Source organism: Helicobacter sp. 13S00401-1 (genome assembly GCF_002272925.1).
In the GTDB taxonomy this organism is placed as follows: Bacteria; Campylobacterota; Campylobacteria; order Campylobacterales; family Helicobacteraceae; genus Helicobacter_I.
This window is the reverse complement of sequence record NZ_MLAR01000012.1, coordinates 1-47,337: the sequence shown is the minus strand read 5'-3', so window position 1 is coordinate 47,337 and position 47,337 is coordinate 1. Positions and strand designations below refer to the sequence as shown.

General features: G+C 34.3%; 42 protein-coding genes. 24 read left to right on the top strand and 18 right to left on the bottom strand.

Features of this window, described 5'->3' with window-relative positions; translation table 11 throughout:
* Nucleotides 1–129 precede the first annotated feature (129 nt).
* Nucleotides 130–1,434, top strand: a complete 1,305-nt coding sequence (locus BKH43_RS06695) for a hypothetical protein (protein ID WP_095229890.1) — start codon at nt 130–132, stop codon at nt 1,432–1,434.
* Between the two features lie 1,205 nt (nt 1,435–2,639).
* On the opposite strand, the gene dnaK is transcribed toward BKH43_RS06695, so the two are convergent.
* Genes dnaK through BKH43_RS06680 form a run of 3 tightly spaced genes read right to left on the bottom strand, consistent with a single transcriptional unit; the run spans nt 2,640 to nt 5,956 of the window.
* Nucleotides 2,640–4,523: a molecular chaperone DnaK gene (dnaK, locus tag BKH43_RS06690; RefSeq protein ID WP_095229887.1), complete on the bottom strand. Its 1,884-nt coding sequence runs from the start codon at nt 4,521–4,523 to the stop codon at nt 2,640–2,642.
* Between the two features lie 20 nt (nt 4,524–4,543).
* Nucleotides 4,544–5,080: a nucleotide exchange factor GrpE gene (grpE, locus tag BKH43_RS06685; RefSeq protein WP_095229885.1), complete on the bottom strand. Its 537-nt coding sequence runs from the start codon at nt 5,078–5,080 to the stop codon at nt 4,544–4,546.
* Nucleotides 5,081–5,095: 15 nt separating this feature from the next.
* Nucleotides 5,096–5,956: a hypothetical protein gene (locus BKH43_RS06680; RefSeq protein ID WP_095229884.1), complete on the bottom strand. Its 861-nt coding sequence runs from the start codon at nt 5,954–5,956 to the stop codon at nt 5,096–5,098.
* Nucleotides 5,957–6,240: 284 nt separating this feature from the next.
* On the opposite strand from BKH43_RS06680, the gene xseA reads away from it, so the two are divergent.
* Genes xseA through BKH43_RS08495 form a run of 6 tightly spaced genes read left to right on the top strand, consistent with a single transcriptional unit; the run spans nt 6,241 to nt 13,800 of the window.
* Nucleotides 6,241–7,404 carry an exodeoxyribonuclease VII large subunit gene (gene xseA, locus BKH43_RS06675; protein WP_172402340.1) on the top strand — a complete coding sequence of 388 codons (1,164 nt, stop codon included), beginning with the start codon at nt 6,241–6,243 and terminating at the stop codon, nt 7,402–7,404.
* A gap of 52 nt (nt 7,405–7,456) precedes the next feature.
* Nucleotides 7,457–10,336 carry a hypothetical protein gene (locus tag BKH43_RS06670; protein WP_095229880.1) on the top strand — a complete coding sequence of 960 codons (2,880 nt, stop codon included), beginning with the start codon at nt 7,457–7,459 and terminating at the stop codon, nt 10,334–10,336.
* A 9-nt stretch (nt 10,337–10,345) separates the two neighbouring features.
* On the top strand, nt 10,346–12,022 hold the full coding sequence (locus BKH43_RS06665; protein WP_095229878.1) for an AAA family ATPase: 1,677 nt from the start codon (nt 10,346–10,348) through the stop codon (nt 12,020–12,022).
* Nucleotides 12,019–12,618, top strand: a complete 600-nt coding sequence (locus BKH43_RS06660; RefSeq protein WP_095229876.1) for a hypothetical protein — start codon at nt 12,019–12,021, stop codon at nt 12,616–12,618. Before BKH43_RS06665 ends, BKH43_RS06660 begins: the two co-directional genes overlap by 4 nt.
* The gene (gene trpS / locus BKH43_RS06655) at nt 12,619–13,611 is read left to right on the top strand and encodes a tryptophan--tRNA ligase (protein WP_095229874.1); all 993 of its coding nucleotides are present in this window, start codon (nt 12,619–12,621) and stop codon (nt 13,609–13,611) included.
* A 12-nt stretch (nt 13,612–13,623) separates the two neighbouring features.
* Nucleotides 13,624–13,800, top strand: coding sequence for a hypothetical protein (locus BKH43_RS08495; RefSeq protein WP_172402339.1), 177 nt, complete (start codon nt 13,624–13,626; stop codon nt 13,798–13,800).
* Nucleotides 13,801–13,824: 24 nt separating this feature from the next.
* Here the strand turns inward: BKH43_RS08495 and waaA are convergent, their stop codons facing one another.
* The 10 genes from waaA to rplI all read right to left on the bottom strand — a co-directional run bounded on the left by waaA (nt 13,825) and on the right by rplI (nt 22,123).
* Nucleotides 13,825–15,000, bottom strand: coding sequence for a lipid IV(A) 3-deoxy-D-manno-octulosonic acid transferase (gene waaA / locus BKH43_RS06650; RefSeq protein ID WP_095229872.1), 1,176 nt, complete (start codon nt 14,998–15,000; stop codon nt 13,825–13,827).
* Nucleotides 15,001–15,048: 48 nt separating this feature from the next.
* The gene (locus BKH43_RS06645; protein ID WP_095229869.1) at nt 15,049–15,777 is read right to left on the bottom strand and encodes a C4-type zinc ribbon domain-containing protein; all 729 of its coding nucleotides are present in this window, start codon (nt 15,775–15,777) and stop codon (nt 15,049–15,051) included.
* 20 nt (nt 15,778–15,797) lie between these two features.
* Nucleotides 15,798–16,520, bottom strand: a complete 723-nt coding sequence (locus tag BKH43_RS06640; RefSeq protein WP_095229868.1) for a Nif3-like dinuclear metal center hexameric protein — start codon at nt 16,518–16,520, stop codon at nt 15,798–15,800.
* Nucleotides 16,521–16,532: 12 nt separating this feature from the next.
* Nucleotides 16,533–17,276: a carboxy-S-adenosyl-L-methionine synthase CmoA gene (gene cmoA / locus BKH43_RS06635; protein WP_095229866.1), complete on the bottom strand. Its 744-nt coding sequence runs from the start codon at nt 17,274–17,276 to the stop codon at nt 16,533–16,535.
* A gap of 23 nt (nt 17,277–17,299) precedes the next feature.
* Nucleotides 17,300–18,472, bottom strand: a complete 1,173-nt coding sequence (locus BKH43_RS06630) for a 3',5'-cyclic-nucleotide phosphodiesterase (RefSeq protein WP_095229865.1) — start codon at nt 18,470–18,472, stop codon at nt 17,300–17,302.
* Nucleotides 18,473–18,569: 97 nt separating this feature from the next.
* Entirely contained in the window at nt 18,570–19,220 is a 651-nt protein-coding gene (locus BKH43_RS06625) for an amino acid ABC transporter permease (RefSeq protein WP_095229863.1), read from the bottom strand.
* A 15-nt stretch (nt 19,221–19,235) separates the two neighbouring features.
* On the bottom strand, nt 19,236–19,922 hold the full coding sequence (locus tag BKH43_RS06620; protein ID WP_095229861.1) for an amino acid ABC transporter permease: 687 nt from the start codon (nt 19,920–19,922) through the stop codon (nt 19,236–19,238).
* Nucleotides 19,922–20,725, bottom strand: a complete 804-nt coding sequence (locus BKH43_RS06615; protein WP_095229859.1) for a transporter substrate-binding domain-containing protein — start codon at nt 20,723–20,725, stop codon at nt 19,922–19,924. The genes BKH43_RS06620 and BKH43_RS06615 overlap by 1 nt, the downstream gene beginning before the upstream one ends.
* Nucleotides 20,726–20,752: 27 nt before the next feature.
* Nucleotides 20,753–21,481, bottom strand: a complete 729-nt coding sequence (locus tag BKH43_RS06610; RefSeq protein WP_095229895.1) for an amino acid ABC transporter ATP-binding protein — start codon at nt 21,479–21,481, stop codon at nt 20,753–20,755.
* Nucleotides 21,482–21,679: 198 nt separating this feature from the next.
* Entirely contained in the window at nt 21,680–22,123 is a 444-nt protein-coding gene (gene rplI, locus BKH43_RS06605; protein ID WP_095229857.1) for a 50S ribosomal protein L9, read from the bottom strand.
* 112 nt (nt 22,124–22,235) lie between these two features.
* On the opposite strand from rplI, the gene hypB reads away from it, so the two are divergent.
* From hypB to lptB, 8 genes are all read left to right on the top strand, one after another.
* Nucleotides 22,236–22,916, top strand: a complete 681-nt coding sequence (gene hypB, locus BKH43_RS06600) for a hydrogenase nickel incorporation protein HypB (RefSeq protein WP_095229855.1) — start codon at nt 22,236–22,238, stop codon at nt 22,914–22,916.
* A 26-nt stretch (nt 22,917–22,942) separates the two neighbouring features.
* Nucleotides 22,943–23,185 (top strand): HypC/HybG/HupF family hydrogenase formation chaperone, encoded by a 243-nt coding sequence (locus tag BKH43_RS06595; RefSeq protein ID WP_095229853.1) that lies wholly within the window; start codon nt 22,943–22,945, stop codon nt 23,183–23,185.
* 42 nt (nt 23,186–23,227) lie between these two features.
* Nucleotides 23,228–24,460, top strand: coding sequence for a hypothetical protein (locus tag BKH43_RS06590; RefSeq protein WP_095229851.1), 1,233 nt, complete (start codon nt 23,228–23,230; stop codon nt 24,458–24,460).
* Between the two features lie 31 nt (nt 24,461–24,491).
* Nucleotides 24,492–25,166 carry a hypothetical protein gene (locus BKH43_RS06585; RefSeq protein ID WP_095229849.1) on the top strand — a complete coding sequence of 225 codons (675 nt, stop codon included), beginning with the start codon at nt 24,492–24,494 and terminating at the stop codon, nt 25,164–25,166.
* A gap of 52 nt (nt 25,167–25,218) precedes the next feature.
* Nucleotides 25,219–26,946, top strand: a complete 1,728-nt coding sequence (locus BKH43_RS06580) for a DNA polymerase III subunit gamma/tau (RefSeq protein ID WP_253248068.1) — start codon at nt 25,219–25,221, stop codon at nt 26,944–26,946.
* Nucleotides 26,947–27,070: 124 nt separating this feature from the next.
* Nucleotides 27,071–27,361 carry a hypothetical protein gene (locus BKH43_RS06575; protein WP_095229846.1) on the top strand — a complete coding sequence of 97 codons (291 nt, stop codon included), beginning with the start codon at nt 27,071–27,073 and terminating at the stop codon, nt 27,359–27,361.
* A gap of 26 nt (nt 27,362–27,387) precedes the next feature.
* Complete coding sequence (gene tsaE / locus BKH43_RS06570; RefSeq protein ID WP_143429046.1) at nt 27,388–27,813, top strand: tRNA (adenosine(37)-N6)-threonylcarbamoyltransferase complex ATPase subunit type 1 TsaE; 426 nt, start codon at nt 27,388–27,390, stop codon at nt 27,811–27,813.
* Nucleotides 27,810–28,532: an LPS export ABC transporter ATP-binding protein gene (lptB, locus tag BKH43_RS06565; RefSeq protein WP_095229842.1), complete on the top strand. Its 723-nt coding sequence runs from the start codon at nt 27,810–27,812 to the stop codon at nt 28,530–28,532. The genes tsaE and lptB overlap by 4 nt, the downstream gene beginning before the upstream one ends.
* A gap of 42 nt (nt 28,533–28,574) precedes the next feature.
* On the opposite strand, the gene BKH43_RS06560 is transcribed toward lptB, so the two are convergent.
* Nucleotides 28,575–29,597 (bottom strand): bifunctional 3,4-dihydroxy-2-butanone 4-phosphate synthase/GTP cyclohydrolase II, encoded by a 1,023-nt coding sequence (locus BKH43_RS06560; RefSeq protein ID WP_095229840.1) that lies wholly within the window; start codon nt 29,595–29,597, stop codon nt 28,575–28,577.
* Nucleotides 29,598–29,681: 84 nt separating this feature from the next.
* Between BKH43_RS06560 and obgE the strand changes: the two genes are divergently transcribed.
* Nucleotides 29,682–30,806 (top strand): GTPase ObgE, encoded by a 1,125-nt coding sequence (gene obgE / locus BKH43_RS06555; RefSeq protein ID WP_095229837.1) that lies wholly within the window; start codon nt 29,682–29,684, stop codon nt 30,804–30,806.
* Between the two features lie 244 nt (nt 30,807–31,050).
* Nucleotides 31,051–32,709 (top strand): DASS family sodium-coupled anion symporter, encoded by a 1,659-nt coding sequence (locus tag BKH43_RS06550; protein WP_095229835.1) that lies wholly within the window; start codon nt 31,051–31,053, stop codon nt 32,707–32,709.
* A 789-nt stretch (nt 32,710–33,498) separates the two neighbouring features.
* On the opposite strand, the gene BKH43_RS06545 is transcribed toward BKH43_RS06550, so the two are convergent.
* The 4 genes from BKH43_RS06545 to BKH43_RS06530 form a co-directional block, all read right to left on the bottom strand.
* The gene (locus BKH43_RS06545) at nt 33,499–34,521 is read right to left on the bottom strand and encodes a KpsF/GutQ family sugar-phosphate isomerase (protein ID WP_095229833.1); all 1,023 of its coding nucleotides are present in this window, start codon (nt 34,519–34,521) and stop codon (nt 33,499–33,501) included.
* Between the two features lie 5 nt (nt 34,522–34,526).
* Nucleotides 34,527–36,938 (bottom strand): ribonuclease J, encoded by a 2,412-nt coding sequence (locus tag BKH43_RS06540; RefSeq protein ID WP_095229831.1) that lies wholly within the window; start codon nt 36,936–36,938, stop codon nt 34,527–34,529.
* On the bottom strand, nt 36,908–37,711 hold the full coding sequence (rsmA, locus tag BKH43_RS06535) for a 16S rRNA (adenine(1518)-N(6)/adenine(1519)-N(6))-dimethyltransferase RsmA (protein ID WP_095229829.1): 804 nt from the start codon (nt 37,709–37,711) through the stop codon (nt 36,908–36,910). The genes BKH43_RS06540 and rsmA overlap by 31 nt, the downstream gene beginning before the upstream one ends.
* 137 nt (nt 37,712–37,848) lie before the next feature.
* Nucleotides 37,849–38,439, bottom strand: coding sequence for a phosphatase PAP2 family protein (locus BKH43_RS06530; protein WP_095229827.1), 591 nt, complete (start codon nt 38,437–38,439; stop codon nt 37,849–37,851).
* A 437-nt stretch (nt 38,440–38,876) separates the two neighbouring features.
* Between BKH43_RS06530 and BKH43_RS06525 the strand changes: the two genes are divergently transcribed.
* The 7 genes from BKH43_RS06525 to BKH43_RS06495 form a co-directional block, all read left to right on the top strand.
* Nucleotides 38,877–40,154, top strand: coding sequence for a hypothetical protein (locus BKH43_RS06525; RefSeq protein ID WP_095229825.1), 1,278 nt, complete (start codon nt 38,877–38,879; stop codon nt 40,152–40,154).
* Nucleotides 40,151–40,849 carry an IspD/TarI family cytidylyltransferase gene (locus BKH43_RS06520; protein ID WP_095229823.1) on the top strand — a complete coding sequence of 233 codons (699 nt, stop codon included), beginning with the start codon at nt 40,151–40,153 and terminating at the stop codon, nt 40,847–40,849. The genes BKH43_RS06525 and BKH43_RS06520 overlap by 4 nt, the downstream gene beginning before the upstream one ends.
* Nucleotides 40,846–41,901 carry an NAD-dependent epimerase/dehydratase family protein gene (locus BKH43_RS06515; protein ID WP_095229822.1) on the top strand — a complete coding sequence of 352 codons (1,056 nt, stop codon included), beginning with the start codon at nt 40,846–40,848 and terminating at the stop codon, nt 41,899–41,901. Before BKH43_RS06520 ends, BKH43_RS06515 begins: the two co-directional genes overlap by 4 nt.
* Complete coding sequence (araD, locus tag BKH43_RS06510) at nt 41,894–42,583, top strand: L-ribulose-5-phosphate 4-epimerase AraD (protein WP_095229820.1); 690 nt, start codon at nt 41,894–41,896, stop codon at nt 42,581–42,583. The genes BKH43_RS06515 and araD overlap by 8 nt, the downstream gene beginning before the upstream one ends.
* Entirely contained in the window at nt 42,570–43,811 is a 1,242-nt protein-coding gene (locus BKH43_RS06505; protein ID WP_172402338.1) for a CDP-glycerol glycerophosphotransferase family protein, read from the top strand. Before araD ends, BKH43_RS06505 begins: the two co-directional genes overlap by 14 nt.
* Nucleotides 43,808–45,736 carry a hypothetical protein gene (locus BKH43_RS06500; protein ID WP_095229816.1) on the top strand — a complete coding sequence of 643 codons (1,929 nt, stop codon included), beginning with the start codon at nt 43,808–43,810 and terminating at the stop codon, nt 45,734–45,736. Before BKH43_RS06505 ends, BKH43_RS06500 begins: the two co-directional genes overlap by 4 nt.
* Nucleotides 45,737–45,898: 162 nt before the next feature.
* Nucleotides 45,899–47,337, top strand: a 1,439-nt coding sequence (locus BKH43_RS06495; protein WP_143429045.1) for a cache domain-containing protein, incomplete at its 3' end; no start/stop codon positions are given.

Genomic DNA, 47,337 nt, shown 5'->3' with positions numbered 1-47,337 from the left:
AATCTAAAAAAGAAAAATATATAACTTTAGATTCTATAAATTTAGCTAATACAAATTATACTTATAGCCAGCCAGCCAGCCAGCCAGCCAGCCAGCCAGCCAGCCAGCCAGCCAGCCAGCCAGCCAGTCGTGCGCGCCAGCTTTCATTCAAGGACCATCTTTAGCAATGCTCCTTTTAGTCTAAACTTTTATAAAACTTTTAATCTACTTTTTATAACCTATAAAAACTACTTTGTACAAGGCATAGACTTATCGCAAGAAAATATTAAAAGTAGCACTAAAAACTATAGTTTTAAAAACACAAACCTTACTGGTAGCTTTACTAAAAAAGAGCTTATAAAACTTACTAACTTAGAAAACTACTTTAAAAAACAAACCTTACATACTTTTTTAAATATCACTCCAAAACTTCCTAGCCAAACTCTTTTAGAGTGTTTTGAATATGATGCAAGAGGCTTTTTTAACTTTAAACTAAAAGACATCACTCTTTTTTTAAACCAAGACTTGCCAAGTAAGCAGTTTATACACTACTTTGATAGTGATGATTATATGGAATCTAGGTGCATAGAAGTTTGTGTAAGTGAAGCTAGCAGCAACACTGAAGTTTTAATCCACTACTACTCAATATTTTGTGATAAGGGGCCTATAAACTTAAGTAAGGAAGATGAAGAACAAAACTTTACAAACCAGCTTTATAAGATATTTAAAGATAAAGAGTTTAGTGGTAATAGTTTACAAACAAACATAAAAGATACCTATATAAACTTTGGTTGGCATGGTCTTATAAGTAATGCTTACTTAAATAAAATAGCCCTTCGTTTTACGCCATTTTTAGATATAGAAGATGTTAACTTTGGGATGATACTGCTTGCTAAGGCTAGCTTTATAAAAGCAGTGCCATATAAACTTATAGCTTATCGCATGAGAGGTGGGTCTATATCTAATTATGCTAAAGATTCTAAGATAGAAGTTCCTTCTTGGCTTAAGCCTCTTAAAGATCGCTTTAAAACTAGCGTTGAGATAAGAACTTACTTTAATACCTACTGCCATTTTTTTGCAGCCCTAGATAGCTATCTAGTACTTTTTAAGTTTAAAGGGCTTAGCAAGGAAGCTTTAAAGTCTTTACGCTCTCAACTAACTTGCATGCTTGAAGGACTTATTATGCCAGCTTTAATGTATACCTACAAAAAGCAAGATCCTTTAAATATATTCTTGCTTATAAGGCAACTAAGTTTTTTAAAAGATGATAAAAGATTAAGTCTTGAGATTAGGATGCTTTTAAAACTTAGGGTAAAAAACTTTGTTTTATATAAAGTTACTGTGTTTTGTGTGGGGCTAAAAAGAAAGATTAGTTTTATATCTTATCTAGTCGCTAGGAGTTTGTATATAGGACTTGGTGTAAGGGCTTTAAAAAGGCATTATAAACTAAGGTAGATTCTATGTGATATAGAATCGTATAGCATAGGCAAAATTACTCTTTTTGCAAGAATTACTAAATCTTTATTCCAACAGTTTCTTTTTCACAGTGTTTATTATTTGTAGATTTTTTTTCAACCAAAAAGGGGTTTAACCCCTCCCCGCTCCCCTTAACCCCGAAAAAGGCTCTTTTTCGGCAATCAAGGGGAGGGCCTCGCTAATTCCGTTTCTAGTAAAAATCACGCGTTCGCACTACTGCTCACTTTTTCGTGATTTTTACACCACGAAACGGGCTCGAGTAGTGCTTTGCCAAACAACACACAACTTAAAAAAGCGCAAAGCATTTAAGCTTTTTTGTCTTTCGTTTTTGCTTTAGCAAAAACAAGCGTGCGGGGGATTGGGGGTTAGGCAAGGGGGATAAGGGGACCGCATCGCAATTAGGCCCCCTTGTCCCCCTTGCCAAAAGACAAAGATTTCTTAAAAGTAGATTCTGGAATTAAAAGTCTTAAGTGCCTAACTGGTTTTTGCAAAATTTACTGGTTCTTTATTCCAACAGTTTCTTTTTTTGCATTATTTATTATTTTTATGTTTTTTTCTAACCAAAAAGGGGTTTAACCCCTCCTCACTCCCACAAAGCCTGCGAAAGCGTAGCTTCTTTGAAACTAGTACTAGTTTCTAAGCAACTAGGGCTTTCTTTTTAGAGAGCCTTTTTCGGCGTGAGCTAAACAACTATTGACCAGATATTCATTCCAACACTTTCTTTGTCGTATTGCTTATTATTTGTATGTTTTCTTTCAACCAAAAAGGGGTTTAACCCCTCCCCGCTCCCCTTAGCCCCGAAAAAGGTACTTTTTCGGCAATCAAGGGGAGAGCCTCGCTTAATCCGTTTCTAGTAAAAATCACGCGTTCGCACTACTGCTCACTTTTTCGTGATTTTTACACCACGAAACGGGCTCGAGTAGTGCTTTGCCAAACAACACACAACTTAAAAAAGCGCAAAGCATTTAAGCTTTTTTGCCTTTTGTTTTTACGTAGCAAAAACAAGTGTGCGGGGGATATAGATTCTGGAATTAAAAGCTTGAGGGCTTATCTAACACAAGATTGCTACAGGGAACTAGCGCCCTTTGCAACGATAAATTACAAAGATTGTAAAAGGAGTAATCTTGCCTATGATATACGATTTTTTAAAGAGTAAGGCCTAAACCTTACTCTTTAAAAGTGTTTTACTTATCTTCGACTTCTGCGTCTATTACATCATCATCTTTTTTAGGACTTGCTTGCTCGCCTCCTTGGTTAGGTTGACCTTGTGCACCACTAGCTTGCATAGCTTTTGCTAGTGCTTCTTGGAGGGCTTTAGTTTTAGCGTTTAACTCATCTGCACTTGCAGCTTCATTTTTAGTAGCTTCTTTTAGCGCGTTAGTTTGAGTTTCTAGGTTAGAAAGCTCGCTTGCATCTATCTTGTCTTTAGATTCACTTACAAACTTTTCAGCTTGATGAACTACAGCATCAGCGTTATTTCTAGCTTCTATAACCACTTTTCTTTTTGCATCTTCTTCTTTATGAAGTTCAGCGTCTTTTACCATCTTTTCTATCTCGCTATCACTTAAGCCGCTGCTTCCTGTGATTTTGATCTCTTGAGAAGTTCCAGTGTTTTTATCTTTTGCAGACACAGTTAAGATTCCATTAGCGTCTATGTCAAAAGTAACTTCGATTTGTGGTACACCTCTTGGAGCTGGTGGTATACCTTGAAGATCAAACATACCTAAAGACTTATTATCTTTTGCCATTTCTCTTTCACCTTGAAGGACAGAGATGCTAACTGCTGGTTGGTTATCTTGAGCTGTACTAAAGACTTGAGATTTTTTGATAGGTATTGTCGCACCTCTATCTATAACTTTAGTCATAACACCACCTAGAGTTTCTATACCTAAACTTAAAGGAGTAACATCAAGTAGTAAGATATCTTTAACATCACCTTTTAAAACTCCACCTTGTATAGCAGCACCAATGGCCACTACTTCATCAGGGTTAACAGATTTATTTAAGTCTTTACCTATGAACTCTTTTACTCTTTCTTGAACTTTAGGGATCCTAGTAGACCCACCAACCATAACTACTTCGCTTATATCGCTTGTTTTAAGGCCAGCATCTTTTATAACATCGCCTATTTTTTTGATAGTAGATTCTATTAAGTCATCTATTAGGCTTTCAAATTTAGCACGAGTTAGCTTTTTAACTAAGTGTTTAGGGCCACTTGCATCAGCTGTGATAAAAGGAAGATTTATCTCAGTCTCAGTTGCACTACTTAGTTCTTTTTTAGCATTTTCTGCAGCGTCTTTTAGTCTTTGAAGTGCCATGATGTCTTTTTTGATATCTATACCAGTTTCGCTTTTAAACTCTTCAGCCAACCAGTCTATAACTCTATTATCAAAGTCATCACCACCTAAGAAAGCATCTCCTCCAGTAGCTAAAACTTCTACTACTTTATCACCAGTTTCAAGCACAGTCACATCAAAAGTACCACCACCTAGGTCATAAACTACTATCTTTTCAGCTTCTTTTTTATCTAGACCGTAAGCAAGGGCTGCAGCAGTTGGTTCATTTATGATTCTAAGTACATTAAGACCAGCTATAGTTCCTGCTTCTTTAGTAGCCTTTCTTTGACTATCATTAAAGTAAGCTGGTACTGTGATAACTGCTTCAGTTATCTTTTCACCTAAGTAGGCCTCTGCATCTTCTTTTAGTTTATTTAGTATTTTTGCACTTATCTCTTGAGGAGTGTAGACTTTATCGCCTATCTCAACAGCACAAGCGCCATTTCTATCTACTATGTTATAAGGAAGCCTAGCTTCTGCTTCTTTTGCTTTTTCTTCATTAAACATTAAACCCATAATTCTTTTTATAGAATAGATAGTTTTTTTAGGGTTAGTGATAGCTTGGCGTTTTGCTACCTCGCCTACTAGGATTTCATTTTTATCAGTAAAAGCAACTATTGAAGGAGTAGTGTTTTTACCTTCTTTATTAACTATGATCTTAGCTTCATTGCCTTCATAGATAGCCATAGCTGAGTTTGTTGTTCCTAAGTCTATACCTAATACTTTTGACATATTCTTTCCTTATTTTAAATTTAATTTTTTGTGATTGAAACCATTGCTGGTCTTAAAACTCTATCTTTATATGTGTAGCCAACTTGCAAGACGCGAGATATCTCACCATCTTTTTTAGCTTCATTAACTTCATGCATGATTCCATCATGTAAGCTTGGATTAAACTCTCCACTGCAATCAACCTTACTAACTCCATGTTTGCCTAAAACCTTTAAGAGATTATCAAGTGTTAGATTTATGCCTGTAGCTATGCTTTCTTGATTTGCATCTTTTGCAGATTCTAAAGCACGCTCTAGTGCATCAACAACGCTTAATAAGTCTTTAGCAAAAGCCTCATAAGCATAATCTAGTGCACTATCTTTTTCTCTTGCTAGCCTTTTTTTAACGTTTTCAAAATCAGCGTGCGTCCTAAGGTTAGCCTCTTCTAGCTCTTTAATCTTGGCTTTTAAAGCATCTATATGCTCATTTGCTTTTTCTTCAGGGCTTACTTGGTCTTGTTCTTTAGTTATATCTTGTTCATTACTACTTGTGTTAGTACTTGTCTCATCTTTGTGCATTTTAGTCTCCTTTCTTTAGATAGATATTTGATTATAAAGCTCTTCATAATCCGTAAATAAATTGCCAAAACATAGCATCCTAGCCTCCTTATTTTGATATGTGATGTCATTGATTATAGACATGTGAAAGTTTCTAGCTTGATTTTCAAAACTAGTAAAACTTTCTATAGCCCCTAAACTACTAAATGAAGCAAACTCGCTAAAAGAACTAGGTTCATTAAAATAGATTCCATTTCTATGTTTTAAAAGCACTTCTCCACTTAAAAACTCTAGATATAGTTTGCCATCCCCTTTTAAAAGATCTATTAAATATTCACTTCCAAATCTATAAACTTCATACTTCAAGTTTCCTAGTTTATCTCCTAGCACAAAAGCTCCTACGCTATTTGCTATATGACCTATCTCTTCTGCACTAAGCCCTATCATCTCGTTTGCAAAGCGATATAAAGCATCAGAAAAATCAAGTGCTACTTGGTCTTTACTAAACTCTAAGATTAGATACTTGGAGTTAAAGTTTTCTACATTTTCTAAAGTATTTTTGCTATCAATATGTATAACAACATAAACTTTATACATCTCACTAAGCTTACTCATAAGCTTTTTATCACCCTTAAAAGGCTGTCTAAGCACAGGTTCAAGGCTAGTTTTTTGATATCTTTTGACACTATTAGCAGTTGGTATACGACCACTACTAGCATGAGGCATAAGTAAGTCACCTTCACTAACAAGGGCTTTAAAGTAGTTTCTAATGCTAGCTGAAGAGATCTTGATATCTTCACTAAGATGCACCCTTAATGTCTCAGAGCCAACTGGCTCTTTAGTCTCTATATAGTGCTTAATAATACTGTTAAGTAATATCATCTTCTTGCTTATCATCTAGTAACCTCTTGTAGTAACTTAAACCTCTTTTTAAATATCTGGGCAGTATAGCTAAAAATTAGTAAACAAAATTAGCACTTAATATAATATTTTGCTAATTTTTGATAAATCTTAGCTTTTAGGACTAACTATTCTTATATACATAAACTTACTATTATTTAGTCTATTAGACTAAAGTATAGAATAATTAAATGGGCCACAGGTGAAATATATCCTTACTATAAACCACGTATGCATGGACATCAAGTATAATTAGACCTTTAATCTCAAAGGATAAAAACTTGCCACTAAAAGTAACAGAGCTAAACAAAAAGATATCTAATCTCTTTGATGCACATTTTGGAGAAGTAAGCGTTCAAGGCGAAGTTTCTCGCGTTACTTATCATTCAAGTGGCCATGTTTACTTCACTTTAAAAGATGAGTTTTCTTCTATATCTTGTGTGTTTTTTAAGTCCTATGCACAAAAAAGTACTATTAGATTAGCCCAGGGCATGCAAATAGTTTTAAGCGGAAAGTTAAACTGTTATATACCTAATGGCACTTATAGTATTAATGTTTACTCTTTTGTCATGGATGGGCTAGGGGCTTTGAAAAAGATGTTTGATGACTTAAAGCTAGAGTTAGAATCTAAGGGCTTATTTGAAAACAAAAAAAAGCTTCCTATGATTCCAAAAGATATAGTTTTGATAACTTCTATCACAGGGGCTGCTTTACAGGATATGAAAAGTGTTGCACAAGCACGCTTTCCACTAGTTAGGCTGCATGTGCTTGATACTTTAATGCAAGGAAGTAGCGCAAAAGATTCTATAGTTAGTAGTCTTAAGTTCGCTGATAAACTAGGAGCTGATGTTATAGTTTTAGCCCGTGGGGGAGGGAGTATAGAAGATCTTTGGTGTTTTAATGAAAGGGAAGTTGCCTACGCTATAGCAAAGTGTAAGATTCCAGTTGTAAGTGCCATAGGACATGAGATAGACTACACTATAAGTGATTATGTAAGTGATCTTCGCGCACCAACTCCTAGTGCTGCTATGGAGCTTATACTACCAGAGACTGCTACACTAAAAAGTGCTTTAAACTCTAAGTTAGCTAACTTAAAACATACCTTTAAAAACATCTTACTTCAAAAACTTATGCTTTTAAATAGCTTAGATTCTAAGCTTGCCTCACTTAGCCCAAAAACCAAGCTTGAAGCTAAGCTAGCCTTGCTTACTTCAAAAAAAGAAAGACTTAACTACGCTATGCAAGATTTATTTAGAGGGTATGAAAAAAGATTAGAGCTTTTAAACTCAAACCTAACTAATTTAAACCCAGCAAACAAGCAGCTTAATAGTTTAGTAGAGATAAGCAAGGATGGAAAAGTACTTACTTTAGCAGAGCTTAAAAAAGATGATGTAGTAGAGTTAAGTAACCTTGAAGTTACTAGAGTGGCAAAGATAGTTTTATAACTAACTTTAAAGATGATAAAAAAGCAGTCCTTTGTAAGGTTAGGAGGGATAGATGTCTGATATTTCTAAAAATATAAAAGCTAACACTACAAAGGATGTAGACATAAAAGCATGGCTAAGTTTTACAAGAAAAAAACTAAGTCCTTTTGAACTAAGGGCACTTAGACTGCTAAAACAAACTAGGGAAGAAGACTATAAGTTTATAAGTGAGCTACTAAATGTCCATGTGCTTTCTTCTAATAAGTCTTATCTTAAAAAAAACCTTAGAAGTTATGTCTTATCAACCTTGCTAAAAACTAAGCCTTTTAGCAGCTTTGATATCTTGCAGATGTATTTAGTTTCACTTAGACTTTTACCTCTAGGCTTGCTAAAACATACTATGAAGTCTAAGGCAAAAAGTTTGCTACTTAAAAATCTTAAAGTCTTAAAACTAAAAGGCTATGAGAAAAGCTTTCCTCTAGCTATAGAAGTACTTAGTAATCTTCCTTTTTCTAAAGAAAGACTAAGTAGCGACTTAGAGTACTATAAAGAGATCTTAAATGATGCAAGAGTTAGTTTTATACTCTTAGATATCTTTCATCTAGTAAGTAGGTCTAGGTTTATAAAAGATGAGCTTTTTGTAAAAGAGCTTGCTTGTAGTTTAAAAAATATAGAATCTACGCCAGAGAAAAATGCAGATTCTAAAGGAGTGCTTTTAAATATAGAAGAAGGCTACTTTGAGCTAGTCTTAAGTGCTTTAAAGCTAGTAGAGGCTAAAAACCTAGAACTTATCTTAAGTATAGATATAAGTCTTATCTCACTTAGTGAGTTAGTAGCTAGCTTCATAGAAGTTTATAAAGCTAGCAAGATAAAGCTTGCTTTAAGGCTAGTTTGTTATGAGAACAAAGAAGACACTGGCCCACTTTATTTTAAAGCTGGTATTAATAAATATGCTAGTTTGTTTGCCACGCTTAGAGAGCTAGCTAGTAAGGGGATAAAAACTCATATAGTAACTAATGATCTCTCTATAATGTATCTAAGCCATACTATCTCAAAAGACTTTATTTATGAGATAGATTCCATGCTTAATCCAGCCCTTTTAAAACTAGCCCTAAGGTACAACCTTAAAGTTTTATCCTTAAAGACTTTAAGCCCAAGTGTTACAACTTTTTTTCACAAAAGATTAAAAACTGCCATGCTTAACCTTAAAAACTACACCATAAAAAGGAGTAGTGAAGTTTTAAAAAGTGATGTTTATAAGGGCTTTAATACTCCTCCAAAAACTTTTCTTGCTCCAAAAAGAAGTCTTTTAAAACATGATTTTGAAAACTTTAAAGTAGCCTTAAGACATAGGCTAAAACCTAGTTCTTTGCTTAGTGAGTGTGAGATTAGCAGAGATTTAAAAAGTGATATAGCGTTTTTAGCTAGCGTGGAAAATAGAATCTTGCTAGTTAAAAAATGCATAGACTGCCTTGATAAAAACTTAGAATCTTTTTTTACTAGTTTATATGAGCTATATGATACTTCAAGCTTCATAGTTAGCGAGCTAGTTTATAACGTGGTTGATATACTCAATTTTTATGCTTATAGATATAAAAGGATGCGTGAAGTTTCTAGTAATATAGCCTTTAATCCCTACAAGCTAGTAAGTTTGCAATCTAATCTTAATCTAGAAGAGCTAGTAAGTCTAGTTATAGTAAATTTACTAAATGGCAATATTTTAGTTTTAAAAGATTCCAAACTAACTAGGGTGCTAAGTAGTGTCTTTAGTGAGGCTCTAGAGCTATGTGCTTTTATGGTTTTTGAATCTAAGCTAAAAGAAAACAAACCAAACTTATACATAAAAAAAGCACCCATAAAACTTGATGCTACTACTTTAGCTTTTAGGTCTAAAGAGGAGTATTTAAGTCTTTGTGAAGAGGGTAGCTTTACTAACTTAGTTAGTGATATAAAAGCTTTTTCTTTAGTGCCTAATGTTATATATGTAAGTGATACTAGTGATATAAACTTAGCCCTTATGTGTATAAACTATGCACTTATAACTAATAAAAATATAAAAGCTATCTATGCTAACTCTTACTTTTCTATCTTGCAAGAGGCATTTAAGATAGAAGTTTTTAGGGCAAGTTTAGAAGAGTTTATACAAAAAGAAAAAGATTTAGAATTAGGAAGTATCTCGCTTTTTAGTTATAGCAAAAGAGAACAAGATCTAGTTATAAAAGGCTTTAAGACTAATGTTAATATTAATGTAAGATTAGAATACAAACTAGAAAGCTTTAGCTATCAAGATCATAAGCCAGGGCTTTTAAGTCCTTTTGGATCTAGCTATCTTTTAGAAGACTTTAGTTTGCCAAAAACACTAAACTTTAAAAGTCAAAAGAGTGGATACTGTGATGTTATAGGCGCACTTAGTAGGATTTTAAATGAGTATGAGTTAGAGTTTTTGCGGTCTTTAAGTTGTGAGTTTTTTGAGTATGCTAGTAGGTTTATGCAGGATTTAGAGATACTAGATTCTAAAAGTAAAGAGGCTATGTGTAAGCGCCCACTACCTATCATGCTTTTTGTAAGCAAGGAAGATGACTTATTACAAGCTGGTATTATCTTAATAATCGCTAATATTTTAAATACTAAATGCACCTTATATATTGAAGATGAGCTGCGTTTTAAAGCACTAGCAAGAGAGCTTTCTTCCTTAAGTGTAGCTATAAAGTGTCTACACTCTGATAAAAGCGCTTTTTTAAAAGCCTTAGATTCTAACTTAGAGACTTTAGGGAGAGATTTTTTAGTTAGGATTTTACTTTCTCAAGATGGGCTTTTTAACAGTGATGAAAACTTTTATATAAACTTAATGAACAAAAATGCCTTAGTTGTTTACAATCTACCTTTAATAGATGCAAGGGTTGAGTTACCAAAGTATGTGCATACTACTAGCTTAAATATAGGAGGCACTTAAGAAGTGAATGTGAAGAATAAAAACATATTTGTAGCCATAGTTGCTATCATAATCGTCATCATCCTTGCCCTTGTGCTTTACTTTAAGGACAGGTCTATCCCAGTAGATGGGGACTTTGTAAAGGATGTTTTAGCAAGTCACAGGCCTAGTAAGATAGAAGTTACAAAAAACTATGACTTTTTTTATATGAAAAATAACATAGTCTATAAAGTAAAAAAAGATTCTATAAACCTAACTAGCCTTAACTTACAAGGTGTTGATATAAATCCTAAAGAAGATGTGCTTACTAGCTTTGTAAGTAGTATATTTTTAGGGATAGTGTTACTTTTAGTTATAGCTTATCTAATTTATATGTATAAGCTAAAAAGAAAGATAAATCGAAAAAAAGAAGAACACCTAGCCCAGTATAGAAGTATGATAAATGAAGGTTTAAAGCACAAAGAAGACCCAATCTTAGGTGAAAATATATCTATGACTAAAAGCAACGTAAGTTTTGATGATGTAGCAGGCATTAAAGAAGTAAAAGAAGAGCTTTTAGAAGTTATAGACTATCTTAAAAATCCTAAAAAATATCAAGACTTAAACATCAAACTTCCTAAAGGCGTGCTTTTAGTAGGGCCTCCAGGAGTTGGAAAAACTATGATAGCTAAAGCTGTTGCAGGCGAGGCAGGAGTGCCATTTTTCTATCAAAGTGGAAGTAGCTTTGTGCAAATCTATGTAGGTATGGGCGCAAAGAGGGTTAAAAGTCTTTTTGAAAAAGCTTTGCAACACGCACCTTCAATTATTTTCATAGATGAGATAGATGCAGTAGGTAAGGCTAGGGGGAATAATAGAAATGATGAAAGAGAAGCTACTTTAAATGAGCTTTTAACTCAGATGGATGGTTTTGAAGAGCGAAGTGGCGTTATAGTTATAGCTGCTACTAACCAGCTTGAAGTACTAGATAGTGCACTTTTAAGAAGTGGACGCTTTGATAGGCGCGTTATAGTTGACTTGCCTGATTTAAGCGAAAGAGAAGAGATATTAAAGGTTTATCTAAAAGATAAAAGCTATGAGCTAGATATAAAAGAAGTTGCTAAGATGTGTGTTGGTTTTAGTGGAGCTAGTCTTTCAAGTCTTATAAATGAAGCAGCACTTAATGCACTAAGACATAATAGAGCTAGTATAAATATGCAAGATATCACCTATGCTAGTGAAAAGATAGTTATGGGTAAGAAAAAAGAAGCTAGTCTTGATTTAAGTCAGAAAAAAAGTATGGCTATATATAACGCTAGTAAGGCACTTTCTTTATACTGGCTTGATGATGAGTTTCAAAAGATCTCTTTGATACAAAATGTCATCTCTAGCACCTTGCCAAATCACGCTAGCAAGTCAGATATTTTAAATAAGATTAAGATTGCTTTAAGTGGGAATCTAGGCTTAGAAGTCTATAACCTAGAGCCTTTAATCGCTGCAAAAGATGACTTAAGCTTAGCTAAGAATCTTGCTAAGCAGATGTGTGAAGTTTATGGCATGGCTAGTAGGCTTTTAACTGATAATAATGACATGTTAGAAATCCTTAACTCCGCCCTTGAGACACATAAAGACTTTATCTATGCTAATAAGGATCATATAGCAAGTATAGCTAGTGAGTTGTTAGAAAAAGAAAAACTTACAAAAGCTGATATAGCAAAGATAGTAGGATGACTTATTTTTCAGGTTTTTGCTTGCAAGGAGAAAGCGAGTTTTTTAAGAGTGGATTTTTTACAAAGTCTTTTTTCTCTAACTCACCATTTTGCATAGATAACTTTCAAGGTGACTTTGATATAGTAGGCTTTAGTAAGGGAGCAAATGAGGCTTTTAGCCTAGCGCTAAGTAAGATTCAAAAAGGAGAGAGGGTAACTAACTTAGTGCTTATCTCACCAGCACTTTTTAGTGCTAAAGATTCTAAGTTTAAAGCCATGCAGCTTGCTCTTTTTAAAAAAGATGCATTTAAATATATGGATAGTTTTTTAGGGCGCGCAGGCATTAAAGTACAAAAAGATATGAATGTTACTAACTATATGCTAGATGATGTAGATGTTAGTAGGTACATAAAACTAGGTAGCACTAAGGAGCTAGAAAGCCTTTTAAACTATAGTTATGAAGGTTTAAAAGATATAGCTAGTAAGGCTAGGATTTATATTATCTTAGGTGGTAAAGATAGCATTATAGAATCTAGTTTTGTGTGTGAGTTTTTTAAAAAGCATGCAAGTGTTATATACGCTAAAAGTTATAATCACTTTTTGATTAAAGGAGAGTAAGTGAACAAACAAGCAAAAAAACAAAGAGTTTTTTCAGGCATACAGCCAACTGGAGATATACATTTAGGTAACTATCTTGGAGCTATAAAAAACTGGGTTGATAGTCAAGACTTATATGACAACATCTACTGCATAGTTAATAGTCATGCTATAACTGTTTATCAAGATCCAAAGATTCTAGAAACTAAGACTTTTGAGCTTTGCGCTATGCTGCTTGCTTGTGGGATAGATACAAAAAAGTCTAAGCTTTTTATACAAAGCACTATTGACGCACATCCTGCTCTTTCTTGGATACTAGATTGCAACATCCCTATGGGTGAGATGAACCGCATGACACAGTTTAAAGATAAGTCAGCTAAAAATCCAAAAGATATTAATGTAGGTCTTTTTAACTACCCAGCTTTAATGGCTGCTGATATCTTGCTTTATGATACTAATCTTGTGCCAGTAGGAGATGATCAAAAGCAGCATCTAGAACTTGCAAGAAACGTAGCACAAAGATTTAATGAAAGATATGGAGAGTGTTTTGTAGTACCAGAGCCTATGATTCCAAAAGTTGGTGCGCGCGTTATGGCCTTAGATGATCCAACCTCTAAGATGAGTAAGTCTAGCAAGTCTAAGTACAACTCTATATCACTTTTAGATAGTGATGATGACATAGTTAAAAAGATAAAAAAGGCCACTACTGATGATAAGGGCTTTTTGGCCTTTGATGAAACTAGGCCGGGCATTTATAATCTTTTGTGTATTTATGAAGCACTAAGTGGTGAGAAAAGGGAGGAAATAGTGCTTAACTTTCCAAACTACGGTAAATTTAAGGAAGCTTTAAGTCAAAAGATTATAGATAGACTACTGCCGATCAGAGAAGAATATTTCAGACTGATAAATGATAAGGCTTACTTAGAAAAAGTGCTTTATCAGTCTCAAGCTGAAGTAGAAAGCATCGCTAATGAAACTTATAAACGAGCTAAGGCGTTGGTAGGCTTAATTTAAAAAGGAGAAAGCATGGATGAGATTATAAAAGAGGACATTCTTTTATCTATAGCCCAGATTCAAGATAACTTAGATGAGTTAGAAAGTCACTTTGACAAAGTTGACAACAGAAACGTAGAAGCTTTTAAAGCTATGATAGAAGAGATAAGGATGCACCTTGAAACTTTACAAGAGTTTCAAGACGAGTAGGGCGTGCGTGTATTAAGGCATGCATCAAGAAAGGATCTCGTTTAAAGATTCTTTCTTGTTTTCTTTTATATAAGAGGGCTTTATAGAATCTAGTTTTTTAAAACTTATATAAAGCTCTTCTTTATCTATAAGCAGGGCATTTTCTACTAGTTTAAAAAGTTCTAGTTGATTATATATCTCTTTCCCACTTATAAGTTTTACGTGGAAGGTTGCAGGCTCTAGTGGATTGTGACCGCCTACGCTAACAAAACTCCCTCCAAGTATCACACCTTCACTTATATTGTAAATATTAACTAACTCACCTAGCGTATCAACTAGCAAGATATCTTCTTTTATATTAAAGCTAGGAAGTATAGAAGTTGGAAACTCACTAAAAAGCTTAGTGCTTGAGTAAGTCTTAGCAAGATTATAAACCTCTTTAAAACGCTCAGGGTGACGTGGTGCTAAAACTAGCATATACTCCCTTAAAAGACCTTCTTTTTTAAGCTCAAAGTAAGATTCTAAAACTAACCTTTCTTCCCCATCATGAGTACTTGCAGCACAGAGTATTTTTTTAAGAGGTTTTGTGTAGGTTTTAGTTGGACTTATTTCACTTAGGGCTTTTATATTACCTATAACTTTTATATTTTTAGCTCCTAGTTCTTTTAGTCTTTTTTCATCATCTTTACTTTGAGCCAGGACAGAATCTATATAGCTAAAAATCATCTTATAAAAAAAGCTTGCTTTCTTATAGCGTCCAAAACTTTTTAATGATATACGTGCATTAACTAGTTTAGTTTTAGCTCCCTTTTTTTTAGCACAGAAAAAAAGCATAGGCCAAAGCTCTGCTTCATAGACTAAAAGCTTTGTAGTTTTTGGTGTGATAAATGGCAGCAAGGTTTCAAAAGGCAAGAAAATGATAGTTATATCTTGTTTGCTATTTGCGTAGCGTTTTGAGGCCTCTTTGAAGCCAGTTTGAGTTATAACACTAAGAAGTATTTTTTTATCACCTATAGCTTTTATAATAGGACTTAGTGAGGCTACTTCACCTACACTGCAAGCGTGCATCCAGTAGTCAAAATGGACATTTTTAAGATTGGTTGGGAGGAAAAAACGTTTTTTAAAACTTAGCCTATACTTTGCCTTAAATGAAAGACAAAGTAAAAAAGGGAGGGCTAGAAGGTGGATAAGACTTGCTAGTATAAAGTAAAGTAGTAGCAAGTTATCACTATCTTAGAATCTAAAATCTTTACTCATAAACTCTTAAGCCTACTTAGCACTTTCAGCTTCTCTTTCTTTAATGGCATAGAGGATTCTGCCACAATGTGGGCAAGTGCTTATGCTATCTCCATACATCACTTCAGAACACACTTTATCACTAAGTTTCATAAAGCAGCCCCCGCAGGCATTTCTTTTTATCTGAACTACACTTGTATTACCAGCCCACTTTTTGATCTTTTCATAAAAGGATAGAATCTTTTTATCTATCTTCATGATGATTTCTTGCTTTTTGTTATAAAACACAGCTTGTTTTTTCTTTATCTCTTCTATGTCGTTATTAATAGTCTCTTCAGCTTCTTGTATATCACTTACTAGATTAGTTATTTGTTTTTGGATTGAGTTTATGCTTTCTTGATACTCAATCTTTCTTTTATCTAAATCAACTTGCTCTTGAGCTATCCTTTCTATCTGCTCACGACTTAAGTCATCATCTATTTGCATATTTTTTAGATCTTTATCGCTTTTTGCAGCTTTTGCTTTTGCAAGATTGGCTTCTAGGGCTTCTTCATGCTCTTTTAAAGACTGCTCATTCCTAGCTATCCTTATGTTGGCATCTTCTATCTTAGCGTTTAAATCTTCTATCTCTTTGAGGTATTTTTCTTCTTGTTTTTTCAGCTTCAAAGATGTGCTTCTTTTTGCTTCTATGGCGGGGCTTAAGGCGTCTATTTCTTTATCTAGTTGACTAATACTTATAAGTTGAGATAGGTTGATATTCATCAATTTTCCTTTTTAAGTGATTATATGTAGCTTAGTGGGTTTTGTGAACTTATAATTATAGCTTTTATGCCAAATTTTCGCAATTCCAAATCAAGTACTTCACCAAAAATCTCTTCAGAAAAATAGTGGGGCACGTTTATAAGACTTACTTTATTAGCAAGGGCATTTACTGCATCATGATACTTTATATCACCAGTTATAAGGCACTCATTAGCCTTGCAAGCACTAAGTGAGCTCATACCACTTCCACAAGTTATATTTACCTTAGTGATGTGGGTGCTAGCCTTGCAAACTTGTAAAACTTCTAGGCCTAGCCTTTCTTTTAGTCCTAAGGCTAGAGTATCAAAGTCCATATCAACTTCTTTACTTAAGACATAGTCTTTTTCACTGCAGTCTTTAAAACCAAGCTTTAAAGCAAAGGCTTTATTTAAGTGACTTAGATCAAAGTTAGTATGCATGCTTATTAAGGTGATATTTTTTTGTATAAGCATTTTTATGACATTACCAGGGTGCATGCTAGTATCTATGCATTTTAGTTTGCTAAAGATTAGAGGGTGGTGGGTTATTAAAAGACTATCTTCTTGTATCTTACTAGCTACTTTTAAGTCAGCTTCTAGTGCAAGATATATCTTTTTAGAATCTAGTTTAGATTCTAAACTTCCTACATTTAGCCCTGAGTTATCCCAACTAGCTTGAGTGTTAAAAGGGCTTAGTTTATCTAGCAAGTTATATAACTCTAACATGTTTTTCCTTTTTTATTTTGTGGACAAAAAGAGAGTAAAGTTTAGCCACTTAAAAAGTATCTCTACGTGCCTAAAGCCCGCTTCTTTTAGCATGGTTTCATTTTCTTCTACACTAAAGGGTATAAGTATATTTTCTAAGGCTTCTTTTTTTCTATAAATCTCAGCCTTAGAGTAGCCTTGTTTTTCTTTGTACTCATAATACTTTTTTGTAAGTAAGGAATCTAGATTTAAGTCATTACTTTTAATCTTTTCTCCCATTAAAAAGATGGAATCTTTACTTAAAGCAAGGCATATCTTTTTAACTACATCTTTCCTTATGGCAGGAGACAAGAACTGTAATGTATAGTGAGAGATGATAAAGTTTGTATCTTTTGTCTGAAAAGTGATATCTTTTAAGTCTAACTCTAAAAACTCTATATTAGATTCCAAACTTTTTGCCTTAAGCCTAGCTTTTTGAACCATAGCACTAGAGTTATCTATACCTATAAGTTTAGCCCTTAAGCCTTCAAGTTTAAATATACGCTCACATTCAAACAAAAAGTTACCAGTTGAAGACCCTAGATCATAGACTACGCACTCTTTTCCTTTAGCATTTAACTCTTTAATAAAGTGCTTTAAAAACTCTATACTTAAAGCTATAACCTCTTTATAAAAGGGGATAGATCTAAGCAGCATGTCATCAAAGACATTAGCTATAGCTTGATTAAACTCAAATATCTGTATCTCATCAGTTTGAAAAACAGTGTCTTTTTGCATATCTTATCCTCTAGTCTATGACTTTAAAGCTCCCACTCATCTTTCATAGATAAATGCCCCTGGATTTGCTCTCTTATATCATCATAGAAAAAAGATTCCTTAAAAGAATCTATCCTGCCACCACTTGCATTTTTATGTCCACCACCATTAAAACAAACTTGGCTTAAAGCACTTACATCACAGTTGCCATTAGCCCTTAAGCTTACATTACCCCTAGGGCTTACATCCATATAAAAGTCAAACTCTGGATTAGTGTTTAAGAAAGTATTAGCCAGTATGCTGATATTACCAACCCCATAGCTTAAAAAGCCAATTTTGTCTTTGTACTTAACAGTGCATCTTTGCTTTTGTTTGCTTAAAAGTGAGACTTGATATCTAGCTAGAATGTTTCCCATAGTCTCACTTTTGGCATCTCCTTCAAAAAGCTCTTTTTTTATGAAAAATAAGTCATTATCAAATCTTACTTCATCAAAAGCCATGCCATTTATATTTAAGCCTTCACTAGATTGTTTTAAGTAGTCTTTAGTCTTTCTTATAAGGGTGTGTTTTAAGGCTCTATCTTCTTTATCAAACATCATGCGATTTAGTTCATTGCTTGAAGCTATCATGTTTAAAGCAACTTTACCAAACTCAAAGCCAAACTCCTCTTCTTTCCATATATCCACTGAGTTTATCATCTGAACTACTGGAGTAAGCCAAGTAAGGCTTTCTGGGTTAAGTAGCTTATAGTGCTCTAGCAAGTAATCAAAAGTTATCTTAGTAGCACATCTATTTATATCTAGGTTGTACCAAGAGTAGTTTTTAGCACACTCTTCACCGGTTGCGTGGTGATCTAGTAAGACTAAGCTTACATCAAGCCCAGCTAGCTTGAGATCTTTGATTTTTTGACTTAAAAACTTGCACTCTTGCATAGTTAGGTTTAAGTCTGTTATTAAGATAAGATATTTTTCATTATTTTTTGGACTTTCTTGTTGTGAAGTTAGGGCAGCTAGGTTGATACGTCCTTCAAAGCTTGAAGAGTTAGTAGAACTAGTTGCTTTTGGAGTTGGAAGTAAAGAAAGGATAGAGTTTATTCTAGCACTTACTTCACGTCCATAGTTTGCATTAAAAAAAGTTATGTCGCTAAAAAATTCACTGGCAACCATCTGTGCGCCATAACCATCTAAATCTATATGAGATAGGTGAAAAACCTTCATGTATTACCTTTTTATCCTTGCTTTTTCACATTAATGTACTTACTTTTAAGCATAGCTTAGCTAGAAGACCCTGTATAAAGGGTCTTACAAAGGCTAGTTAATGTGTTATTTTATTGCGACTTGAATAATATCTAACACTTAAGGATAAAGCAAAACATACTATAAAGTAAAGTGCAGCTACTATGAAAAATACTAATACTATATCTTTAAAAGTAGTAAGTCTACTTAAGATATCTTTACTAGCATTAGTAAGCTCGGCAACATTTAGGGCAGCTAGAAAAGAAGTATCTTTCAAAGTTGTTATGCACTGAGAAAGTATAGTTGGAGTTACTTTCCTAAAGCACTGTGGGAAGATAATATAAAAAAGTGTAAACACTCTTCCAAAGCCTTGAGAATAGCTAGCTTCAAACTGTCCTTTAGGTATAGAGTTTAACCCACCTCTAATGATCTCTGCCATAACTGAAGCTGTATATAAAAACAAGCCTATAGTTCCAAGCACAGCATAGTTTGCAGGTATAGGTATAAGTATAGGCAAAACAAAACACGCCGCATACATCCAAAGAAGTAAAGGTGTGTTTCTAAAGATTTCTATGTAAGTAGTTGCAATACCTGCTACAAACTTTAGCCCATAGTTTCTCATAACCGCTAGGACACTTCCAAATATGATAGCCCCAACTGCCGCACAAAATGCCATGATGATACTAAGTCCTAGCCCTTTTAAAAGCGTAGTAAAGTCAAATAAAGTCATATCTATCTTTCCTCCCTATCTTGCTAAATGGGCTTGTTTTAGTTTCTTTTCATAGCGACCTGCGACAAAGGCTATGATAAAGCACACTATAAAGTAAAGTACTCCTGCTACTATATAAGCAGTTGCATAGTTTAGACTACTTTGAGCATAGTTATCTGCGTTATACATAAGCTCAGCACCAGAGATTATGGCTAGTACTGAGGTGTTTTTTATTAGTGCTACTATCTGATTAACAGTAGGAGGCAAGATTATCTTTTTAGTTTGAGGTAAGATGACATAAAACATCTTTTGTGCGTAATTAAAGCCTTGAGTATAACTAGCTTCAAACTGCCCTTTTGGTATAGATGTTATACCACTTCTTATAACTTCACTCATATAAGCTCCATGATATACGCCTACACCTATAACTCCTAGAGTAAAGACATCAAGAGTTACACCAACGTAAGGAATCCTAGGAAGCACGAAGTATAAAAAGAAAAGGTTTATAAGAAGAGGGGTGTTTTGAAAAAACTCAACATATATACGAGATAACCATCTTAAGATTCTTATCTTGCCAGTGGCCATAAGGCCACTTATAGTCCCCATTATCATAGCTATAATGATGGCAAGAATAGAAACGCCTAATGTATAGGCGAATCCACTTAAGAACACATTGATGTGTTGAAATGTATCTATCCATTTGTCTAAAGCAAAAGGACCCATTATTGCACTACACCCCACTTTTCTTCAAGTTTTTGAATGTCATCTTTATGAGTTTTAACGAAGTTATCTACGTAGTCGCTCCAAGCTTGATCATTTTTTCTAGTAACGATTCCATAGTCTTGACTTTCAAAGTTATCAGGCAAGATCTCACTTTTATCATCAACATAGCCTAGAAGTATAGTTTTATCAACGCTAAATGCATCTATTCTCTTGCTATCAAGGGCTGCTTTAAGTGAAGGATAGTCAGGATACTCTTGAAACTTAACTTTTATACCATCTTGTTTTGCTGCTGCTTCTAGTGCCTTAGCAGTTGTGGCACCTTGAGCTACGCCTATTATTTTGTCATTTAAATCTTTAAAGCTTTTAAAGTTATTAGATTTTAAGACTAATAGACCTACGTGACTTTGATAATAAGAGCTTGAAAAGTTATAAACTTTCTCTCTTTCTGGTGTAATAGTAAAAGTAGCTATTACTGCATCTAGAGTTCCATTATCTAATAAAGGTCCTCTAGTTTTAGCAGTAACTGGTACTAGTTTGATTTTGTTTTCATCACCTAGTATGCTTTTTGCTAAAAGCTTACCAACATCAACTTCAAAACCTTCTATCTTTCCAGTTTTTTGATCTAGTAAGGCAAACTTAGGCACGTCTTTTTTAACGCCTATTACTAACTCGCCTCTTTTTTTAATGTTGGCTTGGGTGTCTTGAGACTTACCTGCTTCATTACTACAAGCTACTAAAAAAACTCCTAGTGCTAGTGCTAATGTAGCTGTTTTTAATACATTTAATTTGCCAAATAACTTCATGCTTTCTCCTTAAATATTGGTTTGAACTTAGTGAGTTAGAATCTTACTTAAAAAGCTTCTTGTCCTCTCGCTTTTTGGGTTTTCAAAAAAGTCTTTAGGTTTGGCTTCTTCTATGATCCTGCCATCTTCCATAAAGACTATCCTATCAGCCACTTCTTTTGCAAATCCCATCTCGTGAGTAACTACTACCATAGTAGTTGTTGTTTCTTTCGAGATCTTACACATGATATCTAAAACTTCTTGAACTGTCTCTGGATCTAGGGCAGAGGTTGGTTCATCAAACAAAATGATCTCTTTTTGCGAAACCAAAGCCCTTGCTATAGCCACTCTTTGTTGTTGACCACCACTTAGAGTTTGAGGATAAACCTTAGCCTTATCTGTTAGTCCTACTACTTCTAGGTATTTATAAGCTTCTTTTATCACTTCATCTTTTTTGCGTTTGTTGACTTTTATAGGCGCTAAGATTAAGTTTTCTAAAACTGTCATGTGAGGGTAGAGATTAAAGTGCTGAAACACCATAGCGCAGTATCGTCTGCAGATTTCAAGTTTGTTTTTATGAGTGATGGTTGTGCCCTCTATTATAACCTTGCCACTAGTTACTTCTTCAAGACCATTCATGCATCTAATAGTCGTGCTTTTTCCGCTTCCACTAGGGCCTATTATCACTAATTTTTCACCTTCAGTCACTGTTAGGTTAACATCTTTTAAAACGTGTACGCTGCCAAATGTCTTATTTACATTTTCTAGTCTTATCATATCTTTTGGGTTTTCCATAAACTGCTTACTCACCTTTCGTAAATGGGGATGATGCAAAATTTATCTTCGTTTTTTTAAAAAGTCTTCTACTAGCATAGCTCCAAATTATATAGAATCTGTAACCATACTAGTAAAAAATTCACATATTTGTAAAAAGCTCTTTTGCGTTGTTACATATTATAACACTAAATAAGCCAATTACTCCTGAATGACTTCTACCTTAAAGCTAGCATTTAGCCCATGCCCAAGTTTGGCAACTACTTCATAGGTTCCAAGAGTTTTTATAGGAGGGATTTCAAGATTTTTTTTATCTAGTACGATTCTATGTTGTTTTTCTAGCTCGCTAGCTACTTCATCTTTTGTAAGTGAGCCAAAAAGATGATTGTTGCTACCTACTTTTTTTGCCATAGTTAATTTGATATGTTCTAACTCTTTTGCTTGATTTTTAGCAAGTTGAGTTTCAAGGGCTAGTTTTTCTTCTTTTCTTTTGATGTCGGCTTTGTATTTGTTTATAACTTCATTAGTAGCAAGCTTTGCTAGATTTTTTGGGATAAGGAAGTTTTGGGCGTAACCTCCTGCTACTTCTACTATATCTCCGGCTTTTCCAAGACTTACTACATCTTTAAGAAGAAGTACTTTCATATAATCATCCTTTGTTGTAAACTAAATGTAATATGATTTTAACTTAAATATAATGCAACTGTAAAAGTGGTGGTAAATAAAACTATTTTGACTAAAAGCAAGGGATATAAAAATGATAAATATTGAAGTTGCCAAAAGAGTGCTAAGTCAAAACGACATGGTAGCAAGTAGACTAAGGACTTTTTATAAAGATAATAATAAATATGTAGTTAATTTTATGAGCTCACCAGGAAGTGGAAAAACATCTATGCTTGAAAAGCTAAGTAAATACAAAGATTTAAAGTTTTGCGTGATAGAAGGTGACTTAGAGACTAATAGAGATGCTTTAAGACTAGAAAAGCAAGGGGTGTTAGCTAGGCAGATAACTACTGGAGAAGCTTGCCACTTAGAAGCTAGGATGATAGAAGATATCTTGCCTGTTATGGCATCTCAGTCTAGTTTTAAAGACCTAGATTTTATCTTTATAGAAAATGTAGGGAATCTAGTCTGTCCAGCAAGCTATGACTTGGGGGCTAATATAAATGTAGTTTGCTTAAGTGTGCCAGAAGGGGATGATAAGGTACTAAAATATCCAAGTATGTTTATGTGTGCTGATGCTTTAGTTATAACAAAGTGTGATTTAAAGCCTTATTTTGATTTTAGTATAGATAGGGTTAGGGAAGATTTAAACTCACTTAGAGCTAATGTGCCTCTTTTTGAAGTAAATACTAAGGATGAAAGTCTTAAAACTTTTGTAAACTTTCTTCTAGAATCTAAAGATAAAAACTATACAACAACCTATATTTTTAAATAACTTTAAAGCTAATTAAAGGAAAGATCATGTGTTTAGCCATACCATCAAAAATCATATCCATAGATAAAGATGCAAACTCTGTTATGCTTGATACTATGGGAGTTCAAAGAAGTGCTAGTTTAGACCTAATGGAAGATGAAGTAAATATAGGAGAATATGTCTTACTTCATATAGGCTATGTTATCTCTAAGATGGATGAAAAAGATGCATTAGAAAGCTTAGAGCTTTATAAGCAAATAGTTGCCTCTATGGAAGAAGAGGAAGAGTGAAACAATCATTAGAAAAACTCACTTAAACGCTAAAGATTTCAAGTGAAGATATTTCAATTACGCTTGCAGCAGACTAGATGTGATTTATTAAATCATTTTTACTTTTTAGTGCTTTTAACCTTGCATGTGATTATCTTACTTGTGATGATAAATGAGATAAGTATCTATTATAAAGAAGCCTTGCTTGTGGCTAAAGATAACTCTCTTCCAGCTTATATAGCAAACCTTTCTATAGAGTTCTTTGGACATAATGACTTTGCTTTAAGAGTGCCTTTTTTAATCCTTCATATTATAAATACAACCTTGCTTTATCTTATCTCTCTAAAGGTTGTAAGACGCAAAGAAGATGCCCTCTTAGTAGTTTTTATATTTATGTTAATCCCAGGTGTTAACATCATAGCCCTCTTAGTCTCAAAGTCTTCTATCATCTTGCTTATAACTTTGCTTATAGTGTTTTTAAAGCTTTATTTTAGACATATAAGCTATGTGCTTTTTATAGTTATATCTTTTTTAGATTCTAGTGGGGCTGTGCTTTTGTTATCTTTGTTTTTCTATGGGCTAATTTTTAAAAATATAAAAATATTAGTTTTCTCCATAGTCTTTTTTGGTATCAATATGTACATATTTTCACCTATAAGAGGAGTTCCAGAGGCTTACTTTTTAGATACCTTAGGGCTTTTTGCTATGCTGCTTTCTCCTCTTTTATTTATCTATTATTGCTACGCGATTTATGATAGCGTTTTAAGTAAGGCTACACTTTTAAATCTTATCCCTTTTGTAGGTATCATTTTTATCTTACTTCTTTCTACTAGACAAGAAATAGATATAGAATCTTTTTTCCCACCACTTTTAGTAGGACTTCCTCTTTTAGTAGTTAAGATACTCTCAGATATAAGATTAAGACTAAAGGTTTATGCAAGGGCTTATACTTTTAGACTAGTTATCATCTTAATAGTAGCATTTCTATCAACTGCACTTTTACTTGGCAATAAAATAACTTATCTTTTCACCAAAGAGCCAAACTTTGCCTACTCTTTTTACGAAGCAAAAGAAATAGCACACGATCTTAAGGCTATGGGCATAACTCACATACAAGTTTATAGTGATACACTAAGAGAAAGGCTAAAGTTTTATGGTATCTCTAATGGAGATAGATATAAGCTAGAGCCTTTTTATCCGCGTAAAAACAAGACTTTTGAAAATGCTATAGTTATAAAATACTTAGGAGAGATAATACATATCTATGAGGTAAAGCCTATAAAGAGACAACCTTAAAAATAAGAGTTTTTAAAAAGGAGTTTTTAAAGTGAGACTTTTAGAGTTAGTTAGTATCTTAGCTATATTCTCAGTGCTTACAGTTAGTGTTTTGTTTTATTTTAGGCTAAGTACTTTTAATACTAGCCTTGCTACTCAAAGCATAGCCTATGCTATGCATAGAGCTAGAGGTATGGCCTTAGTAGATTCTAATCTTACTCCAGTTAGTACACTTAGCATCTCTCCTAACATACCTAGTTTAAATTCTGACGTACTTTTTAACTCCTTTACACCCCATATGTGGCAGCTTCAGTTTCATCTAGGTGGTATTTATACTGAAAATAGCATGTCTATATATAAAGACACTCCAAGAAATGTAAGGACTACGCACTATGATATGAGGCCTATGGCTGGGGATGTATTAGCCCTTGATGCTTTAAGTGCTAAGTGTTTAAGTGGGTATAACAACACTAACATTGCAGCCTTTTGTAGAAATAACGCCCACTTTAACTATCGCTTAAAAGAATCTCTAGGCATTCAAACTATTATGATAAGTAGTAATGCAAACTGCTTTGAAAGAGAAAGCTCTAGATTCTACTTTGATAGCTTGGGGAGAGTTTACTGTGGGGGAAGTCAAGAAAGACTAAGGGCAGGCTCTATAAGTCTTGCTAACTTTAAGATAGTTTTAGAGCCAAAAACTGGTTTTAGTTACGTTTTAAAAGACTAAAAAAACCAATAAGGGCAAAATGTTATAATTAAACAAAAAGGGTTTTACAAAGATGCAAGATACTTCAAATAGTTATGATTCTAATGAGATAGAAAACTTAGACTTGATAGAAGAGCCTATAGGCTTAGAATCTGGCATATTTGGTATGGGAACTTTAGAACAAGAAGCTAAAATTCCTTTAGAATCTAAGTCTTTAAAAGATACTACTAATAAAGATTCTTTATCTAACCTAAGCACTAATCTAGCTTTAAAATATCGCCCAGTGCTTTTTAGCGAGCTTATAGGACAAGAAAGTGTAAGCCTTACTTTAAGCGCTAGTTTAGATTCTAATAAGGTATCAAATGCCTATCTTTTTAGCGGCCTTAGAGGAAGCGGTAAGACTTCAAGTGCACGCATCATGGCAAGAAGTTTAGAGTGTGAAAAAGGTATATCTTCTAACCCCTGTGGTATTTGTGATAACTGCCTACTAGCTTTAAAGGGCAACCACCCAGATATCATAGAAATGGATGGTGCTAGTAATAGAAAGATAGATGATATAAGAGACTTGATAGAACAAACTAAGTATAGACCTGCTTTAGGGCGCTTTAAGATCTTTATAATCGATGAAGTGCATATGCTTACTAAAGAGGCATTTAATGCTCTTTTAAAAACTTTAGAAGAACCTCCAAGCTATGTAAAATTTATCCTTGCTACTACTGATCCTTTAAAGATGCCAGCTACTATCTTAAGTAGAACCCAGCACTATAGATTTAAAAAGATTTCAAATATCAAGCTTTTAGCCCACTTAAAAAATATCTTAGAAAAAGAAAAAGTTAGTTACTCTGAAGAAGCCTTAAATCTTATCTTAAAGTCTCAAAGCGGATCAGTTAGAGACGTATTAACTATGCTAGAACAAGCCATAATCTACAGCAAGCAAAATCTAACCGTAGAAGCAGTTTCTACTATGATAGGTGCGCTTAATCCTAGTGTATTTGACTCACTTTTTTTAATCCTTAGTAGTGGGGATATGCAAAAGGCTAGGGAGTTTGTACTAAGCGTTAGAGAGTATGAAGCTCAGATGGTTATAGATGAACTAGCTTTTTTTATAAAAACTAAGGTTACTAATCTAGAGCTTCCTTTAGAGCTAGCTACTAGATACTTACGCATCATAAATGACGCAAGATATGATTTGCAAAACGATAGCGATAGTGACTTTTGCTTACTTTTATGTGTGCTTAGGATGTGTGAGGCTAGTAAGGTTTTAGATATAAAAACTGCCATAGCTAAAGTAGAAGCAAGCATCTCAAAAGAAACAACAAGTTTAAAAGTAGATGATACAAAGCTAGATAACATCACTCAAGCTAGCCAAGAGATAAAAGCTAGTATGCCTAAGGAAGTGCCGCTTAAAGAAGAAGTAACTCAAAAAGAAGTCTTAAAAGAAGAGATAAAAGAGCCTTTAAAAAAACAAAAGATTCCAAAAGATGAAAGATATGAGCTATTTCTAGAAAGGCTTAATTTTAGAGATGCTGAGTTAGGAGAGATCTTTGAAAACTTTATAGAGTATAAAAGCTTTGAAGAAGGAATCTTAGAGTTAGATAACTTTGCACCAGATGAGCTAGCTAGCATTATAAGGGCGCGTTATGCTGGTGTTAAACTACTTTTAGATGAGGTCTTTGAAGGGCTACTAAAACTAAAGGTTAATAAGGTCTTGCCAAAAGAAGAAGTATCTAAAAAAGATACTGCCCATGATGTAGCACCTACTCATACAGACAAGGACTTACCCCAAAGCAACCTTAGATAGTGATACTTTAAGGCAAGGTGAGCTTGAAGAAGAAAGTGTAAGTGAGACTAACTTAGAGCTAGCAGATCTTTCTACTCTAGCAGCCTTAGAGCTTGGTTCTTATGGTGCACAAGCCCATCTTGATATGAAAGAATCTAAGGCAAGTGAAACCATAGAAGAAGAAGAAGCACAAGAAACAAAGCCTTTAGATATCAAAGAAGAAGTAGATAACTTTAAGCTTGAAAATAAAGAGCTTTTAGCCTATCTTAAAAGTAACTTTGGTGTGTCAAAGATGAAGGTTTTATCATTAGATAAACTAGCAAACCAAACAGAGCTAAAAGTAGATTCTCTACCTTTAGAATCTACAAAATCTAGCCCTAGTGATATAAAAGCAACAAAAGAAGTGCTAGATAACAGACCTCCTTGGGAGTCTTAAAGGATAAAAGGCTAAAAGAGGTAAAGATGGGTATTAAAAAGTTTTGTTTAAAAGAAGATGGGTTAGAGGCATTATGCGCAGTTATGCTTACTTTAGAATCTAAGATCTTTTTACTAGTTGGAGATGTAGGTAGTGGCAAAAGTACTCTTGTACAAGCCTTTGCTAAAGGCTTTAGTGCTAGGACGTCTAGCCCAAGTTTTAGTTTTATAAATGAGTATGAGATAACAAAAGATAACCAAACTAGTAAGATTTATCACTATGATCTTTACTTTAAAGATTCTCCTATGCATTTTCTAGAAATCTTTGAGTGCTTGCAAAATGAAGGCTTTCACTTTTTGGAGTGGGGTGAGGCTATAGAGTCTCACTTAACAGATATGGGCTTTAAGTTTGCTAAGATTAAGATAGTAGAGAAGGAAAAAGATTCTAGAGTTTATATTATTGAGGAAGCATGAGCGTATTAAGGGCAAAAAATCTAAGCAAACACATTAAAAGTACGCGTATAGTAGAAGATATCTCACTAGAAGTGCATAACAACGAAGTAGTGGGTCTACTAGGACCTAATGGCGCTGGAAAAACTACTACTTTTTATATGATATGTGGGCTTTTAAAACCAACTGGGGGCGAGGTATGGTTAGATGATAAAAATATTTCTAAACTTCCCTTGCACGCTAGGAGTAATCTAGGCATAGGCTATTTGCCTCAAGAATCTAGTATCTTTAAAGACTTAAGCGTTGAAGATAACTTGATGATAGCTGCACAAAATGCCTACAACAACAAAAAAGAGATAACTAACAGGATAGATAAGATGTTAGAGGCTTTTAATATAGAGCCTATAAGAAGTCGTAAGGGTATAAGTTTAAGTGGGGGAGAAAGGCGTCGTGTAGAGATAGCACGCGCTTTAATAAAAAGCCCAAAGTTTATACTCTTAGATGAGCCCTTTGCTGGAGTTGACCCTATAGCTGTACTTGATATCCAAAAGATAGTTGAAACCTTAGCTGCTATGAATATAGGAGTGCTTATAACTGATCACAATGTAAGGGAAACTTTAAGTGTTTGTAATAGGGCTTATGTTATAAAAAGCGGTTCACTTTTAGCTAGTGGTAATGCAAGTGATATCTATGAAAATCCTCTAGTTAGAAAGTACTATCTAGGGGAGCACTTCAAGGCCTAGTAGTTTTATGGAATCTAGATTCTATAAAACTATGCAGTTAGCTTATATTTCTACTCTTTTACGCAAGTTTAGGTTAAAGCCATGAAGTGAGTTAAAACTTTGCTCTTTATTACTTAATAAATCAAACTCTTTAATATCTAAAAGGCGTAATATCTGCGCTCCTGTGCCAAAACGCTTATCAACGTCATTTGGACTATAGGCGTTTATAAAGATTAAAAAGCCACCTTTTTCTTGCAAGATATCAACACTTTTTATCATCTCTTTATATCTAGTTTCATCTTGGAAAAGCTCTAAATCCGGAGTGATTCTATGGATTTTAACTAGTGGTATAGAGTTTTTTGGAGTAAACTCATAAGCAGTATGGATATTATTTAAGTGGTCTTTAAACTCATACTTTTTACAAGCCTTGCCTAAAAAGTTATCTTCAGTATTACTTATCTCAGTAAGCAAGCACTCATGTTCTAACCTAAAATGCACTAAGTCGCTAACATATAAGATCTTAAGATTAAACTCTTTTGCAAAGTCGCTTAAAAATTTATCCCCATGTCCAGGCATACTACCATCATCTTTCATGATCTCACATATAACGCTTACTGGTTTAAGGCCTGCAAGTTTGCATATATCTATGCTTGCTTCAGTGTGACCGGTTCGTATTAAAACACCACCTTTTTTTGCAATCAGTGGAAATATATGACCAGGTCTTACAAAATCGCTTGGCTCTGTAGTCTCTTCACACATTAATCTTATAGTTTCACTTCTTTCAAAGGCTGAGATTCCAGTCTTAGCAGTTTTAGAATCTATAGAGACAGTAAAGGCTGTTTCATGATTTGAGTCATTATGCTTAACCATAGGGCTAAGATCTAGTTTTTTAGCTATATCTTCAGTGATACTTACACAAACTAGTCCTCTAGCATACTTAGTCATAAAGTTTATCTTTTCAGGACTTGTAAAGATCCCAGCATAAACTAAGTCTCCTTCATTCTCTCTATCTTCATCATCCATAATAATTATCATCTCGCCATTTCTTATGGCTTTTATTGCTTCTTTTACTCTTTGTAAATACATTTGTTTCCTTTTGGATTTTAAAACTAGATTCTAACAATTATATTTAATACTTGTTAGAATCTATACAAATTATTAAGGGGAACTATGTTTGTAGACAGTATAGATATTACGCTAAGAGCTGGACATGGAGGTGCTGGAGCAGTTAGCTTTAGGCGAGAGAAGTTTGTACTTCAAGGAGGACCAGATGGAGGTGATGGCGGACGTGGAGGAAGCATCTATCTTGAAGTAGATAACAACACTCATACATTAGCAGCTTTTAGAGGTGTAAGAAAGTACTCTGCTAAAAATGGAGTACCAGGTACTTCAAGAAAGGCCCATGGTAAATCTGGAGAAGACTTAGTTTTAAAAGTACCACCTGGCACTCAAGTCATACTCTTAAGTGCTAGCAAGGAGTGTAAGGACTACTTAGAAGACGTGGGAGAAGAAGTACTTTTTGATCTTGTGGATAATGGCCAAAAAGTCTTAATAGCAAAAGGAGGTAAGGGAGGTCTTGGTAACACCCACTTTAAAAATTCCATCAACCAACGCCCAACTTATGCTCAAAGTGGACTACCTGGTGCATTTTTAAGTGTGAGATTAGAGTTAAAACTTATAGCTGATATAGCCCTTGTTGGCTTTCCTAATGCAGGTAAATCTTCTCTTATAGCAACCTTAGCTAACACTACTCCTAAGATTGCAAACTATGAGTTTTCAACCTTAGAGCCTAACTTAGGTGTAGTTGATGCAAGTGATTATAAAAGCTTTGTGCTAGCAGATATCCCAGGGCTTTTAGAAGGGGCTAGTAGTGGTAAGGGACTAGGGATAAACTTTATAAAACATATAGAACGCACTAGGATGCTACTTTTCTTGCTAGATCCAACCCGTGAGATGGGACTAAAAGAGCAACTTGACGTTTTAAGAAAAGAGCTTCATAACTACTCAGATAAGTTTGATGCTAAGCCTTATGCTATAGTTTTTAGTAAAAGTGATGTACTAGATATAGAGGCTAAAAGTAGTGAGATAAAAGAGGTTGGATTTAACTTAGATGCAGATTCTATCTTTATATCTCAAGCTTTAAAAGACTATAAAGATGAAGGTGTTTTTACTCCTAGCAAAGAGCCACTTTTTATCATGCACATCTCAAGCATAGCCCATAGTAATACTAAAAAGTTAGTAGAGCTTTTAAGCTTAAGTCTTCAAGCACTAGGCAAGCACTTAGAAACTAAGTAGTTTATATATTACTAAGACTTAAGCTTAAGTCTTAGTGGAGTTAATGCTTGTAGATTTTATAGGCAAACAAAAATAGATATTCTTATCAAGAAATGTTATTTTTTTACACCTTTTATCAATTTTTACTCACATAATTATAAATGTTACGTTAATAGTTTGCTTTAAGGAAGCTTTTCTTGTAGTATTTATGTCAATAGCCCAATAGACCAAAAACAGGCTTATTAAAAACTAACAAGGAGTTTCAGTGGGGAATCAAGTTGTAACTTTAGATAGAAAAACTAACATTATCCGGTGGAGTGGGTTTTTTGTAGGTATCATAGCTGCCTTGCTAGTTTGGTACTTTATACCTAGTAATGCAGGGGATATAGCCCTAGCTGCCTCAAAAGGTAAAAAGCTTTATGTTGATGGCCTTCCTATAGTTGCAGCAGTGGCAGTTTTGATGGGCATATGGTGGATGACTGAGGCTATATCTTTGCCAGTTACTGCCCTCTTACCTATGGTGCTTTTCCCACTTCTTGGCGTTGATACTTTTAAGTCAGCTGCTACTCCTTATGCATCAGATATCATCTATCTTTTTATGGGTGGTTTTATCTTAGCCCTAGCCATGCAAAAGTGGAATCTTCACACACGTATAGCCCTTTTTATAGTCTTACTAGTAGGTACTAGTCCAAGAAGGTTAGTTGCGGGCTTTATGATAGCTACAGGCTTTATATCTATGTGGGTTAGTAATACAGCTACGGCAGTTATGATGCTTCCAGTTGGACTTTCAGTTCTGCATATAGTTGCTAAACTTACTACAGGTAAAGAAGATGGCACGCTTGAAGGCGATATAAAACATCTTGATGATGTAGCAAGTAAGGGGATACAAGGCGGCATAGTTAATGAGATAGTCCATAAAGGTAAAGATGTAGTAACTGAAGTTAAAAAAAGAACTTCAGCCATTAGAACAAACTTTGGCATCTCTTTAATGTTAGGTATAGCTTACTCAGCTTCTATTGGCTCTCTTGCAACCATCATAGGCACCCCACCTAATGCACTTTTAATAGCCTATATGAAAAATGAACTTGGCGTAGATATAGGCTTTGGTCAGTGGATGTTAGTAGGGCTTCCTATAGCCATACTTATGCTTATAGCTTGTTGGCTTTTGCTAGTTTTTGTCTTTTTTAAGCCTGAGATAAAAGAGATTCCAGGTGGTAAAGAGATCATACATGCTGAGTACAAAAAACTAGGTAAGGTGAGTAGTGCTGAGTGGCTAGTAGGACTACTTTTTGTGCTAGCTGCGCTTAGTTGGATCTTCCTAGGTTTTATACTTAAGGCTTTTGAGATAAAAGTAAGCAGTCTTGATAGCATTATAGCTATGAGTGTTTCTGTGCTTTTATTTATCATCCCGGCTAATAGAAGTGGAGAAAGGCTAATAGATTGGGATACTGCTAAAAAGCTTCCTTGGGATATATTAATCCTCTTTGGTGGAGGCCTAGCTTTATCAGCTGAGTTTAGCAGGACAGGGCTTTCTTTATGGATAGGCCATCAAGTTTCAACCCTAGATTTTATGCCTATAGCTTTAATCATACTTATAGTTACAGCCCTAGTTATCTTCCTAACTGAGATAACTTCTAACACAGCAACAGCTGCAGCCTTTTTGCCAGTTATAGCAGGTGTGGCTATAGGGCTTGGTTACAATGGTAGTGATGTCTTGCTTTTCACTATACCAGTAGCAGTTGCAGCAACTTGTGCCTTCATGCTTCCAGTGGCTACTCCACCTAATGCTATAGCCTATGGCTCAGGTTATGTAAGGATAGTAGATATGATAAAAGCAGGATTCTGGCTTAATATCATAGGCATTTTTATCATAACTCTTGCGACTATATTTATAGCAACTTATGTTTTTTCTATAAAGATTTAGATTTTATCTTGATACATAGTGGGCTTAAAGCTTACTATGTGCTTATCATCTTTTTTACTGCCTTTTTATCAAAAACACCATAAGGATAAGCTAGTTTTTTAAAATGGATAGTTTTTTATTAATAGAATCTACTTTTATAAAACTAGTATTTTTTGGCAAGGGGGGAGGAGGGGGGCCCTATCTTAAACTAGGCGCTTCTCCCTTATCCTCCTGGTTTTATTTTATAAAATATTGCCCCCCATAGTCTTACGCATGCTTATTTTTACTAACGTAAAAACAAAAGGCTATATATGAGAACTGCTGTATCGTAATAACAATATAAAAACTATAAACTTAATAGAAATGCAAACTACTTCTATAAAATGTGCCTGTTAACTAGCCCCATTTCGCACTGACAAAAGTGGCGTTAAAAGGATGCTAGAGAGTGCAGACTTAGCCATTTTTACTAGAAATGGAAATATGCCAAGGCCCTCCTTTTAACTCATATTTAAAAAAAGCTCTCCCAAAAAAAGAAGGCCCTAGTTGCTTATAGCCAACTAGTGCTAGTTTCAAGTAAGCTTCGCTTTGGTTAAAAGAAAATATATCAGGTAAAAAAAAGAAACTATTGGAATAAAGATTTAGTTAATAGTATAAATAGACTGGAGTTGCCTATAAAAAATGCTTCTATATAAAAATTATAGGGCTTTTAGTATTACAAGTTGATATTACTTTAGTAAGTTTTTTAAGCATGTAGATGGGAGTTTAAAGTGTGTTAGCTCTTAAAAAGATGCTTAATGTAGCTAGAAACTACTAGCTTTTAGCTACATTAAAACCAGCACTAACTAGAGTGTGTATGTGCAAGATTCCACTTACTTTAGAATCTTTATCTATGACTACTAAAAGTTGGATTTTATTAAACTCTAAGATTTTTAAAGCATCAAATGCAAGTAGATTTGCATCATCAATAGTTTTTGGATGTTTGTTAGCAAAATCTAGTGCAGGCTTACTTAGATCAAAGTCTTCTCTCATCATAGAACGCCTTAAATCGCCATCACTTAAAACTGCTAAAAGCTTGCCTTTAGAATCTACTATCAAACAAGACCCAAGCTTGCACTCACTCATAACAAGCACCGCATCTTTTAGCTTAGTGTCTTGTGAGATTAAAGGAAGATTAAGCGTTTGCATCAAGTCTTTTACTTTTACAAAAAGTGCAAGCCCTAAGCTTCCACCTGGGTGAAATGAAGCAAAATCTTCTGGCTTAAAGTTTTTTTCTATCATCAAACAAGCATTTAAGGCATCAGTTATGGCAAGACTTAAAGTAGTAGAGGTAGTGGGTGCTATGCCTAGTGGACAGGCTTCTTTTAACTCTCCTAAAGGCAAGATGTAATCATATATCATCTTAGAATCTCTACTTTTAGTTATAGCGATGATTTTTACTCCTAGCCTTCTTACATGGGGCAAAACTTCAACTAACTCCTTGCTAGCCCCACTATAGCTTATGACTATAAGAGTGTCTTTTGTACTAAGCATACCTAAGTCTCCATGCATCCCTTCAGTAGCATGTAAAAATACACTAGGTGTGCCAGTGCTTGACATAGTAGCAGAGGCTTTTTTAGCAACTAGTGCTGACTTGCCTACACCACAAAAGACTACTTTGCCCTCTGTGTTTAAAAGTAGGCTGATGATAGAAACTAGATCTTTTATATCAGCTTTTTTAGCATAGTCTAAAAGACTAGTGGCCTCTTTAGTTATAACATCTAAAAAGTCTTTACTTAAGTTTTTCTTATCTAAATTCTCTCCATTTGGAGCTTTTATATTTAAACTTTTAGGCATGTGCTTTAGTCTTTGTTGAAAACATCTAAAAGCTCTTCATGAGTGTGAGATCTTTTCTCACTCCTCTCACCTTTTTCTTGTGACTTTTCAGCTCTTTCAGCCCTTTCTGGTCTTTCTGGTCTTGGAGTTTTCTCGCCTCTTTCACTCCTTTCAGCTCTCTCATGTCTTTCTGGCCTTTCGCTTCTTTCAGGTCTTTGACTTTTTTCGTCTTTTTCTACCTCAAAACCTTCTTTTTCCTCTTTAGATTCTATAACTTCTGCCTTAGATAGTTTTTTATGTTGCTCTCTTACATGTTCTTTTGGCTTTGCTGGGGTTTCATTAGTAAAAAAAGCATTGATTAAGATAGCAGGGTATTTTTTAAACTTTTTAAAGAGTAGTTTTCTAAAAAAGCTAAAAAGATCAGCTTCAAAGGCTTTGGAGTCTTTTAAGACAAAAGGCTTTATTACATTTATATGTGCTAGTAAGGCTTCAAAACACTCTTCGCCAAAGGCAACTTCATCTTTTTGATTTAAGATTCCAAAGACATTTATCTTATGGCTTAGTACTTCTTTATTTAGATTATCAAATCTTAGAGTTAGTATAAAGATTCCATCTTTTGAAAGGGCATTTCTTTCACTTACTACTTCACTATCTATGTATTTATTAGTGTTGTTATCTATAAAGCCTTTACCAGTTTTTACGTGTTTAACTGTTCTCATGTAGTTTGGATTAACTTCGATTTGATCGCCATCTTCCATTAATATGATATTTTTTTCCAAAACTCCACAAGAGATAGCAGTTTGTTTATGGCGGGCTATATGGTTGTACTCTCCATGCACCGGTAGGAAAAACTTAGGCTTCACAAGGCGCAGCATAAGTTTTTGTTCTTCTTGGGCGGCGTGTCCGCTAACGTGGATTTCACTAAAGTCTTGGTAGGCTACTCTTGCTCCTGCCTTCATAAGAAGATTTAGTATGCTAGAAACTGAGCCTTCATTACCCGGTATGGCCTTAGCTGAAAGGATGATTAAGTCATCTCCTTTTATGTTTATATGTCTATGATCATTAGTTGCCATCCTATAAAGGGCACTCATAGGCTCACCTTGTGAACCTGTAGTTACTATTAAGACTTCATTATCAGGCAAAGAGTTCACTTTATGGGCGTCTATAAAGATGTCATTAGGAAGATCTATATAGCCTAGCTCTCTTGCAAGATCTAGATTTTTTTCCATACTCATGCCAATTACAGCTACTTTTCTACCGTACTTTATCCCGTGTAATATTGCTTGATAGACTCTATGTATATTAGAGCTAAAAGTACTCATGATAACTCTTCCTTTAGCACTTTGGAAGAGGTGATCAAAGGCTGGGCCTATGCTTGCTTCACTAGGAGTAACTCCTGGCTTATGAGAGTTAGTAGAATCACTAAGCATCAACATAACGCCTCTTTCACCATAATATGCTAAGCGGTGAAGGTCTGTAGGAAGATTATCTATTGGAGTGTGATCTATTTTAAAATCTCCTGTATGAAGTATAGTTCCTGCCTCTGTTGTGATAGCTAAAGCACTAGCATCAATGATGCTATGAGTTATATGAATCCACTCAATCTCAAAGTCTCCAACTTGCACTGGCTTTCTTTTTTCAACTACGTGGCAAAGATCACGGCACTTTTTAAGACCGTGTTCATCAAATTTATTACTTATTAGCCCTAGTGCTAGAGGGGTTCCATAAAGTGGAAACTGCATGAGCTTATAAAGATAAGGTACTGCGCCTATGTGGTCTTCATGGGCGTGAGTTATGATAACTCCTTTAATCTTATGTTTAATAGTTTGAAGATAGCTAAAATCAGGCACTAAGATATTAACTCCAGGCATGTTTTCATCAGGAAAACTCATACCTACATCTATAACTATGGCTGAGTTTTCAGTTTCAAAAACTGTCATATTCCCACCTATCTCACCAAGACCACCAAGAGGAGTTATCCTAACGCTTGCCTTAGTTCCAAGGTTTAGTTTATAGTGAGGGTTTAGACTACTTTTTTGTGCTCTAGTGTTAGTTTCTACACCTTTTTTAAGATCTTTTTTAAAGCCAAAGTTGCCTTTTTGATTGTTCTTGTTAAAGTCTCTAGCATCCCCACTTTTAGATTCTTTATCTTTTGTAGGCTTAGTTCTTTCTTCGTAGTTTTCTTTATAGCCTCTATTTTCCCTAGGGGCTTTAGAATCTTGTCTATTTTTCCATCTTTTTTGAGTGGTATTTGCACCTTCTGTTTCTTCGCTATTGCCTTCTTTTAACTCTTTAAATTTAGGCTTAAAAAACTTTTTTCTTTCCCTTACATTTTGGCTTCCATCTTTGGGGGTGTTTTGTTGGTTTTTTTCGCGGTTAGATTCAGTATGCTTGTTTTGACCTTCATTTAGGTCACTTCTTTCGTTGTTATTTTCCATTTTCCTACCTTTTGTAGTTGATTTAATAGTTTTATATATGTATCAGTTGATACTTGATGAGGTCTTATCTGCATGCTTAAATTAAGCGTGGCAAAAATCTCTTCTAGCTCTTTTTTATCTATCTCTAGATTCTTAAAAAGCATCTTTCTAGGAGACTTAAAAGCCCTTTTCAGCAAAGATTCTAAATCACTTATCAAGCCCTTAGTCTTAACAAAGTAAATCACAGCCGAATCTACTTTTGGCATAGGCTCAAAGCTTGAGGCTTTTACATCAAAAAGATACTCCATGCTTCCAAGACTTTGGCTTAAAACGCTTAGTGCGCAAAACTCTTTTTCACCACTTTGTGCGCAAAACTTTTGTGCTACTTCTTTTTGTATCATCACTAAAAAGCCCTTACATTTTTCATCTCTTAAAGCCTTTAGTATAAAGGCAGTAGCCACGTAGTAGGGGAGGTTAGCTACTAAAAAGTACTCGCCTTCAAAGATAGCGCTATCTTTGGAATCCATGATATTTTCAAATCTTATCTCTAAAGATCCATCCTTTAAAGCATTTTCAAACTTAGCTTTTAAAGGTGCTTTTAAGTCCTCATCTATCTCATAGGTTACAACTCTTCCAAAGTCTAAAAGTCTTTGGGTCAAATCGCCCAATCCAGTCCCTATCTCAACAAGTTGCAAGTTTTTTGCAAAAGAGGGAATTGATAAGAAGATTCTATCTTTTATAAGAGTATCTTTTAAAAAGTTCTGCCCTAGGTGCTTTTTATGAGAAAAAGACAAAAGCTTATCCTTTGAGTGATCCTTAAGCTTTTTGCTTTAACGCTAACTTTTATGATGACGTTAATATAGCTTTTTATGCATTTTAGCTATTTTTTATGTTTGCTGTCAAAGTTTTAAGGTTAGCTTTTTTTGCTTTCTTAAAATCTCGTAGAAAAGTTTAAAGAGTAAAAAGTATGGCCATAGTCATCAGAGCTTATACTTGGGATGGCTACAAACTTTTGATACTTAGTTGTAAAAAGATAGCCAACTCCCCAGGCCAAAACTGCACCTGTTACTACTTGGGCTATAGTGTGACGTTTAGCTACGACACGTGAGGCAGCAACTGCAGTTGCTAGTAGTATGGCTGGGATGCCAGGCTTCCAACCATATCTATAAAATATATAACTAGCTCCTGAAAAAGCTCCACTTGAGTGTCCACTAGGCATACCTTTATAGTCATGCCCGCCATCTGGACGACGACTAAACTCTACAGGATGTCCAAGTTTTGCACTTAGTTCAAAACTTCTCTTACTTGCTTCAACTATGCCTTGAGTAACTAGACTGCCAGCTAGTACTTGCCCAAAACCTTCATAATCTTGCATAGCCAAACTTGCAATCCCTGCGTATAAAGGAAGCAAAGTAAAAACATCACCAAAACCTCTAAACCAGTCTGTGCCATTAAAGTCATTAGCCTTGCCTTCTGTTACAAGTAGCATGCATAACATTAAGCCTAGCAGAATCTTTTTCATAGTTGTGTTCTTTATTGTAGTGGTTACTTTGTGGTGATAATCATTAAAAATTTTATCTCAAATTTTCAAAAATGCACACTAGCATACTAAGTTTTAAAAACTTAAGCCAAAAACATAAGATAAAAAAGTTAAGATTAAAAATAAGTATCTAAACGTAACACTATACCACCACATAATAGATATTGTGTGGTGGTGGGTTAAGGTTTAAATTTCTAAAAATTATAACAAAAATACATTTTGCAAATACAATATTTACTTTTTGAAAATATTTATTTTCACATCACCTATATAACGTACTTTATTTAAACATAATTAACTCCTTTTTGCCCCTTGTTTAAATGCAAACTAGCATTCTTTTATAACAACAACCACTTTTTAACACACCCACCACCACACAATATCTATTATGTGGTGTTAGGCATCTTGAAAGACTGCTTATGGATGTTTACCATTTAAGATACTTGCTATCTCTTACTTTTAAAAAGATCATGCCTATAAGGCCTATAAAGCAGCTTAGAAGCTTTGTAGAAGACTTAGGAGTTCTTATTGTCCAAAAAAGATATAAAAAAACCTTAGCCTTACTTGCTGCTAAAAAAAGACTAAGAGTGCTATTTTTAGTAAATGAAAGCTCTAAGTGGAAAATGAAGTCGTTATATGACTTGCTGGCACAAAGTGATTTATTTGAACCACTAGTTGTTCTAACGCCCTTAACTAGTGTGCATAAAAGCAAGGAAGGAGACATAGGCTATCTTGATAGTGAGCTTTTATACTTTAAAAAAGAAAATATTAATATCATCTATGCTTATAAAGATAAAAAGTATCTTAGTTTAAAAGAGCTAAGACCTGATATAGTATTTTATGAGCAGCCCTGGGAGTTAGCTAGAAATCAAGCGCCCCTTTATACTTCAAAGTTTGCCTTAACCTATTATATGCCTTATTATGTGTCAAATTATGGCAACTTAAACTTAGATATAAACTTAAGATTCCATAAGTTTTTATATAGATACTATGTTTTAAATCACGATTGGAAAGAGCTGTATAAAAAACATGCAAAAGTTGATAATTTTTGTCCTATAGGGCACACACAGCTAGATAACTTTTATCTAAATGCATCCACAAGCAAGCAAAGCTATGTTATCTATGCTCCCCACTACTCATTTCCTCATGTTAAAAATCTAAATCCAGTTAACTACGCTACATTTTTACAAAACCATAGGCTTATTTTAGATTTTGCTAAAAAACATTCAAACTTAAACTGGGTGTTTAAGCCTCACCCTAAACTTAAAGCAAGCCTTTTAAAAAGTGGCTTTTCAAAAGAGTATGTAGAAGGCTACTACAAGCAGTGGGAAGCTATAGGGATAAGTTCTTATAACTCAGACTACATCAAGTTCTTTTTAGATTCTAAAGCCCTAATAACTGATAGTGGCTCTTTTTTAATAGAGTACTTTTGTACCACAAAACCACTTATTCATCTACTCCCAACTTATCCTTTGCCACCTCCTTTTAGTCCATCTAAAAAGATATTTGATACTTTTTATAAGGCTTATGATGATGTTAGTTTGCTTGGGTATCTAGAAAGCATCTTGCTTAAAGATAAAGATCCTTTAAAAGAGATAAGACTAAAAGTTTTAAAAGAGAGTGGTTTAAATAACGGCCTTGTTGCAGAGAGGATATTAAAAGACTTAAAACATATACTTAAAGGAGAAAGAAAATGAATATAGCCTTAATCATAGCTGGTGGAATAGGAGAGAGGATGAAACAGGCTTTGCCTAAGCAGTTTATTAGCATATATGATAAACCTATCATTATCTACACACTAGAAAAGTTTCAAGAAAGTAGGCTAATAGACATCATAGCAGTTGTTTGTTTAAGCGGCTGGGAGGAAGTTTTAAAGGCTTATGCTAAGCAGTTTAATATAACTAAGCTAAGGCATATAATCCCACCTGGCAAAGTAGGACAAGAATCAATTAAAAATGGAATCTATGAGCTAGCAAAACACTATCCCTTAGAATCTAATGTCTTAGTACATGACGCCATAAGACCTAATGTAACAGAAGAGATAATCCTTAAGTGCTTAGAAGTAACTAACCTAAAAGGCAACGCCATAGTCTGCTTGCCTTGCCAAGAGGCTATGCTTGAGACTACAAACTCTATAGATTCTATGTCTTCTTACCCAAGAGATAAGCTAAAGCGCACCCAAACCCCACAAGGCTTTAAGCTTTCTTTCATCTTAGATCTCCACAAAGAGGCTAGCTCTAAAGGCATAACTAATTCAATAGCTAGCTGCACTTTAGCTACTGAGCTAGGGCATAAGGTTTATATAACTAAAGGCTGTGAAACAAATATCAAGCTAACAACCTTAGAAGATATAGAGATATTTAAAGCCCTTTTAAAAAAGGAAGTAAGATGAGTTTTAGGCTACTTTTTAATGAGTATGAAGATATAAGCAAGCTTTTAGATTCTAAGTTAGATTTATTAAAAAACTCTTCTATCTTGCTAACTGGTGCTAGTGGTTTGATAGGCACTTACTTACTAAACTATCTATGTTTTTTAAATGAGACAAGGAAGTTTAATCTAAGCATATATGCCCTTTCTAGAAGCTACCCTAAATTAATTAGCAATCAAAAGATACATTTTTTAAGCTATGACTTAAGTAAGCCTTTTTTTATAGATATAAATTTTAACTTTATCATCCACGCTGCAAGTAATGCTAACCCTATAGCTTTTGCAAATAACCCAGTAGATACTATGAAGGTTAACTTGCTAGGAACACTCTCTCTTTTAGATCTAGCTAAAAAATATAAAAATACTAAGTTTCTTTATATCTCTACAAGTGAGATCTATGGGCATGATATTAAAAGTAAGCCTTTTAAAGAAGAAGATTTAGGCTTAGTTGATACAAAGCTAGCAAGGTCATGCTATCCAGAATCTAAAAGGGCAGCTGAAAGCTTGTGTATGTCTTATAAGGCCCAGTTTGATACTTTAGTTAATGTCGCTAGGCTTTCTTATATCTATGGTGCAAGTATCACAGTTTCTAGTTCAAAGGCAGATGCACAGTTTTTGCGTAATGCCCTAGATTCCAAAGATATAGTTTTAAAAAGTAAGGGGATGCAAAAAAGGAGTTACTGCTACGTGGCAGATTGCATAAGTGCTTTGCTTACTATCTTGTTGCAAGGAAAAAGTGGTGAAGTTTATAACGTGGCAAATAAAGATTCTATCTCTAGTGTTTTTGACTACGCTAAGACTTTAGCCACTATAGCAGGGGTGGGTATAAGATATGAGCTACCTAGTGATATGGAATCTAAAGGCTACTCTAAAGAACAGGATTTAATCCTTGATGCCACAAAGTTAACTAAGCTAGGATGGAGGCCTCTTTTTAACATTAATGAAGGCTTAAGCCATACATTTGCACTAGGAAAGGCCTTTATTAAGCTAAGGGATACAAAGGATGTAAATGTTTGAAGAGTTAAAACTCAAAGCCTTTGAAGCTAATAAAAGACTAGCTAACTCAGGCCTTATAATGCTAACTTGGGGTAATGTCTCTAATATCAGCAAAGATAGAAAATATATCTGTATAAAGCCTTCAGGCGTGGATTATAGTGCATTAAAACCAAGTGATATGGTAGTAGTTGACTTAGAGGCTAATGTGATAGAGGGTCTTTTAAAGCCTTCATCTGACTTGCAAACTCACCTTTGGCTTTATAAGTCTTTCCCTCTAGTTTATGGTATCTGCCATACCCACTCAAACTATGCTACTTCATTTGCCCAAGCAGGACTTACTCTAAAACCACTAGGCACTACTCATAGTGACTATTTTAACGGAGAGATACCTTGTACTAGAAAGATGCGTAGGGCTGAGATAGAAAGTGAGTATGAGTTAAATACAGGAAAGCTTATAGTAGAGAGCTTTCAACAAAAAAGATATGAAGAGATACCAGCTATCTTAGTTTACTCACATGGTGTTTTTACGTGGGGGAAAGACGCATCTAATGCAGTTGAAAATGCGATGATAGTAGAAGAGATAGCTAAGATGAACTACCAAACTAGATGTTTAAATCTAAAAGTTAAAGATATATCAAAGTCTCTATTAAATAAGCACTTTTATAGAAAACATGGTAAGGATAAGTACTATGGACAAGACTAAGTGGCTTATAAAAAACTTCATATTGCCTAGTAGCTATGAAAGGGTGCTAATAAGATTTTTAAGAAAGATTAGACACACATACATCCTTGAAAGACTTTACTGCAAGTTAGCTAGAAAGTTTTGCAAGGTTAGGGCTAATAAGATAGTGTTTGTAAATCCTCATATGATGCAGTATTTTGATAGCACAAAATACATCCTAGAAGAGCTTTTAAGTATGGAATCTAACAAGCTTGATATAGTATGGGCAACTTCTAAAATAACTGATATTAGCTATATGCCAAAAGTGATAAGAAAGATAAACTATAACTCTTTTAGATTCTTATATGAACTTTTTACTGCTAAAGCTTTAGTTGTTAACTCTCATATATTTTTACCTCTAAAAAAAGGCTTTATTAAGCCTAAGGGTACAGTTTACTTTCAAACCTTTCATGGGTCTATGGGTATAAAAAAGCTTGATGCAGATGCATTAGAAGTCTTTGATAAGCTTGGCTGGCTAAAGTGGCAAAAACGTTCTTGTGCTATGTTTGATTACCTTTTTACAGATAGCGAGTTAGAAAAGCAGATATTTAAAACTGCCTTTTGGGGATATGGGGAAGTTTTAAAGCTAGGCAAGGCAAGAGATAGTATCTTTTATAAAGATCCTAAGCCTTTTATAGACAAAGTAAAAAGTTTTTATAAACTAAAAAGCAAAGATAGAATCTGTCTTTATGCCCCTACTTGGAGGCCTGATAAGAGGACATACTGTTATAACATAGATATAAACTTACTAAAAGATAGTTTGCATAAACGCTTTGGTGGTAACTGGAAGGTATTAATCCGCGCTCACTCACATATGCAAAAAGGAGTATTTGAAACTCTTTATAATCAAGATGAGGTTATAGATGCTTCCTTATACCCTGATATGCAAGAATTGCAAGTAGCAAGTGATGTTTTAATAAGTGACTACAGCTCCTCTTTGCCAGAGTTTGCTATCTTAAAAAAGCCTTCTTTTATCTATGCCACAGATCTAGAAAAGTATGAAAATGGCTTTTACTATGACTTAGATGTACTTCCTTGTAAGGTAGCTAGAAACAACTATGAGCTTATGACTAACATTTTAGGTTTTGATGAAGTAGCCTTTAAGCAAAAAGCACAAGAGTTTTTAGAGTGGGCAGGGCATAGTGATGATGAAAACTCACCTAAAAGGATAGCTAGCTTTATCTTAGAAAAGATGGGAGCAAGACTATGAGTGATGAGATAAGGCTATATTCATATGATGTATTTGATACTTTACTAACTAGAAAGGTAGCTAGGCCAACTGGCATCTTTACTCTTATGCAAGAAAGACTTAAAAATGATCCTCTTTTTTTAGACTTTCCAGCCAGTTTGAAAACTAACTTTTTTAACTATAGGGTAGATAGTGAGTATAGACTGCGTTGTTTAAGTAGAAAGTATAACTTTGGATTTGATGTAAATTTAGATTCCATATATGAAGATATAAGAAGAACTTTATCTTTAACCCTAAGTCAAACTATCTTATTAAAAGACTTAGAGATAGCTATAGAATCTGAAAACATAGTTCCTATAAAAGCAAACATAGACAAGATAAAAGCCTTAGTTGCTAGTGGTAAAAAAGTAGTGCTTATATCTGATATGTATCTACCTTTTAGTGTTGTAAAAAGTTTTCTAGCTAGACTTGATCCTTTGTTAAACACGCTTACTTTATACCTTTCTTCAGAAGTTGGTTTTATGAAAGCAACAAAGCAGATGTATAAATATGTACAAGATAAAGAAAAAGTAAGCTTTAAAGAGTGGGAGCATGTAGGGGATAATAAACATGCTGATTATAACAACGCCTTAAGTCTTGGCATAAAAGCTAAGCTTTATAACTTTATGAAGCTAGAAAGCTATGAAGAAAGACTTTTAAATAGCCACCCTAAAAGCTTTTTTACACAGCTAAGTGTAGGGTGTTCTAGGAATCTTCGTTTAGCAAACACTGGTGCTAATTCTAATATGTATGATCTAGGTGCTTCTCTTGGAGGGCCTTTATTCTACCCTTTTATCTTGTGGCTATTAGAACAGACAAAAAGACGTGGTATCACTAGACTTTACTTTATAGCAAGGGATGGCTATATCCTTAAAAAGATGATGGATATGGCTATAGAATCTAAAGGCTTAAAGATAGATACTAAGTATATCTATGGTTCAAGGAAGGCTTGGCGCCTACCTGCCCTTAGTATTGATAATACTAAACTATATGAACAGTTTGTAGAATCATATTTACGTAATTTAAAAAACCTACATGCTGGTTTTAATATGATTAAATCAGAGTTTATTAGCATACTTCCTAAAGGGTTAAAAAAGTATTATAAGGGTCTAAGTTTAAAAAAGTTGCAAGATTTAAAAGACTTTTTGCTTAGTAATGCCTCTTTGCTTGCTAGGCTAGTGGAAGTTAGTGCAGATAAAAGAAAACTAGTTATAAGGTATCTTAGAGAAGAGTTAGATTTAAGTGATGATAACTTTGCTTTTATAGATCTAGATGGTGCTGGTCTTACACAAAATGCACTAGCTTGCTTGCTGCAAGACTTTTTTTCTAAACCTATTAAGTGTTTTTATTTTGCTTCTACACCCGGTATATTTACTATGATTAATACAGAACATATATATTTTCATGCATTTAGAAGAGGAGATTCTGGGATACTTCTTGAACTACTAACGCGAGCACCTCATGGCCAAACACTAGGTTATAGGCTAAAAGATGGAGTGTGTATCCCTATACTTGAAAACATAAAAGTAAATAAAGATGGCTTAGAAGACTACATTAAAGGTGTACTAGACTACACGCACATCATGCTTGAAAATAAGGCTTATAAAAGCTTTGTGTCACAAGATATACTAGAAAGTTATGTAAGATTTCTAAGTACTGATATTGATAAAAAACATGCAGAGATACTAGGTGATATTAAACATAGTTATATGGGTAAAGAAACTAGCTTTGCTCCAAAGTTTAGTTTTTATAGCGCCTTAAAATATCTCTTATCACAAAAAGCAGATACTGAAAATGTTCTTTACTCTAAGATTAGGTCTAATGTGTTTATAAGAAAGATGCTTTCTTTAAGATCTATGCCCATTAGAGTGCTTAAAAAACTTAAAAGAAGTGCGTTTAAAACTTAAAAGCTTGTCTTTGTGTATGTAAAGATGGCCTTGTGGATTTTTAGTAACTTATATTTGCAAGCTTAAATGTGCATTATTTAATGTAAAATTTAAGTTTACTTAAAGGCTTTTAGCTTTTTATAAGTAGGCTTTTAAAATGATATTTTTACCAGGAGTTTTTAAGTGAGAAAGCATATAAGCTTAAAAGTTGCTGTGGTAGTGGTTGTGGTTACATTTATAGTGATTTTAATACTTAGTATCATAGCCGCAATTAGTACAAGCAACACGATGAATAAATCCGTAAGACAAACCCTCACTCTAGCATCAGAGGGTATGAGCACAGTCCTTGATGGAAAGATAAGCCAAGCAGGCACATCTATGAGTGTAACTGCTAGTAAAGTAAGTGAAGTTATAGCTCACTTTGGTATGCTTCCTTCAGCCCTAGTTACTCCAGAGGTAAGGTCTTTAAACAACTCTTCAGATTCAGTTTTAAGCTCTCTAATTTATGCTGATACAACTACTGATAATCCAAATTACGTAGCGCCTAATGGCCATACGCTACTACGCGCTATTAATAATGGGCGTGGGGATTCTACTTTGCTTTATGCAAAACATGCCTATGATGAAGTATCAAGTAGCCCCATTATAAAAAGTGCCCTTGAAGGTAAGATAAGTATAGGGCCTCCTACAGTTAAAACTGTAAATGGTAAAGAATATAACACTGTGCAGTTAGCAGTTCCTATCACGCAAAATGGCAAGGTCATAGGTGTTATAGCCCAGTTTTTAGATCTAAATTTTATGCAAAAGATAATTAGTGATATGACAGATATCCGTGAAGGTGATATTATGAGAAGTGCTAGTAGATATCTTGTGTATGATGGAGTAGCTGTTGTATCTAATGTCACAGGTGAAAGTAATAAGCCTATAGGTGATATAAAGATGCTTGCAGATTCTAAAGACTTTGATGCCTTGCAAACTCACTTAGCTAATGGAGATGATTTTTATGGGAAGATTACCTCAGATGGAAGGAGCTTTTTAGTAGCTAATAACAACTTTAAACTTTCAAAGTTTGGCGCTTCGTTAAATATGCTAGTTTTGGTTCCTTCAGACATCGCCCTAAAACCAGTAACTATACTAATATGGACTATAGTAATCACTGCCATCATAGCAATTATCATCATAGTAGTTTTCTTTTACTTCTATATAGATAAAGCCTTCATAAAAAGAGTAAGAAATATACAAGCTACTCTAATAGATACCTTTGCAGTTATAAACCATGAAAAAGCTATAAACATACCTAAACTAGATACTAGATCTAAAGATGAACTAGGAGTTATATCTAATGTTATTAATATAGCTATGGATAAAACTAAAACCTCTTTATCCAAAGACAGTGAAGCTGTAAGTGAAGCATTAAATGTAGCTAAGACTATAGAAGAAGGTAACTTAAGTGTAAGAATACTTAAGTTACCTTCTAATCCTCAATTAATTGAATTAAGAGATGTACTTAATAATATGTTAGATGTATTAGAACTAAAGATAGGTTCTAATATGAATGAGATAGAAAGAGTATTTGATAGTTATCTTAAATTAGACTTCTCTACTTCAGTATTAGATTCTAA

Coding starts and splice junctions, on each gene's coding strand:
- grpE (WP_095229885.1), bottom strand. CDS start 5,080: ATGCACAAAGATGAGACAAGTACTAACACAAGTAGTAATGAACAAGAT.
- rplI (WP_095229857.1), bottom strand. CDS start 22,123: ATGAAAGTACTTCTTCTTAAAGATGTAGTAAGTCTTGGAAAAGCCGGA.
- BKH43_RS06530 (WP_095229827.1), bottom strand. CDS start 38,439: ATGAAAAAGATTCTGCTAGGCTTAATGTTATGCATGCTACTTGTAACA.
- obgE (WP_095229837.1), top strand. CDS start 29,682: ATGTTTGTAGACAGTATAGATATTACGCTAAGAGCTGGACATGGAGGT.
- BKH43_RS06520 (WP_095229823.1), top strand. CDS start 40,151: ATGAATATAGCCTTAATCATAGCTGGTGGAATAGGAGAGAGGATGAAA.
- BKH43_RS06580 (WP_253248068.1), top strand. CDS start 25,219: ATGCAAGATACTTCAAATAGTTATGATTCTAATGAGATAGAAAACTTA.
- BKH43_RS06595 (WP_095229853.1), top strand. CDS start 22,943: ATGTGTTTAGCCATACCATCAAAAATCATATCCATAGATAAAGATGCA.
- BKH43_RS06500 (WP_095229816.1), top strand. CDS start 43,808: ATGAGTGATGAGATAAGGCTATATTCATATGATGTATTTGATACTTTA.
- BKH43_RS08495 (WP_172402339.1), top strand. CDS start 13,624: ATGGATGAGATTATAAAAGAGGACATTCTTTTATCTATAGCCCAGATT.
- hypB (WP_095229855.1), top strand. CDS start 22,236: ATGATAAATATTGAAGTTGCCAAAAGAGTGCTAAGTCAAAACGACATG.
- BKH43_RS06625 (WP_095229863.1), bottom strand. CDS start 19,220: ATGACTTTATTTGACTTTACTACGCTTTTAAAAGGGCTAGGACTTAGT.
- BKH43_RS06540 (WP_095229831.1), bottom strand. CDS start 36,938: ATGGAAAATAACAACGAAAGAAGTGACCTAAATGAAGGTCAAAACAAG.
- BKH43_RS06525 (WP_095229825.1), top strand. CDS start 38,877: ATGGATGTTTACCATTTAAGATACTTGCTATCTCTTACTTTTAAAAAG.
- BKH43_RS06560 (WP_095229840.1), bottom strand. CDS start 29,597: ATGTATTTACAAAGAGTAAAAGAAGCAATAAAAGCCATAAGAAATGGC.
- BKH43_RS06620 (WP_095229861.1), bottom strand. CDS start 19,922: ATGGGTCCTTTTGCTTTAGACAAATGGATAGATACATTTCAACACATC.
- BKH43_RS06545 (WP_095229833.1), bottom strand. CDS start 34,521: ATGCCTAAAAGTTTAAATATAAAAGCTCCAAATGGAGAGAATTTAGAT.
- BKH43_RS06640 (WP_095229868.1), bottom strand. CDS start 16,520: ATGTTAGAGTTATATAACTTGCTAGATAAACTAAGCCCTTTTAACACT.
- lptB (WP_095229842.1), top strand. CDS start 27,810: ATGAGCGTATTAAGGGCAAAAAATCTAAGCAAACACATTAAAAGTACG.
- BKH43_RS06630 (WP_095229865.1), bottom strand. CDS start 18,472: ATGAAGGTTTTTCACCTATCTCATATAGATTTAGATGGTTATGGCGCA.
- BKH43_RS06670 (WP_095229880.1), top strand. CDS start 7,457: ATGTCTGATATTTCTAAAAATATAAAAGCTAACACTACAAAGGATGTA.
- BKH43_RS06680 (WP_095229884.1), bottom strand. CDS start 5,956: ATGATAAGCAAGAAGATGATATTACTTAACAGTATTATTAAGCACTAT.
- araD (WP_095229820.1), top strand. CDS start 41,894: ATGTTTGAAGAGTTAAAACTCAAAGCCTTTGAAGCTAATAAAAGACTA.
- BKH43_RS06610 (WP_095229895.1), bottom strand. CDS start 21,481: ATGATAAGACTAGAAAATGTAAATAAGACATTTGGCAGCGTACACGTT.
- cmoA (WP_095229866.1), bottom strand. CDS start 17,276: ATGCAAAAAGACACTGTTTTTCAAACTGATGAGATACAGATATTTGAG.
- BKH43_RS06645 (WP_095229869.1), bottom strand. CDS start 15,777: ATGAATATCAACCTATCTCAACTTATAAGTATTAGTCAACTAGATAAA.
- BKH43_RS06575 (WP_095229846.1), top strand. CDS start 27,071: ATGAAAGAATCTAAGGCAAGTGAAACCATAGAAGAAGAAGAAGCACAA.
- BKH43_RS06515 (WP_095229822.1), top strand. CDS start 40,846: ATGAGTTTTAGGCTACTTTTTAATGAGTATGAAGATATAAGCAAGCTT.
- BKH43_RS06615 (WP_095229859.1), bottom strand. CDS start 20,725: ATGAAGTTATTTGGCAAATTAAATGTATTAAAAACAGCTACATTAGCA.
- BKH43_RS06660 (WP_095229876.1), top strand. CDS start 12,019: ATGACTTATTTTTCAGGTTTTTGCTTGCAAGGAGAAAGCGAGTTTTTT.
- BKH43_RS06505 (WP_172402338.1), top strand. CDS start 42,570: ATGGACAAGACTAAGTGGCTTATAAAAAACTTCATATTGCCTAGTAGC.
- tsaE (WP_143429046.1), top strand. CDS start 27,388: ATGGGTATTAAAAAGTTTTGTTTAAAAGAAGATGGGTTAGAGGCATTA.
- dnaK (WP_095229887.1), bottom strand. CDS start 4,523: ATGTCAAAAGTATTAGGTATAGACTTAGGAACAACAAACTCAGCTATG.